Annotated in this window: 43 protein-coding genes and 5 pseudogenes; 16 read left to right on the top strand and 32 right to left on the bottom strand. The window is 65.0% G+C overall.

Going from position 1 to position 52187, the window contains the following annotated elements:
- Positions 1-590: pseudogene (locus ATB1_RS16620) on the bottom strand (2,5-dioxovalerate dehydrogenase); the annotation flags it as partial.
- Positions 591-770: 180 nt separating this feature from the next.
- Here ATB1_RS16620 and ATB1_RS16615 point away from each other — a divergent pair.
- Complete coding sequence (locus ATB1_RS16615) at positions 771-2009, top strand: xylonate dehydratase (RefSeq protein ID WP_007274193.1); 1239 nt, start codon at positions 771-773, stop codon at positions 2007-2009.
- Positions 2010-2277: 268 nt separating this feature from the next.
- Here the strand turns inward: ATB1_RS16615 and xacK are convergent, their stop codons facing one another.
- Genes xacK through ATB1_RS16590 form a run of 5 tightly spaced genes read right to left on the bottom strand, consistent with a single transcriptional unit; the run spans position 2278 to position 7921 of the window.
- A complete protein-coding gene (gene xacK / locus ATB1_RS16610) occupies positions 2278-3429 on the bottom strand; it encodes a xylose/arabinose ABC transporter ATP-binding protein XacK (protein WP_042663578.1) in 1152 nt (383 codons plus the stop codon).
- A gap of 2 nt (positions 3430-3431) precedes the next feature.
- Positions 3432-4595 carry an ABC transporter ATP-binding protein gene (locus ATB1_RS16605; RefSeq protein ID WP_042665764.1) on the bottom strand — a complete coding sequence of 388 codons (1164 nt, stop codon included), beginning with the start codon at positions 4593-4595 and terminating at the stop codon, positions 3432-3434.
- 3 nt (positions 4596-4598) lie between these two features.
- The gene (gene xacI / locus ATB1_RS16600) at positions 4599-5528 is read right to left on the bottom strand and encodes a xylose/arabinose ABC transporter permease XacI (RefSeq protein ID WP_042665763.1); all 930 of its coding nucleotides are present in this window, start codon (positions 5526-5528) and stop codon (positions 4599-4601) included.
- 2 nt (positions 5529-5530) lie between these two features.
- Complete coding sequence (gene xacH / locus ATB1_RS16595) at positions 5531-6484, bottom strand: xylose/arabinose ABC transporter permease XacH (RefSeq protein WP_042665761.1); 954 nt, start codon at positions 6482-6484, stop codon at positions 5531-5533.
- Positions 6485-6538: 54 nt separating this feature from the next.
- A complete protein-coding gene (locus ATB1_RS16590; protein ID WP_226908750.1) occupies positions 6539-7921 on the bottom strand; it encodes an ABC transporter substrate-binding protein in 1383 nt (460 codons plus the stop codon).
- Between the two features lie 323 nt (positions 7922-8244).
- Here ATB1_RS16590 and ATB1_RS16585 point away from each other — a divergent pair, with 323 nt between their 5' ends.
- Both ATB1_RS16585 and xacC read left to right on the top strand, forming a co-directional pair.
- Positions 8245-8985: an SDR family oxidoreductase gene (locus tag ATB1_RS16585; protein WP_042665766.1), complete on the top strand. Its 741-nt coding sequence runs from the start codon at positions 8245-8247 to the stop codon at positions 8983-8985.
- A gap of 73 nt (positions 8986-9058) precedes the next feature.
- Positions 9059-9919 (top strand): pentonolactonase XacC, encoded by an 861-nt coding sequence (gene xacC, locus ATB1_RS16580; protein ID WP_042665759.1) that lies wholly within the window; start codon positions 9059-9061, stop codon positions 9917-9919.
- A gap of 27 nt (positions 9920-9946) precedes the next feature.
- Here the strand turns inward: xacC and ATB1_RS16575 are convergent, their stop codons facing one another.
- A complete protein-coding gene (locus ATB1_RS16575; RefSeq protein WP_042665756.1) occupies positions 9947-10924 on the bottom strand; it encodes a D-xylose 1-dehydrogenase in 978 nt (325 codons plus the stop codon).
- Between the two features lie 60 nt (positions 10925-10984).
- Here ATB1_RS16575 and ATB1_RS22105 point away from each other — a divergent pair, with 60 nt between their 5' ends.
- Positions 10985-11179, top strand: a complete 195-nt coding sequence (locus ATB1_RS22105; RefSeq protein ID WP_042662231.1) for a hypothetical protein — start codon at positions 10985-10987, stop codon at positions 11177-11179.
- On the opposite strand, the gene ATB1_RS16565 is transcribed toward ATB1_RS22105, so the two are convergent.
- Positions 11166-12035: a fumarylacetoacetate hydrolase family protein gene (locus ATB1_RS16565; protein ID WP_042662230.1), complete on the bottom strand. Its 870-nt coding sequence runs from the start codon at positions 12033-12035 to the stop codon at positions 11166-11168. The genes ATB1_RS22105 and ATB1_RS16565 overlap by 14 nt on opposite strands.
- Before the next feature lie 761 nt (positions 12036-12796).
- Positions 12797-13569, bottom strand: a pseudogene (locus tag ATB1_RS16560) (SDR family NAD(P)-dependent oxidoreductase).
- Positions 13570-13668: 99 nt separating this feature from the next.
- Between ATB1_RS16560 and ATB1_RS16555 the strand changes: the two are divergent.
- Positions 13669-14709 carry a zinc-binding dehydrogenase gene (locus tag ATB1_RS16555; protein ID WP_042662228.1) on the top strand — a complete coding sequence of 347 codons (1041 nt, stop codon included), beginning with the start codon at positions 13669-13671 and terminating at the stop codon, positions 14707-14709.
- 394 nt (positions 14710-15103) lie between these two features.
- Here ATB1_RS16555 and ATB1_RS16550 read toward each other — a convergent pair whose 3' ends face one another.
- The 6 genes and pseudogenes from ATB1_RS16550 to ATB1_RS16525 form a co-directional block, all read right to left on the bottom strand.
- Complete coding sequence (locus ATB1_RS16550; protein ID WP_042662227.1) at positions 15104-17218, bottom strand: ABC transporter ATP-binding protein; 2115 nt, start codon at positions 17216-17218, stop codon at positions 15104-15106.
- Complete coding sequence (locus ATB1_RS16545; protein WP_042665754.1) at positions 17215-18135, bottom strand: ABC transporter permease; 921 nt, start codon at positions 18133-18135, stop codon at positions 17215-17217. The genes ATB1_RS16550 and ATB1_RS16545 overlap by 4 nt, the downstream gene beginning before the upstream one ends.
- Positions 18132-19127, bottom strand: a complete 996-nt coding sequence (locus ATB1_RS16540; RefSeq protein ID WP_042665752.1) for an ABC transporter permease — start codon at positions 19125-19127, stop codon at positions 18132-18134. Before ATB1_RS16540 ends, ATB1_RS16545 begins: the two co-directional genes overlap by 4 nt.
- 51 nt (positions 19128-19178) lie before the next feature.
- Positions 19179-21046 (bottom strand): annotated as a pseudogene (locus tag ATB1_RS16535) (ABC transporter substrate-binding protein).
- 183 nt (positions 21047-21229) lie between these two features.
- Positions 21230-21883, bottom strand: coding sequence for a helix-turn-helix domain-containing protein (locus ATB1_RS16530; RefSeq protein WP_042665750.1), 654 nt, complete (start codon positions 21881-21883; stop codon positions 21230-21232).
- Positions 21884-22038: 155 nt separating this feature from the next.
- Positions 22039-23409: an SLC13 family permease gene (locus ATB1_RS16525; RefSeq protein ID WP_052367612.1), complete on the bottom strand. Its 1371-nt coding sequence runs from the start codon at positions 23407-23409 to the stop codon at positions 22039-22041.
- Between the two features lie 260 nt (positions 23410-23669).
- On the opposite strand from ATB1_RS16525, the gene ATB1_RS16520 reads away from it, so the two are divergent.
- Entirely contained in the window at positions 23670-24533 is an 864-nt protein-coding gene (locus ATB1_RS16520; protein WP_042661701.1) for a ParA family protein, read from the top strand.
- Positions 24530-24943, top strand: a complete 414-nt coding sequence (locus ATB1_RS16515) for a hypothetical protein (protein ID WP_042661700.1) — start codon at positions 24530-24532, stop codon at positions 24941-24943. Before ATB1_RS16520 ends, ATB1_RS16515 begins: the two co-directional genes overlap by 4 nt.
- A gap of 226 nt (positions 24944-25169) precedes the next feature.
- Here ATB1_RS16515 and ATB1_RS16510 read toward each other — a convergent pair whose 3' ends face one another.
- The 4 genes from ATB1_RS16510 to solA form a co-directional block, all read right to left on the bottom strand.
- Positions 25170-27683, bottom strand: a complete 2514-nt coding sequence (locus tag ATB1_RS16510) for an FAD-dependent oxidoreductase (protein WP_042661699.1) — start codon at positions 27681-27683, stop codon at positions 25170-25172.
- 174 nt (positions 27684-27857) lie between these two features.
- Entirely contained in the window at positions 27858-28025 is a 168-nt protein-coding gene (locus ATB1_RS22100; RefSeq protein ID WP_157837696.1) for a hypothetical protein, read from the bottom strand.
- 27 nt (positions 28026-28052) lie between these two features.
- Entirely contained in the window at positions 28053-29807 is a 1755-nt protein-coding gene (locus ATB1_RS16505) for a BCCT family transporter (RefSeq protein WP_042661698.1), read from the bottom strand.
- 290 nt (positions 29808-30097) lie between these two features.
- Positions 30098-31240, bottom strand: coding sequence for an N-methyl-L-tryptophan oxidase (gene solA / locus ATB1_RS16500; RefSeq protein ID WP_042661697.1), 1143 nt, complete (start codon positions 31238-31240; stop codon positions 30098-30100).
- Positions 31241-31437: 197 nt separating this feature from the next.
- On the opposite strand from solA, the gene ATB1_RS16495 reads away from it, so the two are divergent.
- The gene (locus ATB1_RS16495; protein ID WP_042665748.1) at positions 31438-32580 is read left to right on the top strand and encodes an aromatic ring-hydroxylating dioxygenase subunit alpha; all 1143 of its coding nucleotides are present in this window, start codon (positions 31438-31440) and stop codon (positions 32578-32580) included.
- Complete coding sequence (locus tag ATB1_RS16490; RefSeq protein WP_042665747.1) at positions 32573-32947, top strand: hypothetical protein; 375 nt, start codon at positions 32573-32575, stop codon at positions 32945-32947. Before ATB1_RS16495 ends, ATB1_RS16490 begins: the two co-directional genes overlap by 8 nt.
- A gap of 24 nt (positions 32948-32971) precedes the next feature.
- Here ATB1_RS16490 and ATB1_RS16485 read toward each other — a convergent pair whose 3' ends face one another.
- Entirely contained in the window at positions 32972-33622 is a 651-nt protein-coding gene (locus ATB1_RS16485) for a helix-turn-helix domain-containing protein (RefSeq protein WP_042665745.1), read from the bottom strand.
- Between the two features lie 242 nt (positions 33623-33864).
- Between ATB1_RS16485 and ATB1_RS16480 the strand changes: the two genes are divergently transcribed.
- On the top strand, positions 33865-34740 hold the full coding sequence (locus tag ATB1_RS16480; RefSeq protein ID WP_042665744.1) for a hypothetical protein: 876 nt from the start codon (positions 33865-33867) through the stop codon (positions 34738-34740).
- A 120-nt stretch (positions 34741-34860) separates the two neighbouring features.
- Here ATB1_RS16480 and ilvA read toward each other — a convergent pair whose 3' ends face one another.
- Positions 34861-36102 carry a threonine ammonia-lyase gene (gene ilvA / locus ATB1_RS16475; RefSeq protein WP_042665743.1) on the bottom strand — a complete coding sequence of 414 codons (1242 nt, stop codon included), beginning with the start codon at positions 36100-36102 and terminating at the stop codon, positions 34861-34863.
- A 372-nt stretch (positions 36103-36474) separates the two neighbouring features.
- Between ilvA and glyA the strand changes: the two genes are divergently transcribed.
- On the top strand, positions 36475-37722 hold the full coding sequence (glyA, locus tag ATB1_RS16470; protein WP_042665741.1) for a serine hydroxymethyltransferase: 1248 nt from the start codon (positions 36475-36477) through the stop codon (positions 37720-37722).
- Between the two features lie 225 nt (positions 37723-37947).
- Positions 37948-38367, top strand: a complete 420-nt coding sequence (locus ATB1_RS16465) for a heme-binding protein (RefSeq protein WP_042665738.1) — start codon at positions 37948-37950, stop codon at positions 38365-38367.
- 54 nt (positions 38368-38421) lie between these two features.
- On the opposite strand, the gene ATB1_RS16460 is transcribed toward ATB1_RS16465, so the two are convergent.
- From ATB1_RS16460 to ATB1_RS16450, 3 genes are all read right to left on the bottom strand, one after another.
- A complete protein-coding gene (locus ATB1_RS16460; protein ID WP_042665736.1) occupies positions 38422-39579 on the bottom strand; it encodes a M20 family metallopeptidase in 1158 nt (385 codons plus the stop codon).
- Between the two features lie 123 nt (positions 39580-39702).
- The gene (locus tag ATB1_RS16455; RefSeq protein ID WP_042665733.1) at positions 39703-40935 is read right to left on the bottom strand and encodes a Cdc6/Cdc18 family protein; all 1233 of its coding nucleotides are present in this window, start codon (positions 40933-40935) and stop codon (positions 39703-39705) included.
- An 877-nt stretch (positions 40936-41812) separates the two neighbouring features.
- Complete coding sequence (locus tag ATB1_RS16450) at positions 41813-42379, bottom strand: TATA-box-binding protein (protein WP_042665731.1); 567 nt, start codon at positions 42377-42379, stop codon at positions 41813-41815.
- Between the two features lie 230 nt (positions 42380-42609).
- On the opposite strand from ATB1_RS16450, the gene tenA reads away from it, so the two are divergent.
- Genes tenA through ATB1_RS16435 form a run of 3 tightly spaced genes read left to right on the top strand, consistent with a single transcriptional unit; the run spans position 42610 to position 45637 of the window.
- Positions 42610-43275, top strand: coding sequence for a thiaminase II (gene tenA / locus ATB1_RS16445; RefSeq protein ID WP_042665730.1), 666 nt, complete (start codon positions 42610-42612; stop codon positions 43273-43275).
- Complete coding sequence (locus ATB1_RS16440; RefSeq protein ID WP_042665729.1) at positions 43272-44114, top strand: TenA family protein; 843 nt, start codon at positions 43272-43274, stop codon at positions 44112-44114. Before tenA ends, ATB1_RS16440 begins: the two co-directional genes overlap by 4 nt.
- Positions 44108-45637 carry a sodium:proline symporter gene (locus ATB1_RS16435; protein WP_042665727.1) on the top strand — a complete coding sequence of 510 codons (1530 nt, stop codon included), beginning with the start codon at positions 44108-44110 and terminating at the stop codon, positions 45635-45637. The genes ATB1_RS16440 and ATB1_RS16435 overlap by 7 nt, the downstream gene beginning before the upstream one ends.
- Positions 45638-45662: 25 nt before the next feature.
- On the opposite strand, the gene ATB1_RS16430 is transcribed toward ATB1_RS16435, so the two are convergent.
- Positions 45663-46058, bottom strand: a complete 396-nt coding sequence (locus ATB1_RS16430; RefSeq protein ID WP_042665725.1) for a pyridoxamine 5'-phosphate oxidase family protein — start codon at positions 46056-46058, stop codon at positions 45663-45665.
- Positions 46059-46319: 261 nt separating this feature from the next.
- Between ATB1_RS16430 and ATB1_RS16425 the strand changes: the two are divergent.
- A pseudogene (locus tag ATB1_RS16425) lies at positions 46320-47341 on the top strand (lipid II:glycine glycyltransferase FemX).
- Positions 47342-47441: 100 nt separating this feature from the next.
- Here the strand turns inward: ATB1_RS16425 and ATB1_RS22540 are convergent.
- The 7 genes and pseudogenes from ATB1_RS22540 to ATB1_RS16395 all read right to left on the bottom strand — a co-directional run.
- Complete coding sequence (locus ATB1_RS22540) at positions 47442-47582, bottom strand: hypothetical protein (RefSeq protein WP_198526132.1); 141 nt, start codon at positions 47580-47582, stop codon at positions 47442-47444.
- A 24-nt stretch (positions 47583-47606) separates the two neighbouring features.
- Positions 47607-48094 (bottom strand): annotated as a pseudogene (locus ATB1_RS16420) (type II toxin-antitoxin system death-on-curing family toxin).
- Between the two features lie 52 nt (positions 48095-48146).
- Positions 48147-49157: an aldo/keto reductase gene (locus ATB1_RS16415; protein ID WP_042665723.1), complete on the bottom strand. Its 1011-nt coding sequence runs from the start codon at positions 49155-49157 to the stop codon at positions 48147-48149.
- Between the two features lie 81 nt (positions 49158-49238).
- Positions 49239-49976, bottom strand: a complete 738-nt coding sequence (locus tag ATB1_RS16410) for a sporulation protein (RefSeq protein WP_042665721.1) — start codon at positions 49974-49976, stop codon at positions 49239-49241.
- A gap of 257 nt (positions 49977-50233) precedes the next feature.
- Positions 50234-50449, bottom strand: coding sequence for a hypothetical protein (locus tag ATB1_RS16405; RefSeq protein WP_042665719.1), 216 nt, complete (start codon positions 50447-50449; stop codon positions 50234-50236).
- 129 nt (positions 50450-50578) lie between these two features.
- Positions 50579-51388 (bottom strand): molybdenum ABC transporter permease, encoded by an 810-nt coding sequence (locus tag ATB1_RS16400; RefSeq protein ID WP_042665717.1) that lies wholly within the window; start codon positions 51386-51388, stop codon positions 50579-50581.
- The coding region (locus ATB1_RS16395) for an extracellular solute-binding protein (RefSeq protein WP_042665715.1) at positions 51369-52187 on the bottom strand (819 nt) is incomplete at its 5' end. The genes ATB1_RS16400 and ATB1_RS16395, both read right to left, overlap by 20 nt.

The raw sequence follows: 52187 nt of genomic DNA, 5'->3' as shown, positions 1-52187 counted from the left end.
GGGAGGCCGGCCTCGTCGAGCGCGCGGGCGATTTCGATGACGACGCCGGGCGCGATGGAGGCGGGCTTCAGGACGACGGTGTTGCCGGCGGCGAGCGCCGGGGCGAGCTTCCACGCGGGGATGGCGATGGGGTAGTTCCACGGCGTGATGAGCGCCGCGACGCCCACCGGCTCCTGCCGCGTGTAGAGGTTCGTGTTCGGTCCGCTCGCGCCCTTCCTCGTGCCGCCGAGATCGGCGGCCTTCGTCGAGAAGTAGTGGAAGATGTCGATGGCGCGCTGTACCTCGCCCGCCGCTTCGGGCCGCGCCTTCCCCTCCTCGGCGATGAGAATCTCCGTCAGTTCGTCCTTCCGCTGGGCGAGGAGCGTGCCCGCCTCGCGGAGGATGCGCCCGCGCTCGGGACCGGGCGTGTTTCGCCACTCGTCTTCGGCCGCTACGGCGGCGTCGACGGCCGCTGCAGCGTCGTTCTCGTTCGAGTGCTGGTACGTCGCGACTACCTCGCTCGGGTTCGCGGGGTTCGTCACCTCGGCCGTCTCGCCGGTCTCGGAGGCGACCCACTCACCGTTGACGTAGTTTTTACTGGGTTCCGTCATCGGTCGTGTGTTCTCTCTTCCGACATACAATTCTTGCGAAATTGTCACCATTTGTAAGCCGCGGGCGAGGGTCGGTTCTCGGAGGACAGCGACGGTGAGTGCTCGGAGCGTACACGCGAACTGAGCGACGAACTACCAACCCACACACTTTTGTAGTGGCTTTCGAGATATACGTGCGCAATGGTTGAGCAAGCGAAGCTTAGCGACCCGAACGCGGAGTACACGATGCGCGACCTGTCCGCGGAGACGATGGACATCACGAATCCGCGAGGCGGCGTTCGCGACGCCGAAATCACGGACGTACAGACGACGATGGTCGACGGCAACTATCCGTGGATTCTCGTCCGCGTCTACACAGACGCCGGCGTCGTCGGCACCGGCGAGGCCTACTGGGGCGGCGGCGACACCGCCATCATCGAGCGGATGAAACCCTTCCTCGTCGGCGAGAACCCCCTCGACATCGACCGACTGTACGAACACCTCGTCCAGAAGATGTCCGGCGAGGGCTCTGTCTCGGGCAAGGTCATCTCCGCCATCTCGGGCATCGAAATCGCGCTCCACGACGTCGCCGGGAAGCTCCTCGACGTGCCCGCCTACCAACTCGTCGGCGGGAAGTACCGCGACGAAGTGCGCGTCTACTGCGACCTCCACACGGAAGACGAGGCCAATCCGCAGGCCTGCGCCGAGGAGGGCGTCCGCGTGGTCGAGGAGCTCGGCTACGACGCCATCAAGTTCGACCTCGACGTGCCCTCGGGCCACGAGAAGGACCGCGCGAACCGCCACCTCCGCAACCCCGAAATTGACCACAAGGTCGAAATCGTCGAAGCCGTCACCGAAGCCGTCGGCGACCGCGCGGACGTGGCGTTCGACTGCCACTGGTCCTTTACCGGCGGGAGCGCAAAGCGCCTCGCCGCCGAGCTGGAAGACTACGACGTGTGGTGGCTCGAAGACCCCGTCCCGCCGGAGAACCACGACGTACAGAAGCTCGTGACGCAGTCCACGACGACGCCCATCGCGGTCGGCGAGAACGTCTACCGGAAGTTCGGCCAGCGGACGCTGCTCGAACCGCAGGCGGTGGACATCATCGCGCCCGACCTGCCCCGCGTCGGCGGCATGCGCGAGACGCGGAAGATCGCCGACCTCGCGGACATGTACTACATCCCCGTGGCGATGCACAACGTCTCGTCGCCCATCGGGACGATGGCGTCTGCACAAGTCGCTGCGGCCATCCCGAACTCGCTTGCCCTCGAATACCACTCCTACCAGCTCGGCTGGTGGGAGGACCTCGTCGAGGAGGACGACCTGATTCAGAACGGTCGGATGGAGATTCCCGAGAAGCCCGGTCTCGGGCTGACGCTCGACCTCGACGCCGTCGGAGAACACATGGTCGAAGGGGAGACTCTCTTCGACGAGGAGTAAGCCGACACCGAGGACGAGACTCTCCCACGGCGGCCGCATCAACCTGACATGCAACACCCATAACCCGGACGCACCACCGCGGGCGAGAGAAGTGAGCGTCTCTCGACCCGCGGCGCGCCGTCGCGGCCGCCTTTTCACTCGCTGGAGTTCGATACCGGAGCGACGCGATTCGCGGAGACAGTCGCTACGCCGACGCGGATAGCTCGACGGCTGAGAACGGCGCGCGAACCGCGGACGAGAAACAGAAAGCGCAGAAAGCGGTGACCGGTCAGTCCGAGACGAACGCACCGATGGCGCGGTTCGACGGGAGCTCTCGGTTCTTCAGCGCGTCGCCGGTCTCCCCGTCGAACAGGTGAACCGCGTCTTCGGGGAACGAGACGGTCGTGCGGTCGCCCGCTTCGACTCTCGACTTGCCGGTCGTGGTGGCGGTGAACTGGGTCCCCTCGCCCCCGCCGACGAACCGCAGGTGGACGGTGTTCTCGTTCCCCTGCGGCTCGACGACGACGACCTCGGCGTCGAACGTTCGGTCGCTCGACCGCTGGTCTCCGACCGCGACGTCCTCGGGCCGGATACCGAGTGTGAGGGAGCTCACGTCGCCGAGTTGGTCTCTGGTCGCGCCCGAAAGCGGGTAGTCGAAGCCGTCGCCGCCGAAGGTGTCGCCCTCCAGTGACCCGTCGAAGAAGTTCATCGACGGTTCGCCGATGAAGCCCGCGACGAACAGGTTGTTCGGGCGGTGGTAGCAGTCCAGCGGCGTGCCGACCTGCTGGAGTTCGCCGTCGTCGAGGACGGCGACGCGGTCGCCCATCGTCATCGCCTCGGTCTGGTCGTGGGTGACGTAGACGGTCGTGACGCCGAGTTCCCCCTGCAGGCGCTGGAGTTCGGTCCGCATCTCCGCCCGGAGTTTGGCGTCCAAGTTGGACAGCGGCTCGTCCATCAGGAACACTTCCGGGTCACGGACGATGGCCCGCCCCAGCGCGACCCGCTGTTGCTGGCCGCCCGAAAGCTGTCCGGGCTTGCGGTCGAGCAGGTCCGAGATGCCGAGCATATCGGTCGTCTCTTCGACCCGCTGACGTATCTCGTCGTCAGGGAGGTCGGTCGACTCTTCGAGACCGAACGACATGTTCCCGCGGACGCTCTTGTGCGGGTACAGCGCGTACGACTGGAACACCATCGCGATGTCCCGGTCCTGCGCGGACACGTCGTTGAGGACGCGCTCTTCGAGTCTGAGTTCGCCCTCGGTGACGGTTTCGAGGCCCGCCATCATCCGGAGCGTCGTCGACTTCCCGCACCCCGAGGGACCGACGAGCACGAGGAACTCCCCGTCGTCGATGTCGAGCGAGAGGTCTTCGACGGCGACGATGTCGCCGCCGCCGTCGTCGGTGTACACCTTCGTCACGTCGTCGAGTGTTAATCGTGCCATGGCTACTGTTCGAGTTGCGTGCGGTCGTCTTCCTGGTCGTAGCGGCGGTTGTGCACCGCGGTTCCGGTCTCCGCGTCGAACACGTGAATCTTGTCCGGCGGAATCGTCACCGTGACGCGGTCGCCCCGCGTGACGAGGTGCATCCCCTCCGTGACCGCCTGCAGGGCGTCGTCGGCGGAGGGTTGGTCCGGGTGCGAGAGGTGGAGGACGTTCTGGTCGCCGTGGGGTTCCACGACGGTCACGTCCATCCGGAGTTCGTGGTCGCCGAGCGCGGTGTCGTCGGCGGTGTCGTCGGTCGTCGCGTCAACGACCGCGATGTCTTCGGGGCGAATCCCCAAGACGAGGTCCTCGCGGGCGCCGACGGACTCCATCACGTCTTCGTCGAGCGGGTACGAGAAGTGCTCGCCGACGAACGTCGTCTCCGAGCGCGTCCCACGGACGAGGTTTATCATCGGCTCGCCGATGAACTCCGCGACGAACAGGTTGTTCGGGCGGTGGTAGCACTCGAAGGGAGAGGCCACCTGTTGGAGTTCGCCGTCGTCCATGACGGCGATGCGGTCGGCCATCGTCATCGCCTCGGTCTGGTTGTGGGTGACGTAGACGGTCGTGACCGCGAGTTGGTCCTGTAGGTTCTGGAGTTCGGTGCGCATCTCCGCGCGCAGTTTGGCGTCCAAGTTGGACAGCGGCTCGTCCATCAGGAACACCTCCGGGTCACGCACGATGGCGCGACCGAGGGCGACACGCTGTTGCTGGCCGCCGGAGAGTTCGTCGGGTTTCCGGTCGAGCAGGTCCGAGATGCCGAGCGTCTCGGCGACCTCGACGACGCGCTCGTCGCGCTCCGCGGACGTGTACCCTTCCTCTTCTTCCAGCCCGAACCGGATGTTCTGCCGGACGGTCATGTGCGGGTACAGCGCGTAGTCCTGGAACACCATCGCGATGTCGCGGTTCTGCGGGACGCGGTAGTTCATGTGGTCCCCGCCGATGTAGATGTCGCCGCTGGTCGGGGTCTCCAAGCCGGCGAGCATCCGGAGCGTCGTCGACTTCCCGCACCCCGAGGGACCGACGAGCACGAGGAACTCCTCGTCGTCGATGTCGAGCGAGAGGTCGTCGACGGCGACGGTGTCGCCGAAGCGCTTCGTCAGGTCGGTGAGTTGAATCTCTCCCATAGGTTAGGCCTCCGTCCGAAGTCCCTTGGCGAACTGTTCGGCGAACGCGACGTACAGGATGAGCGTCGGAACCGCCGCGAGGAACGCCGCGGACATCCTGATACCGAAGTCGATGCCGGAGGTCGACGCCCCGATTGCGGGCAGCACCAGCGTGACCGGTGCCGCGGGCGCGTCGGACCCGGTGACCAGCGTGAACGCGAAGAGGAACTCGTTGTAAATCTGCGTGAACTGGTAGATGAACACGACGCCGAACATCGGCTTCGAGATGGGCAGGATGACGCGCCGGTAAATCTTCGTGATGCTCGCGCCGTCGATCTTCCCGGCCTCGACGAGCGAGTTCGGGAGGCTCTGGTAGTACGACCGGAACAGTATCGTACAGATGGGAATCCCGTAAGCGATGTGGGTGATGACGAGCGGCACGAGGTCGGCGTGGTACCCCTGGAAGAAGGGTATCGACGCCACCATCGGCTCTATCATCCGTGCGAGCGGGAAGATGTTGTTCCAGAAGCGCGCGAGCGGGACCAACACGGCCTGATACGGGACGAAGACGCCGATGACGAACAGCATCAGCATGCCCATCTGCGCCCGCCAGTTGACCATCGTCAGGCCGTAGGCGGCCATACTCCCGAACAGGACGCTCCCGATGGTCGCCGGAATCGACATGATGAGCGAGTTGAAGAACGACCCCGAGAGCTGTTCGAGGGCGAACTGGACGTTCCCGAGGGTGAAGCCCTCGCCGACGGGCGGCGCGAAGGGAAGCGAGCGAGCGACCGACTCGTTCGTCTTGATGGCGGTCATGATTCCCGTCTCCAGCGGGACGAGGAAGAATCCGAGGAAGAACACGACGAGCGCGTACTGAGCGACGCGCCGCAGGTTCACGTCCTCGACGAGCGATGCGACGTCGAAGCTGCCTGTGGATGACGGCTGTGACATGGTCAGAGGCTCCCCTGTTTGTACTGGTAGTAGAGGTACGGTCCGATGACGCCGAGCGCCATGATGAGAAGCATGGTCGCGATGGCGGCCGAGTAGGCCCACTCACCGAACTTGAACGCCCGGCGGACCATGAGCGTCGCCAGGATGTCCGTCCCGTTCGGCGGGCGGTACCGGCCGACGAGCGCGTACAGGAAGGTAAACGCCTTCAGCGCGAACACCATCAGCACGACGGCCGCGCTGACGGACGCCTCCTTGAGTTGCGGGACGATGATGCGGAGGTAGGTCCGAATCATGCTCGCGCCGTCGACGCGGGCCGCCTCGAACTGGTCGTCGGGAATCGACTGGAGTCCCGCGAGGTAGACGACCATCGTGTACCCGCTGAACTGCCAGATGAGGGCGAATATCACCGCCCCGAGCGCTATCGACGGATTCCCGAGCCAGTCCACCGGGTTGAACCCGAGAGTCGTCACGACGAGGTTGAGGATGCCGCTTTCGACGTTGAACATCCAGAGCCACAGTTGCGCGGTGACGACGAACGAGAGGCTCATCGGGAGGAGATAGACCGTCTGAAACTTCTCGGAGAACCTGATGCCGTGGTCCAAGAGGACCGCGAGGAACAGCCCGAGCACCAGACAGACGGTCGTAAAGCCCACGAGGAGGACTAAGTTGTTCTGCGCGGCGGCCCTGAACGCCTCGCTCGACAGCGCCTGTGCGTACATATCCAAGTCGAGCGTGGAGTAATCGGGCGTCCCGAGGCCCTCGTAATCCGTAAACGAGATTGCGAAGTTGTAGCCGATGCCACCGTAGACGGCGATGCTCATGAGGACGAACGGGATTCCCCAGTACGGCGAGGAGCGAACGAAGTCGCTGTTGAGGAAATACCGGAGCTTCGACTCCCACCCGACCGCCTCGTCGGTCGCGTCGGCGACGTGCTCCGTGTTATCGTGTGTTGCCATCGATGTACCTATATGTTATTTGTTGATGATGGGGCTGTGATTTCGACCGAGGCGTTACTCGGAGACCGCTTCGACGAGCGCGTCGGCGGTGGCTTCGACCTTGAACGGCCCCATGAAGTTATCGCCGAAGGCGGTCTTACACGCGCCCATCGTTTTGGGCGTGACGGCGAGACCGTGGGCGATGGTCGGCGGGTACGCCTCCGAGTCGGTGAGGTCCTCGTACGTCATCGCGAGGAAGTCGGTCAGTTCGCTCGGGTCGATGTCGGTGCGAAGCGGGACCGACCCCTTGGGGTTGTTGAAGGCGATTTGGGCCTTCTTCGTGCCGACGAACTTCTGCCACGCGATGGTCTCCTCGCGGCTCGGGTTGTTGCTCGGCGCGACGATGGAGTCGACGTGGTAGAAGTAGATACCTTCCGTCCCCGGGAACGGTATCCAGTCCCACTGCTCTTTGTAGTTGAAGCTGTCGTCGGCGCGGAACATTCCGTACACCCAGTTCCCCTGATGGATGGTCGCCGCGTTCCCCGAGATGACCTTCTGCCCCGCCGTCGTGAAGCTGATGGACGAGGCGTCGGCGGTGATGTAGTTCTCGTTGATGGTCTTCAGCGCTTCGAGCGCCTCGACGACGGCCGCCCTGTCGGGGTTGCCCTCGATGAAGTTCGTGTACGCCTCGACGCCGCTCTGGCTCGTCAGAATCTGCGCCCAGAGTTGGAGGTTCGTCCACGGCGCGACCATCGCCTGCGCCATCGGCGTCACGTCCGTGTTCTGGTCGATGGCTTCGAGCGCGTCGAGGAGCGCGTCGACGCTGTCGAGGCTCGACGCGTCGATGCCGGCCTCCTCGAACACGGCGGTGTTGTAAAACAGGTTGTTCATCCGGTGGGAGCCGATCGGGACCGCCGGCATCTTGTCGTTGAACTTACACAGTTCGACCGCGCGGGACTGCATGGTGTCTTTGAATCCTTCGGCGTCCCACACGTCGGCTTCGAGGTCCATCAGCGCGCCCGAGTACCGTTCGAGGTTCTTCCCCGGCCAGTTGGCGAACGAACTCATCGGGTTGTTGTTCGCCAGTCGTCGGAGAATCGTCGCGTTGAGGTTCACGTTCGCGCTCGCGCCGACCGCTTGGAAGTTCGTATCCATCTCTGGATACTCCTCCTCGAACGCCTCGATGAGCGCGGTGACCGCCGCCTCGCCGTCGCCGCCGGCCCAACCGTGGAGCACTTCGAGTTGCGAGTCCCACGTGCCGCCCGAACTGCTCCCGCCGGTCTCGGTGTCGGAGGTACCGTCAGAACCGCTTCCACTTTCGCTTCCGCTTTCGGTTCCATCCGTCTCGGAGCCGCCACCGCCGGTACATCCAGCGATGCCGGTTGCGACACCCGCGGACAGGACAGTGAGATACTTTCGACGGTTCACACTTTTATCGCTACTGTCGTTCTCAGCCATGTTATACCCATGTTAGCTACCCGCATATATAGGTTGTGAATGAATGATGGTTATGTAACAGCTCCACAGGGTCGAGCGAACGTCTTTCGCAAGAATTGCGGGCGGAACTGCGTCGGTCGAGCGTGGGAGCGCGGTCGAGAACCGAGCGAAGCCCGCGCGGGAACTGTCGTCGGCCGCGACACCCCCTCGCAGGCGGGCTCCGGCTCGCGTCGCGGTCCGCAGACGGCGTTCGACGAGTCTCGGCGTTCGGCGCGACGTTGTCGCGGGGAAACACGTATGCGGCAGGGAGCTAATCACGGCGTATGGTCGACCGACCAACCGCCATGGACGATCCGCTCGACGGACGCACAGCACTCGTCACGGGTGCGAGTTCGGGAATCGGCGCGGCGACCGCGCGCGTGCTCGCCGAGGACGGCGCGGACGTGTGTCTCGCCGCCCGCCGAGCCGAACGGCTGGAATCGCTCGCAGAGGAGATTCGCGAGACGACGGACGCCGCCGTGAGCGTCGTGCCGACGGACGTGACCGACTCCGACGCGGTCCGGGCGCTCGTCGACGCGACCGTCGAGCGCTTCGGCTCGCTCGACATCGTCGTCTGCAACGCCGGCCTCGGCATCGACAAGTCGGTCGCCGAACTCACCGACGAGGAGTACCGCCTGATGACCGGCGTCAACGTCGACGGGATGTTCTACACGGCGAGAGAGGCGATTCCGCACCTCGTGGAGTCCGAGGGGAACCTCGTCTTCCTCGGGAGCATGTCCGGGAACCACCCCCGACCCCACAACCCGGTGTACGCCGCGACGAAGTGGTGGGTCCGCGGGTTCGCGTCGAGCCTGCAGGGGTCCATCGGCGAGGAGAACGTCGGCGTGACCTGCGTCAACCCGACCGAGGTCCGGACCGAGTTCGGCTCCGAGAGCGGCGAGACGCTCGAAGAGTCGTTCGAGGAGGGGTCGGTGACGGAGGCGATAGAGGTCGCCGACGCCATCGCCTACGCGGTCCGCCAGCGGTCGCCGAACACGGTGCTGTCGCTCGACCTCTACCGGCGCGACAAGCTCTCGCACTTCTGAACGGGGGCGGGCGCGACGGCACCCCCAACAATCGAGGGAAGCGTATTTTGCGGTCGGTTCCGAACGAACGCCTATGACCGTCACGCGAGTGGTCGACACGTCGTGCCGACTCGGCGAGGGGCCGGTCTGGCACCCCGAAGAGAAGCGACTGTACTGGGTGGATATCGAAGGTGGCCGGTTGCACCGCTACGACCCCGAGACCGGGGCGCACGACTGTCCGGTCGAGGCGTCGGTCATCGCCGGAGTGACGTTACAGCGCGACGGGTCGCTCCTGGCGTTCATGGACCGCGGCCGCGTCGGGCGCGTCGTCGGTGGCGAACTCACAGGGGCGACGGAAATCGTCGACTCACCGACCCGGTTCAACGACGTCATCGCCGACCCCGCGGGACGAGTGTTCTGCGGGACGATGCCCTCGGAGTCCGCGGGCGGGCGGCTGTTCCGACTCGACACCGATGGAACGGTGACGACGGTCGAAACCGGCGTCGGCATCCCGAACGGGATGGGCTTTACCCGCGACCGCGAGCGGTTCTACTTCACGGAGACCGAGGCCCACACTATCTATCGGTACGCCTACGACGAGGAGACGGGGGCCGTCGCGGACCGCGAGCGGTTCGTCGAGTCGCCGGAGACGCCGGGACTCCCTGATGGGATGACGGTCGATTCGGCGGGCAACATCTGGTCGGCCCGCTGGGAAGGAAGCTGTGTGGTCAGGTACGACACCGACGGAACCGAACTCGACCGGTTCGACGTGCCGACGGAGAAAGTGACGAGCGTCGCCTTCGGCGGGGCCGACCTCGATTCGCTCTACGTGACGACCGCCGGCGGCGACCCGGACGGCGGAGCAGACGAGGACGAGGACGCGGGTGCGCTGTTCCGCCTCGACGTGGCGGCGACCGGACGGCCCGAGTTCCGCTCTGACGTTCGGCTGGACTGAGCCGAAGCGGACAGCGACCGCGGGCGGTCAGTTCAGGTCGACCGCGGCCCCGGTCTCGGCGCTCTCGTAAATCGCGTCGATGGTCCGCATGACCGCAACGGACTCCTCGCGGTCGATTCGCGGCGTCTCGCCGGTCTCGACGGCGCGGGCGAACGCCTCGACCTCGCGGCGGTAGCTGTCGGTCGGGTCGAACGTCTCCGTGACGACGCGGCCGTCGGTGGCGTAGGTGAGTTCGGCCGAGGCCGTCGGGTCGACGTTGAACGCGGTCTTCGCCTCCAGCCAGCCGTCGGTGGTCTGGACGCGGTAGTACTGGGTCTCGGGCGTGTCGAACGACGACTCGACGCGGGCGGTCGCGCCGTCGTCGTACTCCAAGACGCCCGACATCCGCGTGTCGACGCCGCAGTCGCGCGTGTCGGTCGTGGTCGCGTACACCCGGTCGGGCGTCCCGAGGAAGAGCCGCGCCGCGCTGACGGCGTAACAGCCCACGTCCATGACGCTCCCGCCGGCGAGGTCGGGGTCGATGCGGATGTTCTCGGCCCCGTCGGGGAGCCGGAACGAGAAGTTCGACGTGACCGAGACGACCTCGCCGAGCTCGGAGGCGACGAGTTCCGCGGCCCGCTCGGTCCGCGGGTGGAACCGGTACATGAACCCCTCCATCAGCGTGACGCCCGCGTCCTCGCAGTAGTCGAAGACGGCGGCCGTCTCGTCGGCGCTGGCGGTCAGCGGCTTCTCGCAGAGGACGTGCAGGCCGCGGTCGGCGGCCGCGCGAACCCAGTCGGCGTGGAGGCTGTTGGGGAGCGGAATGTAGACCGCGTCGAGTGAGTCGTCGGCCAGAAGCGCCTCGTAACTCCCGTACGCGGTGGGGATACCGAGTTCGTCGGCGACCGCGCTCGCCCGCGCCTCGTCGCGAGACGCGATGGCGGCCGCCGCGTGTTCGCTGGCCTGAACCGCCGGGATGACCGATTTGACGCCGATGCCCGCCGTGCCGACGATGCCGAATTTCATGGGAGGAATTCAGGCGACTCCGGTGATAAAACTGCTGGAGAAACCCCGTCGAATCGGTCTATGCGCCGTCGCACCGTGGTTCGCCTTCGAGCTAACGACGACCGCGGTCTCTCAGAGCTCGGACGCCTCGTCGCGGGTCCACCACCCGAGGCCGGTCACGGCGACCCCGTCGGTGCCAGCCACGTCGTCGTCCCGCCAGTCCCGGCGCGTGAACTCCTCGACGAGGTCGACGGCCGTGGACTCATACGGTGGTGACGGAGTTCGAGAGCGTGCCGATGCCCTCGACGGTGATGTCGACGCGGTCGCCCGCCTGCAGGTCGAACGGGTGCTCCGGGACGAGCGACGTGCCCGTGAGGATGACCGCCAGTTCGGGGACCGTGTTGTGGCGCGTGAAGTACGACACGAGTTCCTCACAGCTCCGGACCATCTCGCTCGTGTTCGTGGCGTCGTCGTAGACGACCTCGCCGTCGCGTTCGATGGTCATGCTCATCTCCAACTCGTGGGGGTCGTCGACGTCGTCCGGCGTGACCACGCACGGACCGATAGAGCAACAGCGGTCGTAGACCTTGGCCTGCGGCAGATACAGCGGGTTTTCGCCCTCGATGGAACGACTGCTCACGTCGTTGCCGACGGTGTAGCCGACGATTTCGCCGCGGCGGAGGACGATTCCGAGTTCGGGTTCGGGAACGTCCCACTCTGAGTCGTCCCTGACGCCGATGGCGTCGCCCGGTTCGACCGTTCGCGACGGTGTCGCTTTGAAGAAGATCTCCGGCCGGTCGGCGTCGTACACGTCGAAGTACATGTCCGGCATCGAACTCTCCTCCTCGCGCGCCTGTTCGCTGATTTGGTAGGTGACGCCCGCGGCCCAAACCTCCTCCGCGTCGACCGGGACGGTCGCGTGTCGGTCGACGAACGCGTCGTCGACCACGTCCGCGTCCTCGGTCAGTTCGGCCGCGAGTCGGTCGATGGAAGTCCGGGCGATACTCGCCACCCGAGCCAAGTCTCCGAACGTCCGAAGGTCCGGGTCGGCGCTCGTGAGGTCGTACGTCGTGGAGTCACGACTCACCGTGAGGTGTCGCTCTCCCGACACCGCTAGCTGGTGGTAGTGCATTCAGTAACCCCATTACCAGCGATTGTTAAAAAAGTACGTCCCGACGCGAGCGGGGTGCGAGGGGTGAGACACAGAAACACGAAACGGCGGCGGGTTCGGTCTCGAACCCCTGACGAGCGCGGGTAGTGGTCGTCCTCGTCTCGCTCGACCGCCGGCAGGCCGGGGCATCGTGGTCGACGCGCACTCGGGACCACCGTGCTGAAGGCCGACACAAATGTTCCCATAGACAGAACAGAGTGTGATGCAGGGAGCTGTCGACCGAACAACTCGGAGATGGGCGTATCAGACCGCCACAGAGAACTGGGGAAGGGACTGCCGAAAACGGGTCTCGAACAGGGGGCAGTTCGGCCGCTTTGAACCGTCTGCGTCGATATTCGGGGGCTTTCGAGTCGAGAGACAGTGATAACTGAATATTGTCTATTACAGAACAGAATCTCGACGTATTCGAACAAGAAATCGCGCGACTGGTGCATTCTACGGTCGGAGAGGACCGCATGAATTACACGAGTACGCTTGTAATCCAGAACGGCTGACGACGGGAAACGGACGCGATATTACCGAGTCATCGCGGCGACGAACGGGCACGGACGAGGCAGTGTGTAATTCGACGGTGTCGTTCCCTATTACAGAATTATCGTCCTGCGGTGACCGGAATCAAACGGAGACGGCCCGCCGGGGAGCGGGGAGAGGCCGGAGACTACCCGAAGGCGGCGCGCGCGGTCACGAGCGACGAATCCGCGACGCAAAAGGAGAACAGCCGGTCAGAACGCGCTGTCCGCGAAGCCGCCGTCGACGGTGACGACTTCGCCCGTCACGAACGAAGACGCGTCGCTCGCGAGGAAGACCGCCGCACCGACGATTTCCTCTCGCTCCGCGACCCGGCCGAGCGGCGTTCGCTCGTCGATTCGCTCGCGCTTTTCGGTCCCCTCGGCGTAGGTGTCGGCGTTCTGCGGCGTGATGACGAACCCGGGCGCGATGGCGTTGACGCGTATCTCGGGCGCGAGTTCCTTCGCGGACGCGCGGGTGAACGCCTCGACGCCGCCCTTCGCCGCCGAGTAGGCGGGGAGGTTCGCCATCGAGAGCCGCGCGGCCAGAGAGGAGATGTTGATTATCGACCGCCGTCGGCGACGGCGGGAGCCATCGCCTGCGTCACGCGGCGGACGCCCCCGAGCGCGATGTCGGTGACGTGGTCCCACGCGTCGTCGTCGATGTCGCGGACCGACTCGCGCGAAATCGCCCCCTGTGAGGCGACGACCACGTCGATGCCCCCGAACTCCTCGACGGCGCGCTCGCGGACGCGTTCGAGCGAGGCCGGGTCGGTCACGTCGCACGTCTCTCGAACCGCGTTCGCCCCCAAGTCCTCGATCGCGTCGGCCGTCTCGTCGACCGCCGACTCGCGTCGGCTGGTTGCGAGGACGTCCGCGCCCTCGCTGGCGAATCCGAGGGCGATTGCCTGTCCGATACCGCTCGTTCCGCCGACGACGACGACGCGCTTGTCACTGACGGAGACTGGCGTGTGCTCGTATGCGACCATGGGTTCCAGTCCGCACGGTGCCGACATGATAGTTGCGGAACGCGCGACTGGAGTGCCGCATGCAATACGTTTTTACCGACCCGTGCCACATGTGCTCTCATGCGAGGACTTGCCAAAGTGGAGCGTAGCTCCGGCGCTATGGAGTTCGTCGAGCGACAGAAACCGGAGCCGGGGACGGGAGAAGTGCTCGTAGAGGTCGACTACGCCGGCCTCTGCGGGAGTGACGCGGGTATCTACGAGTTCGAATCCGCCTTCGAGCGGATGGAGCTCCCGACCGTCATCGGCCACGAGTACGCCGGGCGCGTGGTCGAAGTCGGCGACGGCGTGACTGAGTTCGGTGTCGGCGACCGCGTGGTCGAACGGCCGATTCGGGGCTGCGGCGAGTGTTACCAGTGTCGCATCGGCGAGGAGAACGTCTGCCAGGACGCGGTCATCACCGGCGTCGACCACGACGGCGCGTACGAGCGCTTCATCGCCGTCCCGGAACGCGCCCTGCACCCGATTCCCGACGACGTGGAACAGCGACACGCCGCGGTCGCGGAGCCGACGAGCATCGCCGCGCGCGCCGTCATCGAGAACTCGCGGGTCGGCGCGGGCGACCGCGTACTGGTCGAGGGACCGGGGCCAATCGGCCTCCTCACGGCCCAAATCGCGGCCGCGCAGGGCGGGACCGTCGTCGTCTCCGGCGTGGGACAGGACGCCGAGTATCGGCTCCCGCTCGCCGAGGAACTCGGGTTCGAGACGGTCAACGTCGCCGACGACGACACCGAGGCGCGACGCGAGCGCCACACCGGCGGCGTCGGCTACGACGTGGTGTTCGACACGACCGGCCACCCCTCGGGGCTCACGACGGCCGTCGAGGAGGTCCGCAAGGGCGGTCAAATCGTCCTCGTCGGGCAGACCGGCGAGACCACGATGCCCTACTCCCCGCTCGTCCGGGCCGAAATCGACCTCCAGTGTTCGTACGCCTCCATGTACGAGGACTTCGAGCGCTCTTTCCGCCTGATTCGCGACGGCGACGTGGACTGCGAGACGTTCGTCGACACCCGGTTTTCGCTGCTCGAAGCCGACGAGGCCTTCGAGACGTTCATCGAGGGCGGGACGTGCAAGCCGGTGTTCGACGTCTCGGAGTTGGCGTAAGCGAGCCCTCGAACGGCCGCAACCCAAACCGAGATAGAAAACCAAAATAACTACAATACTATATACGAGGGAGATCAGGGAAAAGCCCCAATTAAACACAAATAGCTCGGTGTTTTTGCTTTTTAAACTGATTCCTACCGGCCATAGTCGGATATTTCTGATGGAATATCAACTATACCCAATAGTGATGCATTTTCATTCAGTTGTGGTCGCTTTAAACAGCCAAAACAAATTAATTTAGCCGATATATTGGAGACTTTCCAATCTCGTTTTTGATAGGATTTTTTATTTTCCACAATACTACTGCAGCGGTCCAGACCTCGAATCCGAATCGAGACGCGGCGCTACCGGGAGGTCGCCAAAGAGACGACGGGAGCGGAATCGAAGGAGGGCGTCAGTCGCTCGCCGAGTCGCCACTAGCCGGCGACGAGAACTCGGGGTCCCCGTATGTGCCGGAGCGGTCGTCGGCGGGGTCGTCCGCGGCGGGGGTCTCCCCGTCCGGGAAGTAGCACGCGGCGCGGTGGTCGCCGCTTCGGACGGTGTCGAGCCCGGGTTCGCTCTCCCGGCACTCGTCTTCGGCCTTCGGGCACCGCGGGGCGAAGACGCACCCCGGCGGGAGGTCGACCGGGTTCGGAGGCTCGCCGTCGAGCAGGACGCGGTCGCGGTCGACCGTCGGGTCCTTCTCGGGGGCGGCCGCGAGGAGCGAGGTGGTGTACGGGTGTTTCGGCTCGGCCGCGACGGACTCGACGTCGCCCTCCTCGATGACCCGCCCGAGGTACATAATCGCGAGCCGGTCCGACACCTGCACCAGACTGGCGAGGTCGTGAGAGATGTAGACGATACCGATGTCCTCCGTGTCCGCGAGTTCTCGAAGGAGGTTCAGCAGGTTCACCTTCAGCGACACGTCGAGCATCGACGCCGGTTCGTCGCAGATGAGGAAGTCGGGGTCGAGGACGAGCGCTTTGGCCACCGCGACGCGCTGGCGTTGACCCCCAGAGAGCTGGTGGGGGTACTGGTCGAGGAACTTCCGCGCGGGCGTGAGCCCGACTTTCTCCAGCGTCTCGACGACGGCCCGTTCGCGCTCGTCGGTCCGGTAGTCGTGGATGGTGAGCGGTTCGCCGACCAACTGCCGAACCGTCTGTCTCGGGTTGAGCGAGTCGAAGGGGTCCTGGAAGATTATCTGCACCTTCCGGCGGAACTCGCGCATGTTCCCGTCGGCGTAGTGCTCGTAGGACTCGCCGTCGAAGACGAACTCGCCGCCGGTCGGCTGTTTGAGAAGCGCGATGGTCTCGCCGAGCGTCGACTTCCCACAGCCGGACTCGCCGGCGACGCCGAGGATTTCTGACCGCCGGACCCGCAGGGAGACGCCGTCGACGGCGCGGACGTAGTTCGGGTCGTTGCCCCTGAGTTTCTCCAAGAGCGGCTGGCTCTGCTCGTAGTACTTCTCAAGGCCGTCGGTTTCGAGGAGCACTTCGCCGCGGTCCGATTCGTCGTGACTGTCGGGGATGCCCCACGTCTCCGGGTCGGTGGCGTCGCGCCGCATCTGGGCGGCTTTGGTGACGTGGTGGCACGCCGAGCGGTGGTTGCGGTTCGGCAGGTCGACGAGGTCCGGATGGGACGCCTCGCATTCCTCGGTCGCGAACGGACACCTGTCCTTGAAGACGCACGCGCTGGGTGACTCGCTCAGGTTCGGCGGCGACCCCGGAATCGAGACGGGGTCCTGGTCGCCCTCCTCAATCTCGGGGAAGGAGTTCTTCAGCCCCATCGTGTACGGATTCGTGGGGTTGACGAGGACGTTGTCGACGCTCCCCTGCTCCATCGCCTTCCCGCCGTAGAGGATGGACAGCTCGTCGCACGTCTCGGCGATGACGCCGATTTCGTGGGTGATGAGAAGCAGCGAACTGTCCATCCGGTCCTGTATCTCCAGAATCTTGTCGATAATCTTGTCTTGGACGATGACGTCGAGACCCGTGGTCGGTTCGTCGGCGATGATGAGGTCCGGTTCGAGCGCGAGCGCCATGGCGATAGTCACGCGCTGGCGCATCCCGCCGGAGAACTCGTGGGGATAGTCGTCGATGCGGTCGGGGTCGAGCCCGACGATTTCGAACAGTTCTCTGACCCGCGAACGCGCCTTGTCGTCGGTGACGTTCCGATGGGTCTGAATCGCCTGTCGAATCTGCGCGCCGGTGGACATCACCGGGTCGAGCGAGTCCATCGCGCTCTGGGGGATGTAGGCGATGTCCTCCCAGAGCACGTCGCGGCGCTCGCGCTCGCTGAGGCCGGTCAGGTCGCGGCCCTGGAATTCGATGCTGCCGGATTCGACGGAGCCGTTGCTCGGGAGGAGGCCGAGAACCGCCTCGGCCAGCGTCGATTTCCCCGAGCCGGACTCGCCGGCGAGGCCGTAGTTGACGCCCTCGTCGATGCTGAACGACACGTCGTTGACGGCGTGGACGGTTCCGCTGTCGGTCGAGTACGTGACCGTGAGGTCCGTGATGTCGAGGAGGCTCATTGTTCGGTCTGAATTTCCGGGTTGATAACTTCTTCGTAGGCGCGGCCGATGAGGAACACCGAGGTGGTGATGGCCGCGATGCCCAGCGCGGGCGGGAGCACCCACCACCAGGCGACGCGCATGTTGCCCGATTCGAACACCTGTCGGAGCATCCGGCCCCAACTCGTGACGGTCGGGTCGCCGAAGCCGAGGAACGCCAGGCTGGCCTGCGCGGCGATGGCCCACGCGATGCCGTAGGCCGTGTAGAGAAATCCGATGGGAAGCACGTTCGGCGCGACGTGGTAGAGCATCGTCCGCAGGTCGCTCGCGCCGCTGGCGCGCGCCGACTTCACGAAGGTCCGCTCCCTGACGGAGAGCACCTCGGAGCGGACGACGCGCGCGGGCATCTTCCAGAGGAACGCGACGATGATACCCGTCATGAGCCAGACGCTCGGCGTCACGAACGTCAGGAGCAACAGCGCCATCGGCGTGAACGGCAGAGAGAACGTGAGGTCCGTGAGGCGCATGAGAACCTCGTCGACCCAGCCGCCGTAGTAGCCGCTGACGAGCCCCACGAGGAAGCCGAGCACGCCGGTTCCGATGCCGCCGAACAGTCCGACGATAAACGTCGGCTGCGCGCCGGCGAGGAACTGGCTCAGGACGTCTTTCCCGTAGGCAGTCGTCCCGAAGGGGGCCGCGCCGGTCGGTTCCGACAGCCGCAGCATCGACCCGGCGTCGTCGCGGACGGTGTGCTCGATGGGGTCGTGCGGAGCGAGCGCGGGGCCGAGGAGGCCGAGGAAGACGAACGCCGCGACGATGACGACGCCGGCGAACGCGAGGCGGTCGCGCCGCAGGAACGTGAACTGGTCGCGGAGCGTCTCCGCGATCTCCTCGACGCGCTTTTTCAGTTCGGCTTCGGGCTTCGTCTCGGTGCTCACGCGACACCACCCCCGCTGGTCGAGACGGTCGGGTCGAAGTAGGCGTACAGCACGTCGGCCACGAGGTTCGCCACGATGACCGCGAGCGCCATGATGAACACGGCCGCCTGCACCAGCGGGTAGTCCTGCTGTTGGATGGCGAGCACGAGTTCGCGGCCGATGCCGGGCCAGCCGAAGACGACTTCGAGCAGGATGAGTCCCTGGAATATCATCCCGAGACGCAGCGCGAAGTAGGTCAGAATCGGCAGCATGGAGTTCCGGCCCGCCCGCGCGAGCTGCTGCATCTCAGAGAGCCCCTTGGCGCGGTGGAGCTTGAGGAACTCGGAGCCCCGCTTTTCGACGACGCCGTTGCGCGCCAAAAGCAGGAAATCGCCGCTGTAATACAGCACGGACACGGTAAACGGCAGGATGTAGTGGTGCAGGAAGTCGAGCGACGCGAACCGCTCGACGTAGCCCTCCGGCGAGGCGCTGATAGAGCGCATCCCGAAGGCGGGCACCAGTTCGAGGTTGTACGCGAACACGATGACGAAGAGGATGCCCGTGATGAACACCGGCGTCGACCGGAGGAACGTCGTGGCGACGATGCTGAGCTTCTCCAGTTTGCTCCCGCGGTTCCAGCCGACGTACATCCCGAGCAGGGAACTCAGGACCGCCGTCGTCACTAACGCGGGGACGAGCAGGATGAGCGTGTTGACGAGCCGCGGGGCCAACACCTCCCAGACGGGCTGGCTCCGGAGGATGGAGTAGCCGAACTGGAACAGCAGGATGCTCTGCAGGTAGCTGAGGTACTGCCGCCACATCGGCTGGTCGAGGCCGTACATCGCCCGAATCTCGGTGATCTGCTGCTGGCTCAGATTGCCCGCGGTGACGAGCGACTCGAACGGGCTGCCGGGGAGCAGGCGCAGGACGAAGAAGATGACCGAGACGGCCACGAGGGTGAGCCCGATAGAGATGGCGAGCCGCTTTGCGAGGAAGCGCTGGAACTCGCTCATGGTCGGCCCCCCCGACGCCGCGAGTGGGTAGTGTTCGACATGCTCGTCACCTCACGAGAAGTCCGCCTGTCCGAGTTCGTCGCGGCGCTTGTGCAGGTTTCCGGGCTGGATGCGCTCGACGAAGGCGGCCCACGCGTCCCCGTTGGGGAACCGGAGATTCCCGTCGTCGTCCCACGTGTAACCGGCCCGTTCGAGGAGCGATTTCGCCCCGTCGGTATCGAACTCGTAGTGAGTCGTGTCCGACGTGTGCCACGGCGTGAGGTCCGAAATCGGGTTCTCCCCGTTCGGGACGGTCGCGCGGTCCTGCAGCACGTCGGCGGCGAAGCCTCGGTGTCTATCGACTTGACGAGGGCGACGCGGAACTCCTTGTCTCGAACGAGCGGACAGGAGAACATTAGCTTCGTGTCGAGGGGCGCGAAGTTGCCCGAGGTCATCTTCTCGACGCCGGCGGTGCTCGCGGCGCGGTCGGCCTGCGAGTTCGAGAGCGTCGTGCCGATGGCGTCGATTTCGCCGCCCTGCAGCGAGCCGATCATGGAGTCGATGTTGCCGACGTTGATCCAGATGACGCGGTCGACGCCCTCGCCGGTCGTGGCTTGGTCGCCGAGCACGTCGGCCCGCCAGCCGTCGTCGAACATCCAGTGGCCCTCGTTTTTCGACACCTCGAAGCGGGTCCCCTGCTCCCAGTTTTCGTACGCGAACGGCCCCGTGCCGACGGGCGACTCGGGGTTATGCTGGGACGGGTTCTCCACGTCCTCCCATTTGTGCTTGGGGATGATGACGCTGCGAACGACGCGCTGGGTCATGAACGCCGCGTCGGGGCCCGTCAGATTGAACCGAACCTCGTGGTCGCCGAGCACCTCGACCGACTCGACCGGCTCGTAGAACGGCGTCTGACTGGTCGAGGAGTGTTCCTTGTACAGTTCGACGGTGAACTTCACGTCCTCGGCGGTGAACGGCTCGCCGTCGTGCCACTCGACGCCCTCGCGGAGGGTGAGTTCGACGGTGGTGTCGTCGACGAAGCCGCCGCCGGTCGCCAGCGCGGGGACGACTTCGAGGTCCGGCGTGGCGTCGAAGAGGCCGTCGTAGATGAACGTCAGTCGCTTCGCCTCCGCACCCCCGGCGGCCCACGGGAGGTTCAGCGAGTTCATCGAGGTGGTCACGCCCTTGATGTAGGTTCTGTCGTCGGTCTGGGGCTGGAGGTTCACCTCCGACCAGACGAACGAGTCCTTCGTCGGCCCGTTGCCCGGCGTCTGGACGTAACCGCTCCAGCGGTCGGTGTTGACCGCGGTGATGACGTCGGGGAACAGCGTGATGAGCGCGCCCACGTCCTCGCTGAAGATGCGCTGGGCCTCGGCGACGAGTTCCTCGCGCTCGGTGCGGTCGGTCGTCCGGCTCTGTTCCGTCAGCACCTCCTGTAGGTCGGGGTGGTAGTAGTTGTCGTAGTTCGAGAGGCTCGTCTCGCTCCGCCGCATCAAAAGCGGGTTCAGGTCCAGCCCGCGCTGTGGGTCCGGACCGTGGGTGCTCATCGAGAGGATGGCTTCGAGCCCCTTCGTGTCCCAGCTCTGTGCGTACAGCTGGTTCAGCGGTCGGTCGTTGAGCTGCGTCGGAACGCCGAGCGCGTCCAGCCCGCGTTGGACCATGAGCGCGTGCTCCCGCATCCACGGGTCGTCCTCGCTCGAAAATTCGAGCGGGACGGGATCCAACGCCGCACCGGCTGTCGCGCTGTAATCGAGCGGCGGTTCGTCGGCGTCGATGGTCTCCCACTCGCGCCAGTACTTCGTCTCGACCGTCTCCGGGGTCCCGGAGGGGACATCGGGAGTGAGACTCGACCCGCCGTCGCTCCCGCCGCTCCCGTTGCCGCCGCCACCGGTACACCCCGCGAGCCCGGTCGCGCCGAAGGCGGTCGCAGTCGCCGCCACGTAGTCGCGTCGCGTGAGGCCAGTTCCGCGTTCGACACCTGAACTATCACGATTTTTCTCCGACATTGCGACAGCCTGTTATGGAGTATCTTCCATGGTGCTGTTCCCGATACGTCCCGATATCTATCGTTCTTTATATACTCGGTCGTCGAGATGCGGCAACATTCTCCAGCGGGTGCGGCGCTACTCCTGTCGCGGACCGTAGATGAGTTCGAGCAGGTTTCGTTCCGCGGTCCGGAGTCGTTCGCTCAGCGTTGACTGAGCGATGCCCAGTTCGTCCGCGAGTTCGGTCTCCGACGTCTCCCGCGGGATGTGGAAGTAGCCGTGGTTGAATGCCGTCTCCAGAACCGCGAGTTGGTCGTCGGTCAGCTTGGAGATTAACACCTCCTTTAACCGCCCGCTGTCGAGCGGTTCACCGGGGGTCTCGTCCTGCGTCACGGAGCGGAGTTCGAACTCGCCGAGCGTCTCCTGAATCTCGTCGGCGAGTTCCCGGAAGTGGTCCCAGTCCTGCGCGGTGGCGACGACTTCGAAGACGCCGTCTTGGAGGACGATGCGGTTCGGAATCGTCTCCTGTCTGAGCACCAGTCCGAGGATGAACGGGTACGACTCGTTGGCGAGAATCGTCACTCGGCGTATCTGCACGTCGGTCGAGGCGGTCGGAATCTCCTCGTCGTAGAAGACGGTCACGCCCGAGATGTCGGCGAGGAGGGACTCCACGTCGAAGGGGTCGTTCGAGGCGATGGTGAGCGACTCGATCCACGTCCCGTCCTCGACGTAAAACGCGTTGTCCAACTCGATGCTCCGGGCGTCTCGCAGGCGGCGATCTATCTTCGACATGACGCCGGTCGGAGCCGTCGTAAACTCAACACGTAAGATGCGAACTCACCCGTACCGGGCAGATACCGTTCACCTACAAATAGCCAGGTGGTTGTTGCCGCAACGGGCAGCGATACCGGGCCGAACGCGGACGGGGCGGTGGGGCGGCCGCCGAATCAGGCGACGAGCGGCCAGTAGAAGAGCCACGAGAGAGTCACGACGACGAGCGACAGGCCCATCGTCACGAACCCGAACAGCGTCACGTCCCGATTCGTCAGCGGGCCGCGGTCGAGCGAGACGAGCACGGCGGTCGTGTTGAACGGGAGAATCGTGGTCGACCCCACCACCAGGAGGACCGCGAGTCCGAGATAGAGCCGCGTCACGCCGAACGTCTCCGCGAACCGCAGCACGATGGGGAGAATCACCACGATGGCGGCCGACCCGGTCGAAAAGAGCACGCGAACGGCGACCGCGAACCCGAGGAGCAGTCCGACGAGTTGCCAGTGGCCGAACGCCTCGAACGGGACGAACTGCGCGAGGAGGTCGACGACGAGCGCGATGGTTTGGGTCGCTTCCAAGGCGTCCAGAATCGACAGCGTCGCGCCGATGAGAAAGAGGACGCCCCAGCTGAGACCCTTGACGTCGTCGGCGTCGATAACGTCGACTCCCGGGAGCGCGAGGACGGTGACCGCGACGACCGCCGGGAGAATCTCGGGGAGGCCGACGAACGAACCGACGACCCACGCGAGGACGGTCCCGGCCATCACCACCGCGACGAATCCCTGCTCGCGAGTCAACTCGCCGTCGGAGGACGCGTCCGCAATCCCCGGCTTCCCGGGGTCGACAGTCGAGTCGGCATCGACGGCGTTGAAGAGACCGGCGGCCGCGGCGGCGAGTACGTAGAGAACCACTGTCGGCGGAATCATCAAGACCGCCCACTCGACCCACGAGAGCGGTCGGACGCTCGTCGCGAGGATGCCAGAGGTGACGAGCGCCATCCCGCCGCCGGTCATGAGCGCCATCGACGCGATGGGGTTGATGTGACCCAAGAGGAGGAACGACGCGCGCTCGAACCCGCTTCCCGACGGGAGGTCGAACTCCTCGGTCACCTCCTCGACGATGGGGATGAACGCGACCGCACGGGCCATCGCCGACGGCATGAACAGCGCCAGTACGAGCACGTTCCGGGCGATGGAACGAAACGCCCCACGAGGGGTGCTGTCCGGGGACAGCAGTCGGTTCGCTAACCGGGTGTCCAACCCCACTGACCGGACCGCGTTGCCGAGGAGTAACAACACGAGGAGGAAGTACACGAGCGAGGAGGTGAAGCCACTCACCGCGGCCTCGAAGGAGTCCACGACGCCGAGGGCGTACAACAGGGAGACGCAGGCAAGACTCGAAATCGCGTACGGAACCGGCTTCGTCAACCAAAGTAGGAGCGCGACGACGAAAACCGAAAGCGCGTACTGCGACCGGACCGGAAGGACGGAGACGGGGTGGAGCCCGACGACTGCGAGGAGCAAGGCGGCGGCGACCGCGAGCGTCACCGTCTGCGACGAGAGTTCCGGGGCGCGCAGCCCTCGACCGGGCAACCAATCTGTCACGAACGTACCTGCACACAACGGGTCCAAATAGCTACTGCCGGTGACAATTCGGGCCGCCAGTCGAGGTGAGAGCGCGAATCGAGTCGATAAAAAATAGTTTAAATAATTTGGAATATTTGGATAATTTGGATTGCCCAAAGAGCGAGAGTAACCATAATTATTTCAACTGTGCCGAGAATCTCGCTATCACGGATATCCCCATCATGTCACGTGCAGTCAGCGTCTGTCTCCTCAAAGGCGGTATCGGCAAGTCGACGACCTCCATCAACCTCGCCCGCGAGCTCGCACACCGGGGAAGCGACGTACTGCTCGTGGACCTCGACCCGAACGGACACACCACGACGGGCCTCGGGTTCGGCGAGGAGTTCTACTCGGAAGCGCATCTCGGTGACGTGCTCCTCGACGACGCCGAGTTGGAGCCGCGAGAGCTCATCTTGGAGACCGACTTCGAAATCGACCTCCTCCCGTCGAACGACCGCATCGAGCAGGTCGAGTCGGATCTCGGCGGCGTGATGATGGGGTCGGCGCGGCTCAAACAGCGCGTCATCGACCCGCTTCTCGGCGACGACTACGACTACGTCGTCGTGGACTGCCCCGCGGCGCGCGGGAAGCTCAACGACAACGCGCTGTACGCCACGCAGAATCTCGTCTTACCGATGCGACCCGAGTCGGGTGCGCTCTCGGGGCTCGAGAAAACCGTCAACCGACTCATCACGCCCGCGCGAGAGCACTTCGACCTCAAAATCCTCGCCGTCGTGCCGACCGACCTCCGGGACCGAATCGACCACGACCGCCCGACGAGACGGCTCGTGGAGGCGCTCGTCTCGAAGCCGAATATCGCCTCAAAGCTCCCGAACTTCGCGTACACCGACCCGGAGGTGTTCGAGGCCATCGACGACGGCGAATGGGACGGCGACCTGCCGAAGCCGGGAATTCGACACCGCTCGGCCATCGACGCGTCGATTCGAGAGCACATGCCGCTTCGGGACTACGACAGCACCTGCGACCAGTTGGCGTGCTACGACGAACTCGCACAAATCGTCGAAGAAGGTGAGGTGTCCCGATGAGCGAAGACCCCTTCGGCGACCTCGACGCCGCGATGGGGGGTGAGGAGTCCGCGTCGGACCCCGAGCCTGAACCGGAGCCCGAGAGTGCCGACACCGACGCCGCGGCCGAATCGGAAGCGGAGCCAGAACCGGAGTCTCTCGAAGAAGTCGACCCCCGAGAGCGCCCCGCGTTCGAGTTCGATGAGACCGTCCACAAGGCGCTCTACGTGCTCGAAGCGGTCGCCGACGAGTTCGACGACATCATCACCTACGACGTGGAGCGGGACCTGACCCGCGACCACGGGCTCAAGGGCGTCACGAAGAGCGAACTCCACAACGCCGCGCTCGACGTGGCCACCGAACACCCCGAAGAAATCGTCGAACGCGTCCTCGAACAGCGCGGCGTCGACGACGACGAGAGTTCTGAATAATTCGGATAATCCGTCTCTGTCAAACTCCTTAGCGCCGGACAGAACACGTACGGAATGACAGCGGGAGCGCACCGACCGTGACAGCGCTAGAGTAGTGTAACACTAGTGTGTGAGTTCCACGCATCCCGACATCAGCACAGCCACAATAGGTAGCGGCGACGGAGGGGTTCGACGGGGCCGACGATTCAGAGGGAAACGGAGGCGGTGACGCGAGGGGAGCCGGTTCTCACCGAATCATCTTGTCGCGGTCGGCGTCGAAAAGCGGCCCCGACCGGACCGTCGCGGGATAGGCGTCGCCCTCGTACCGAATTTCGACGTCCTGCCCCGAACTGGCGTACTGCTCGGGGAGGTACGCGTATGCGATGCCGGCGTCGATAGTGTAGCCGTAGTCCGCCCGACAACAGTAGCCGACGACCTCGCCATCGGCGAACACCGGGTGGCCCGCGTCGACGACGGCTTCCTCCTCGTCGAGCGTTATCGGGACGATTCGGTCGCTCGGGCTGTCGTCGTTTTTGTCCTCCACGAGCGCCGCCTTCCCGACGAAGTCGGTGTCGAGGTCGACCGCGAAGCCGATGCCGGCCTCGTACGGGTTGTGCTCGGGCGTGAGGTCCGTCCCCCAGAGACGGAATCCTTTCTCCATGCTCGTCGAGTCGAGCGCGGCCCAGCCGACGGGCGCGATGTCGTACTCCTCGCCGGCCTCCCGAATCGCGTCCCAGAGCTGGCTCCCGTACTCGGTCGGGGCGTAGATTTCCCAGCCGAGTTCGCCGGCGTACGAGAGTCGAAGCATGGTCACGGGGATGCTTCCGAGGTAGGTCTCCTGTGCGGAGTAGAACGGGAACTCGTCGTTCGAGAGGTCGGCCTCGACGAGGTCCGAAAGCACCTTCCGGGAGTCAGGTCCGAAGACGCCGATGCCGGTCCGACTGGAAACGTGCGCGGTCACGTCGACGGAGCCGTCGTCGGGCGCGTGCTCTTTGACCCAGCGCGAGTGGAGCGTCGCCGAGCTTCCGCCCCCGGTGAACAGCACGAACCGTTCGTCTCCGAGGCGGGCGACCGTCAGGTCGGCGAGCACGCCGCCGTCTTCGTTGAGCATCGCCGAGTAGCGCATCCGACCCGGCGTGACGTCCATATCGTTCGTCAGGAGTCCCTGCAGGAACTCCAGCGCGCCCGGCCCCGTCACTTCGATGGGTGTGAAGGTCGTCATATCGACCATGCCGACCTTCTCGCGGAGGTGCTGGTGTTCCGCGCCGTGGACCTTCGACCAGTTCTGTGAGAGCCAGTCGGGACGGTCCGGAACGTCGTACGTTTCGAGGAGTGTCTCGTTGGACTCGTACCACTGTGGGACCTCCCAGCCGTCGCTGTCGTAGAACTCCGCGCCGAGGTCGGCCTGCCGGTCGTAAAACGGGCTCCGGCGGAGGGCCCGCTGTCCGTCCGGCTGTTCGCGCGGGTGGATGAGCTGGTACACCTCGCGGTACTGCTGTGCGCCGCGCCCGTAGGTGTACTCTCGACTGCCCGTGTGCGATTGGAACCGGGAGACGTGCGCGCCGGAAGCGTTGACTCGGGAGCCGTTGAGCCGCGGCGTTCCGTCTTCCATCCAGCTAGCGACGATGTCGCCCGCGCCGCCGGACTGCGTGACCCAGACGGCGAGCGCCCACCAGAGTCCGTCCGTGTCCTCGTCCGGTCCGAGGATGGGCATGCCGTCGGGCGTGAACGAGAACATGCCGTTGATGGCGGAAGTCCACTCGCAGTCCTCGAAGCCGGGGACGAGTTCGCTGGCGGCGTCGAAGGCCGACCGGTCGTGGTCCGGGTGGGTGTTCTCGTAGAAGTGTTCCTCCGTGAACTCGCGGAGCGACGGGTATTCGAGTCCGAGGTCGTCGAGCTTATCGGGACCGTAGATATCCGCCGGGTCGACGAGGAGCGACTCGTGGTTGTACGAGCCGATACCGTAGCGCTCGCCGTGCTGGCGGTAGTACAGCGAGTGGTCCTGATGCCGGAGGAGCGGCTGTTCGATTTCGCGCTCTGCGCCTTCGAGTTCGTCCAGTTCGTCGGAGACGAGATACTGGTGCGCGCAGGGAACGAGCGGGATGTCCGTGCCGACCATCTCGCCGAACAGCGGCCCCCAGATGTTCGTGGCGACGAGCACCTCGTCGGCCTCGATTCGGCCGTGCTCGGTGTCGACCGCGTCGATACTGCCGTCAGAGATGTCGATGTCCGTGACCTCGGTGTGGCCGTAGAACTCGACACCGACCTCGCGCGCCTCCTCCGCCATCGATTCGGCGGCGCTGACGGCGTCAGCCTTCCCGTCCGACGGGACGTAGTACCCGCCGTAGATGACGTCAGGGTTTATCTGTGGAACGCGCGCTTCGACCTCTTCGGGCGTGAGGAGTTCGCCCTCGTCGATGCCGTAGGACTGTCCCCACTCGCGCTTGCGTTTGAGGAAGTCCCAGCGCGCTTCGGAGTAGGCGACTTCGATGCCACCGCACGTCCGGAAGTCACCGAACCCGTCGTAGAGGTCGCGCGTGTACGACGCCATCTCCGTCATCAGCTTGTTCCCGGCCGTCTGGAACACGAGTCCGGGAGCGTGAGAGGTCGAACCTCCCGTCTCGAACAGCGGCCCCCGGTCGAGGACGACGACGTCTTCGCGACCCGACTCGGCGAGGTGATACGCCGCGCTACAACCGACACACCCGGCCCCGACAACGACCGTTCCGGCGCGTTCGGGAAACGTATTCCATGTGCTCATATACCAAACAGTAGTGACCGCGGCCCCCGGATATCTCTCCGGGTCCACTATCTGAGGTGTATACGTACCGGGGGGTGGTGAGAGCCGGGTCTCGCCACGGGGCGAGCGTCGTTTGCACGAGGAGAGAGCGCCGACGAGCAGCGTTCGCCAACGGGGAGCGTTCGCCGACGAGCGTCACTCGCCGACGAGGTACTTCTCTCTGAGGTAGATGACGAGGCTGGCGCTCAGGAACGCGAGACCCGCGCCCCGTAGCTCACCGACCGTCATCGCGAACAGCGCAACGACGAAAAGGAGAACCGCGAACGCCGCCGAAACGACAGCGAGCGCGTTCATCGATAGCATCGAGTCATCGGTTCGGTGACCCCGTCGTCAGTCGTCCGTCGTGCTGGGGTTCTCTTGGACGTTGGTCACGACCGACGTCCGAGAGCGACCGACGTCGATGTCGATGTCCTCGTCCGACAAGTTCTCGATTCGCTCGGCGAACTCCTCGGACTGCAGGAGTTCGTACTCCTTGTCGAGACCGAGATAGACCGTGTAGCACATGACGACGAGGACGACGGCGAACGGGAACCCCGTCGCGATGGCCGCGGTCTGGAGCGCGCCGAGGCCGCCGCCGTAGAGGAGAAGCGCCGCGACGAGACCCTCGACGACCGCCCAAAAGATGCGTTGGGTCCGCGGCACGTCGTGCTTGCCGCCCGACGTGAGGTGGTCGACGACGAGCGACCCCGAGTCGGAGGAGGTCACGAAGAACGTCACCACGAGCGTCACGGCGAGCAGTCCCGTGACGGCGCTGAACGGGAACTGTTCGAGGAGCGCGAACATCGCGACCGTCTGTCCGGCCTCGCCGTAGGTCGCGAGGACCGCGCCGTTACCCTGAAGCGAGTTGAACAGCGCGCTCCCGCCGAACGCCGAGAGCCAAACCGTCGAGAACAGCGACGGCAGGACGAACACGCCGAAGACGAACTCGCGGACCGTCCGCCCCTTCGAGATGCGCGCGACGAACATACCGACGAACGGTGACCAGGCAATCCACCACGCCCAGTAGAACACCGTCCAGCCGTTGACGGTTGACGCGCCGTCGCCGAGCGTCCCGGTGAAGAACGCGAGCGAGAGGAAGTCGCTGAAGTAGTTCCCGAGGCCCTGCACCCACGCGCCGAAGATGCTCATCGTCGCGCCGGCGACGAGCACGAACGCCAACAGGACGAACATCAGAAAGACGTTCAGCGTGCTCAGACGCCGGATACCGTCTTCGAGGCCGGCCGCGACGGAGGCGGTGGCGATGAGAGTAATCACGGCGATGAGCCCGATCTGCATCCCCGTGTTGTTCGGAAGGCTCAGGACGCCGAGCATGCTCTCGCCGAGGATGTACGACAGGCCCGTGTTTATCTGTGCGACGCCGAGGCCGAGCGACGTGGCGAGGCCGAACAGCGTCGCGAACACCGACACGAGGTCGATGAGGTGGCCCGGCCAGCCGTAGATTCGCTCGCCGAGGAGCGGCCAGAAAATCGACCGGAAAGTGAGCGGAAGCCCCCTGTTGAACGAGAAGAACGCGAGCCCCAATCCCACGAGACCGTAGATGGCCCACGGGTGGAATCCCCAATGGAAGAACGTCTGCGTCATCGCGGCGATGCCCGCAGCGCCGGACCCGGCCTCGGCGTCGAAGAAGCCGGGGACGTTGGTGAAGTAGTACAGCGGCTCCGAGACGCTGTAGAACATGAGCCCGATGCCCATGCCCGCGCTGAACAGCATCGCCATCCACGAGAAGTCGCTGAACTCCTTTTCGGCCTCGACACCGCCGAGCGTTATCTTTCCGTACTTACTCAGCGCGAAGTACGCCAAGACCACGATAAAGAGGTTCACCGACAGGAGGAAGAACCACCCGAAGTTACCCTCGAAAAAGCCCCTGACGGCCGAGTAGACGCTCGCCGCCTGCTCGCCGAGAATGAGCGTCGCCGCGACGAAGACGCCGATTACCAAGAGCGCGGCTGGGAAGACGACAGGATGGATGTCGAGCCCCCACCGCTGGATGTTTCCGTCGCCGGGTTCGCGCTCCGTCTCGGGGTAGAATACGTCCGCCTGTAAGTCGTTCGTCGACCGGTCGGTCGAATCGTTGCTATTCGCCATTCGATACAGCCTCCGTTGATAACCGTCGCCTGAATTCGTGTTCGTTCATATCGCTGTCCCCGCTTTGGGGCCACCCGGTGTCACCGTCGAGAGACGGCCCGCGTCGACTTCGACGCGTCCACTCTGACCATGACACAGGACCACACCCCTCACGATTCAACCATCCCATCGGTATTACACATCATAACAAGTCGGCTTGGATAACAGTGGCATTTATACGCAAAAGAGGAACAGTTACGAAAATTATATCGTCAGATCGGTTGACGAGCGGCAATCGCGACCGCCCGTCGTCACTCGAACCGGTCGAGCGAGAACATGTCGAGCGGCAGGTCGCTCTCGCCGTCGACGACGAGGTCGGCGAGGATTTCGCCGATGACGCTGGCGAACTTGAAGCCGTGTCCCGAAAAGCCGGCACCCACGGCGACCTGCGGGTGGTCCGGCAGCGTGTCGAGGATGAAGTGTTCGTCCGGCGAGTTCGTGAACATGCACGTCGCGAGCGACATCGTCGGCCCCGCGGCCTCCGGGAAGTACTTCTCCGTGACGTCCCGGAGTATCGCCTCGTCGGCGCGGTTCGGCTCGCGGTCGAAGTCGTCGGGGTCGACATCCTCGTCTCGGTGGTGGTACTTGCCGAGTTTGAACCCCGGCACGTCGTGGACCGGGAACCCGTAGAACCGGCCCTCGGGGACGCTGAGGTTCCAGACGGGGAACTCCTCGGGCGCGAACGTCGCCGGCGACTCGGGCTGGAACCACGCGAGCGCCTGTCGCTCGGGGACCGCAAGCCCGTCGAGGGCGTCGGCGAGTTTGTAGTTCCACGCGCCCGCGGCGAGCACGAGCGCGTCCGCGACGTAGACCCCCCGGTCGGTGCGGACGCGCACCCCGCCGTCGTTCGTCTCCGCCCAGTCTTCGACCCGCTCGCGCGCGCGAATCTCGGCACCCCGTGCTTGTGCGGCCTCGGTGTGCGCGATAATCGCCTGCTCGGGGACGACGAACCCGCCGTCTTCCTGATAGACCGCGCGGTACTCCTCTGGGAGTTCGTAGCCGGGGAACCGCTCGTTGACCTCCGCGCCGGTCAGCACCTCGTGGGGGATGTCGTGTTCCTCGCAGGAGCGTTTCGAACCCGCGAACACGTCGTTGTCGACCGGCCCGGCGTCGATGGAGCCGGTTCGGTGGATGACATCGCGGCCGGTCTCCTCGGCGAGGTCGTCCCAGAGGTCGTACGCCCGCTCGATGAGCGGGACGTACGAGGGGTGTTCGTAGTACGCGCGCCGGATGATGCGCGTGATACCGTGCGAGGACCCCTGCGAGTGGGGGATGTCGTAGCGTTCGAGACCGACGACGTCGAGGCCGCGGTCGGCGAGGTGGTACGCGGTCGCGCTCCCCATCCCGCCGACCCCGACGACGGCGACGTCGTATTGGTTGTCACGGACACTCATGGTGTCCGGCGGTTCGGAACGTCCCCCCTTCACTCTTGACCTGTATCACGGAGCCCCTTTTTCAGGGAGACGACGCCTGATCCGTCGATATCGGTGCTGGCGGCCGAACGCCGACCGCTCGCGGATATCCACCGCCACTTATACGGCTCAACTATTCCCGACGAATCCTTTTCATCGGATGTGTGTTTCTTCCTCCCATGACACGGTGGAACAACGGTCGTGACGAAATCGGTGCAGTAAGTGCCGACATCACCGCGGAAACGAACGCGCTCCCGGCGAGGTACTTCACCGACCCGGAGGTTCACGAGATGGAAAAGGAGAAAGTGTTCGGTCAGTACTGGGTCTACGCGGGTCACGAGACCCACATCCCGGACGCGGGCGACTACTTCACGCGGACCATCGGCGACAAGCAGATAATCGTCACCCGCGACGGCGACGGCGACGTTCGGGCGTTCTACAACGTCTGTGCCCACCGCGGGTCGAAGATGCTCGACGAGACGCCGATGACCGACCCCGGAAGCCTGAGTCGAATCACCTGCCCGTACCACCTCTGGGCGTACGAACTCGACGGGTCGCTCCAGAGCACCCCGAAGAGCTTCGAGGAGGCGAGTCTGAACCCCGACCTCGACGACGACGCCGTCGGCGAGCTCGACCCCGAAGAAAACGGCCTCATGGAGGTCAACACGGACGCCATCGGGCCGCTCGTGTTCGTCAACTTCGAGGACGAACCGAGCCTCTCGCTTGCCGAACAGGCAGGGTCGATGAAGACGGAACTCGAAGACCTGCCGCTCGGCGAGTACGAACACGCCCGGCGGTACGTCTCCGAGGTCGAGTGCAACTGGAAGACGTTCAGCGGGAACTACTCGGAGTGCGACCACTGTCAGGCGAACCACCAAGACTGGGTGCAGGGGCTCGAACTCATGGAGTCCGAACTCGAAGTCAACGACTACCACTGGGTGCTCCACTACAAGCACAGAGAGGACGTCGACGACGAGATGCGCATCCACCCCGAACACGAGGCCAAGTTCTACTACTTCTGGCCGAACTTCACGGTCAACATGTACGGCACCGCCGACGGCTACGGCACGTACATCATCGACCCAATCGACGAGGGGCGCTTCCAGCTCATCGCGGACTACTACTTCCGCGACGCCGACCTCTCGGACGAAGAAGAGGAGTTCGTCCAGACGAGCCGCCAGCTCCAAGAGGAGGACTTCGAGCTCGTCGAGCGGCAGTACGAGGGGCTCACGTCCGGCGCGCTCGGGCAGGCGCAGCTCGGGCCGAACGAACACACGGTCCACAAACTCCACCGGCTCGCGCAGGACGCGTACAATGCCTGACGACGGGGACGCCGAACTGGCCGAAAAGCCCCGCGCCGGGGTCGTCACCTGTCCGTCGTGCGACCTCCACGTCGCGGTTTCGGAGCCCAACGACGCCGTCGAACTGTACCGGCGACACGCGGACGTCACCGGCCACGACGTCGAGTGGGAACGCGTCGCGTTCGACGCCGAAGTCGACGCCGAAGACGTGAAAACAGCCCTCGTCGAACTCGGCGAACGTCACCCGGACGGCGTCGAACTCGGGCGACTCGCCGCGGCGCTCACGGACAGCGGCGTCGCCATCGGCGACGCGCTCGACGCCGTCTACGACCTGCGAATGAGCGGAGAAATCTACGAACCGCGGGACGACCACGTTCTCGCGGTCTGACTCCCGCAGCCCCTTCTGAGGCGGTCACTCGTCTACGAGAATCGACTCGACCAGCTCCGCGGTCCCTCTCCTGATACGCCCACTAACAGCAGTCGGCGAGATGTCGAGCACGTCCGAAAGGTCGTCTAACGCCGCCTCTCGCGGTTCCTCGAAGTAGCCGTGCTCGTAGGCGGCCACGAGCGCGTCGCGCTGCGCGTCGGTCAGCTTACTCGGCTCGCCGTTCATCCAGCCGTCCTGCTGGAACATCCGATTCAGGTCGAAGGAGATGTCGTTGGCCTCGCAGTACTCCCAGAGCTCCGCGAGCGCCTCGCGGTCCGACAACTGGAGACGGACCCGCCACCCGGACGTCTCGTTGCTGCACGCGTCGAGCATGAGTCCGCCGAGTTCCGTGACTATCGGCGACAGGAGTATCGCGTCGTTCGTGTGGCCGATGCGATAGACGACGGAGTCCTCACGCTCGGAGACGAGCCACCAGTCGCGGACGGTGTGGTCGGCTTCCAACGCCTCTTCGAACGCGGCGACGTCCGCGTTCTTCACGGCGAAGAAGAACTGGCCCGTCTCGGGATCAGTCCCGGACTGAGAGACAACGTCTATCTCGCTCGCGGCTTCCGACTGAATCGTCGGCGTCAGCGCGAGGTCGTCGTGCGCGATGTCGGCGACAGTTATCAAGCTCATTGTGGCTTCACCTCGTGGCCCAGTGGATTCGACACCGACCAAACCAGAGTGTCGAATCGGTTGAAGTCCGCGAAGTCGTTTCGACGTTCGCGATAGAAACGTGTCTCATGGGCACGGTATAGTATTTTGAACAGCAGATTCTCGTTTATAGTTTTCGCCGCATATTCTGTGGGGCTATATAAACCGACTCAGTATTCCACACCGCTTTTCAGGGGGCCTCGGCGCGTCTGGGGAACCGTACAATGAGCGTGGGCACATCGCTTCGGCGACTGGGTGAATTCCTCGAAGAGTGCGAGCGGGCGGGAGCCGCGAGCGTCCGGGACTCGTCCGTTGCGGTCACGGAGTCGGGAGCGTCGGCGGACATCGAGTTCGCGCTCTCGCCGAGCGACGAAGCCGAGTCGCCCGTGCGGACCCGGACCCGGGAGACTGCAATCGAGTCCGACGGGACCATCGGGCTCACGCTCGAAATCGACGACGTCGTTCCGAGCGACCACGAACACGTCGACGTCGACGCGGCCGAAGTCTCGCTCGACGCCGAGCCGACGGCCGTCGTGACGGTCACAACCGACGCGCCCTCCGCGGAGGGTTCCGCGGGGCCCGACGTTCCCGAATCGCTCGGTAGCGTGCGGAGTCCGGACGTGCCGGCGTTCGAGGACACGGCGTATCTCGAAGCGGTGTACGCGAGGTACGAGACGTTCGACCGGATGGCGACGGCGTTCGAGATGGACGTGTCGGACGAGACGGTCCGACGGTACATGATCGCACAGGGCGTCCACGAACCGGACTCCTACGAGACGTCGCTCGCCGACGAGTCGCCGGTGGAAACACCGGGACCGACGGCCGCGGACGATTCCGGCGGGTCGCCCGAGGCGCTCGCCGACGGAATCGGCCTGCCCGAGTCCGTGACGATAGACCAACTCGCCGACGCCGCCAACGACGCGAAGACGATTCGCGAGTTCGGGAAATCCATCGACCTCGACCGAACCGAAGCGCTCGAACTACTCCAGACGCTCGACCTGCTGGAGTTCGTGATGGGGCGTCTCACGACCGACGACGACCCCGACGTGAGTCGGAACGACGTCGTCGCGCGTATCAGACAGTCGGCCGGCGAGAACTAGCGGGCGCTGCGCGACTCGGCCGCGGCGACGGCTTCGACGGCCGCGGCCCGCGACTCCTGTTAGAAGTGAGATAGCACGTGGTTCGGCGACGAGAACGGTCGAGACGCCGGGAGGTCGGAGCTATCTCTCCTCCGAGACGTCGTCGACCGCGTAGCCCGCGTCTTCGATGGTGTCCACGACGGCGGCCGCGTGCTCTGCTCCTTTGGTCTCGATGCGGAACAGGAGATGGGCCTCGCCGACGTCGAGGGCGTCGACGGCGCGGACGTGCCGAACGTCGTGGATGTTCGCGTCGCGGTCGGCGATGAGTCGGGAGAGCCGCGCCATCTCGCCCGGTCGATCGCGTATCCGAACTCGCAGTCGGAGGGTCTGTCGGCGGCCGGTGAGCGCGTGGACGAGCACCGTCTGGAGCATCGTCATGTCGAGGTTCCCCCCGCAGAGAAGCGGCATGACGATCTCGCCCTCGACGTCGAGGTCGTCGCTCAGCACGGCGGCGACCGAGGCGGCACCGGCTCCCTCGACGACCTGCTTGGCGCGTTCGAGCAGGAGGAGAATCGCCTCTGCGATTTCCCCGTCGGAGACCGTGACCACCTCGTCGACGTGTTCCTCGATGGTTCGGAGCGTCAACTCGGAGATGCCGCCGGTGGCGATGCCGTCGGCGATGGTGTTCGTGTCGTCGAGCGTCACGGGAACGCCCTTGTCGAGGCTCTCGTGGACCGTCTCCGCGCCCGCGGCCTGCACGCCGACGACGCGAATCTCGGGGTCGTGGTGTTTGATGGCGGTGGCGATGCCCGAGATGAGTCCGCCGCCGCCGATGGGGACGACCACGGTGTCCATCTCGGGGAGGTCGCGGTACATCTCCGCGCCGAGCGTCCCCTGCCCGGCGACGATGTCGCGGTCGTCGTACGCGTGGACGAACTCGGCGTCCGAGCCCTCGGCGAGCGACTGCGCGTACGCCATCGTCTCCTGGAAGTCCTCGCCGACGAGTTCGACGTCCGCGCCGTAGTCGCGAGTCGCGTCGATTTTCGTCTGCGGGGCGTTCTCCGGCATCGCAACCGTGGAGTCGGCGCCGCACTCGGTCGCGGCGAGCGCGACGCCCTGCGCGTGGTTGCCGGCGCTCGCGGCCACGAACTCGTCGATTCCGCGGTCGGTGTCCTGTCGAATCTTGTTGTACGCGCCCCGCGTCTTGAACGACCCCGTCCACTGGAGGTGTTCCATCTTCAAGTAGACGTCCGCGCCGACCAGCTCGCCGAGGGAGGTGCTCCGCTCTATCGGCGTCCGCTTGACGACGCGGTCGTTTTCGAGACGCTCGCGCGCGCGCTCGATATCGCTGTACTGTACCGGGGACGGCCGCGTTTCGTTCATGAGCGACCCACTCCGGCGATCCGCCGTCCTGCGCGGTGAGGCGACGCACGCCCGTCGCCTCGGCCCCGGGACTTCCGGTGAGCTGTGATAATTCTTAGCACGGTGTGTGACGAACGTGACGAAGTTCCAATATAGAGCTATCGCCGGTCGACGAACTTCGGGGAGGCGTACGAAACACTGAAAGCGTCGATTCCGGGGAGTATAGACCACATATTCGGGATTCCTTCGGAACCATCAAGGGCCATCTCGTCGGGGCGACCGACGCGACCACATACCATACGTTTTCTGTCAGTTTGTGGTTTTCGTCGGTCGTCGTCGCCTCAGGTCCGGCCGCAGCGAAGCGTTATACCGCAGAGTCGAGATGCACCCACGATGCCTTACGACACCGTTCGAGAGACCGACCCGGCCGTCGCCGACGCGCTGGAAGGCGAACGCGGGCGACAGAACGACACCCTCGCGATGATAGCGAGTGAGAACCACGTCAGCGAGGCGGTCATGGAGGCCCAAAGCTCGGAGCTGACGAACAACTACGCCGAGGGCTACCCGGGAAGTCGGTACTACGGCGGCTGTGCGTACGCCGACGAGGTCGAACAGCTCGCCATCGACCGCGCCAAGGAGCTCTGGGGCGCCGACCACGTCAACGTCCAACCGCACTCGGGGTCGCAGGCGAACATGGGTGTGTTCCTCACCGTGCTCGAACCCGGCGACAAGATTCTCTCGCTGGATTTGACCCACGGCGGCCACCTGAGCCACGGACATCCGGTGAACGTCGCGGGGAAGACGTACGAGGTCGAACAGTACGAGGTCGACGCCGAGACCGGCTACGTCGACTACGAGCAACTCGCCGAGAAGGCCGAGGAATTCGACCCTGACATCGTCATCTCGGGGTACTCCGCGTACCCCCGAGAGGTCGACTGGGAGCGCGTACAGGCCGCGGCCGAGGCGGTTGACGCGTACCACCTCGCCGACATCGCCCACATCACGGGCCTCGTCGCTGCGGGTGAACACTCGTCTCCCGTCGGCACCGCGGACTTCGTCACCGGTTCGACCCACAAGACGATTCGGTCGGGTCGCGGCGGTATCATCATGTGCGACGAAGAACACGCCGACGACGTCGATTCCGCGGTCTTCCCCGGACTCCAAGGCGGACCGATACTGCACAACGTCGCCGGCAAGGCCGTCGGCTTCGGCGAGGCGCTGACTCCCGAGTTCGAGGAGTACGCGTCGCAGGTCGTCGATAACGCCGCCGCCCTCGGCGAGCGGCTACAGGAGCGCGGCCTCGAACTCGTTTCCGGAGGCACGGACACCCACTTAGTTCTCGTCGACCTCCGGCCGTCGCACCCGGACACGACCGGCAAGGACGTGGAAGCGGCCCTCGAAGAGGTCGGTATCGTCCTCAACGCCAACACGGTCCCCGGCGAGAGTCGCTCGGCGTTCAACCCGAGCGGGATTCGCGCCGGCACGCCCGCGTTGACGACCCGCGGCTTCGACGAGGAGGCCTGCCGGACCGTCGCCGACCTCATCTACGAGATCGTCGACGCGCCGCACGACGAGTCGGTCAAGGGGTTCGTCGACCAGAAGGTCGACGAACTGACCGACGAGTACCCGCTGTACGACTGACCGGACACCGAGTCGGTTCGCCTCGAACCGAACGCCTTCCGATGGAGTCTCACAAGCGGGCGACACGAATTATAAAAATTCTTACTTTTGTTGTTCTCTCGTCCGAGTGGTTCGAGGGTCACTCAGACGCCCGAAATCGGGAGAAAGAAGCGAAATCGGTAGGCCATCCGAGACCCGCGGCGCACGTATAAGTAGGACCGTCGAGACCGGTTTCGACGAAGCGATATGTCCGATGCAATCAATCTCGAGACGGCGAAGGTACTCATCGAAGCGGCCGAAGCGGAGGCCGAGTCGATGGGACTGCGAATGGTGATTACGGTCGCGAACCCGGAGGGTAACCTCATCGCACAGCACCGAATGGACGACGCGTGGCTCGCGAGCGTCGACATCTCTCGGAACAAGGCGTACACGTCGGCCGCGCTCAAAACACCCACGCACGAACTCGCCGAGGCGACCGAGCCCGGCGAGTCGCTCTGGGGTCTCCAGACGACGGACGAGAACCGACTCGTCGTCTTCGGCGGCGGCTATCCCCTCGAAGTCGACGGCGAAATCGTCGGGACCGTCGGCGTCAGCGGCGGTGAGGTGTCCGAAGACATGGCGGTCGCGAGCGCCGCGGTCGAACGGTTCGAAGAACTCGTCGAATAACTGGCGTCGCCGTCAGCCGCTTTTTTCCGGGCCGCCCATCCGACGGACGAGTGTTCAGTTCTCGCCGGCTTCGAACAGCCCGCGGAGCGCCGTGCGGAGGATGTCGTACCCGGCTTCGACCTCCGACAGTTCGATATACTCGTCGTAGGCGTGGGCCTGCGCCATCGACCCCGGCCCCCACGTAACCGCGTCCATCCCGGCGTCGTTGACGAGGTTCCGAACGTCGGTCGCCGCCCGAATACCCCACGGCTCGGGGTCGATATCCGCCCGCTCGGCGGCCGCGTCCCGAAAGCGCGTCGCGATGTCGCTGTCGGTCGGAACCGCCGCCGATTCGTAGACCCGCGTTCGCGTCCACTCGACGCGCAGGTCGTGTTCGGCCTCGACGTCGGAGAGTAGCGCGTCGATTTCGGCGTCGACCTCCTCGACGGACTCCGCGGGGACGAACCGCCGGTCGACCGTTATCGTCGCGCTCTCCGGGACGACGTTCTCCTTCGTCCCCGCCTCGAACCGCGTGACCGTCGCGGTCGGGTGACCGACGAGCGAGTCGGAGCGCGCTCGAATCTCCTCGTCGTACGCTTCGAGCGCGTCGAGAACGAGACGGGCGTTCCCAATCGCGTTGTCCCCCTCGTCGGGGCGACTCGCGTGTGACGGGTCGCCGCCGACGGAAATCTCGTACCATCCGAGCCCCTTCGCGCTCGTCGCGGTCCGCAGCGCCGTCGGTTCGAGCACGACGCCGTACTCACCGTCGTAGCCGCGTTCGAGGAGCGTCTTCGTTCCCGGTTCGGCCGTCTCCTCGCCGACGGCGGCGTGGAACACGACCGAGCCGTCGAGCGCTCCGGAATCGAACGCGTCGGCGAACTCGACCGTCGCGAGCATCGCGAGGGCGACGCCGCATTTCATGTCCGCGCTCCCGCGGCCGTACAGTCTGCCATCTCTGACGGTCGGTTCGTACGGCGGGTGCGTCCACTTGTCACGGTCGCCCGCCGGGACCACGTCGAGGTGGCCGTTGAGGACGACCGAGGGCTCGCCGTCGCCGACGCGCGCCGCGACCTGCGGTCGGTCGGGGAACGGTTCCTCGATGAGCGTCGCCGAGACGCCTCGGGATTCGAGCCAGTCGTACACGAAGTTCGCCGCCGCCGCCTCGTCTCCCGGTGGGTTTTCGGTCTCGATTTCGACGAGACTCGTGAGCAACGAGAGTAACTCCTCGTCCATGGTTTTGGTCGTCTATCGACAGAGACGGGCGTGTGTTAAGGGTTCGTGCGGTAGCTTTTTTCCGACGCGGGCGCAGGCGTCGAAGGATTCGTGCGAACGCCGCGTGTCGCGTGTCGCGCGCCGCTATTCGAGCGTGGAGATACGACTGTCCCGGAGAAGCACCCGCTTGACGATGTCCGGGTCTTCGAGCAGGCGGTGGGTCCCGTGGACGCCCTGCCCGCGGCCGCGACCCCGGACCTCCGACTGGATGACGTTGAGGAAGTCGAGTTCCTGCAGGAGTTCCTGCACGCGGCGCTCGGAGAGTTGGTCCATGTCGAGGTCGTCGGCGACCGTGAGATACTGTCGGTAAATCTTGTTCGTCGTAATCTCGGCGGTCTTTCGGCCGCCGGTCTGGAGGACAAGCGAGTAGAGGACGGCTTTCGACTGCGTGGCGGTCCCTTCGAGGAGTTCGCTGAAGCGGTCGGCCTCGCTCTTTTCTTTGGCGGCCCGCACGTGGTCGTCGGTGACGGTCTCGGCGCTCTCGTTTCGCGCGATGCGACCGGCGTTCCGGAGGATGTCGATGGCCTTCCGAGCGTCGCCGTGTTCCTGGGCGGCGAGCGCGCTCGCGAGGGGAATCACGTCGTCGGTGAGAACGCTCGGCTTGAACGCGTCCTTCCGGTTTTCGAGGATTTCGCGGAGTTGGTTCGCGTCGTAGGACGGGAAGACGAGTTCGTCGTGGGCGAAGCTCGATTTGACGCGCTCCGTGAGTTCCTCGGGGTAATCGATCTTGTTCGAGATGCCGATGATGCCGATGCGCGAGTCCACTATCTTCTGGTTTTCGCCCGCACGCGAGAGCTTTCGAAGCACCTCGTCGTCGCGGAGCATGTCTATCTCGTCGAGGATGACGATGGTCACGTCGGAGCAGGTGTCGAGCACCTGCCACAGTCGATTGTAGTAGTCGCCGGTCGACAGCCCGCGCTCGGGAATCGTCATCCCGCTTTTCGACGGGTCGTTGACCTGCGAGGCGAGCGTCTTGATGACCGACGCCTCGGTGTGCTGTTCGCCGCAGTCGATGACGGCGATACGGACGTCGACGTCCTCGCGGACCGCCTCTTGTTGGAGTCGCTCGCTCACGAGTCGGGCGGTGAGCGTCTTGCCCGACCCCGTCTTCCCGAAGATGAACAGGTGGGTCGGTTCACGTCCGAAGATGGCGGGGTTGAGCGCCTGTGCGACTTTCGACATGTGCTCGTCGCGACCGACGATCTTGTCGGGACCCGGGAGGTGAGAGATTTTGAGGATATCCTCATTCGCGAAGATAGGCTGGTCGTAGCGAAACAGCGGGTCGCGAGTCCCACCCTCGCTCTCGTCCGATGTCATGTGAGTTCGCTATTCATACTCACCCCTAATAAAGGTGAAGGGGTGGACTCGCGTTTGTAACAGCGATAAATACGGCCGTTTGAGCGGTACTTTCAGTCCCGGTTTTGGATTCGACGATCAACGAGTAGTATCGCGCAAGTAAGACTGTCAGACACCACCCTCGCGTTTGTAACGGCCGAAACGGTCACGGGGAGGACGCGGTCGGTGGGGGTACACTCGCGTTTGTAACTCGACCGCCGAGAGACCACCCTCGCGTTTGTAATCGAGCGGGGGAGTACCGTCGCGTTTGTAACGTCGAGTGGCGAGAGCGGCGGTGCAGACACACCACCCTCGCGGATGTAACGCGAATCGGTGTGGGGGTGGGTCGGCGAACGGGGTGTTGTCGGTTGATTTTGCCCCTAGATTTACAAACGCGAGGGGGGTGTGTCGAATTCGCCTAGGGTCTGGCGTAGCCGTTACAAACGCGAGGGGGGTGTGTGTGTGTGTACTCCCGAGCGCAGACGGACAAATCATGAACAACACCCATTTCGAAGAATAGCTACGACACCTCGACACACATCCAACGACGCGATGGTGTTCTCCTCACTGACGCACTGGACTAACACTAGTAGCTAGACTACTAGTTCTACTACTCTACTAGTTCTACTACTCAGCACAACACTACAACAACACAACAACAAGCAACGAATCAGAGACTAAAGGAGACGGGACGGACGAGAAGCGGGAACCGGCAGACAACAACCCGAAAACAGCCACCGTCAGCACCGATACCGTCTACCGAGCTCCAGTTCACCGTCTTCTCAGTTTTGCCAACACGTCAGTGCGCCACCCGGTGTCTCAACGGCCACCGAGTACCCGTCGAGTACTCACCGAGTGCTCACCCGAGCAGTCCGAGCTCGCGAACGTCCTCGTCGACCGTCTCGAGCGCCGCTTCGGCGTCGGCAGTCCGCTTCGCCCCCGTAATCACGATTTTCCCGCTTCCGAACATGAGGACGACGACGCTCGGTTCGTCGAGACGATAGACGAGGCCGGGGAACTGCTCGGGTTCGTACTCGACGGCTTCGAGACCGAGCCCGATGGCCAGCGCGTTCAGGTTGAGCGCCTCGCCGAGGTCGGCGCTCGAAACGATGTTCTGGACCGTAATATCCGCATCCTCGGGAACGGGCACGCCGAGGTCGGTGAACTCGTCGAACAGCGTTTTGATGGCCGTGCTCACGTCGTCGACGCTGTCCGCGCCGGTACAGACGATTTTTCCGGAGCGAAAGACGAGACACGCCGACTTCGGGTCTCGGGTTCGATAGACGAGTCCGGGGAAGTTCTCGGGGTCGTAGTCCGTCCCGTCCATATCGAGCGAGAGTCGTTCGAGGTCGAGTTCGACCGGAACCTCCGTCGAAGCGACGACGTTCTGAATCTCGATGGACCCGACGGCGTTCACGTGCGACATCTTGTGGATTCGTTGACACTCGCTCGACTTAAACTACCGGGGTCGTTCACACGCGTTAATCACCGGACAACTGGACAACTGGACGGCTAACCCACCGCTGACCGGGCGGTCGACTTACTGGGTGAGTTGATACCGGCGGTCGGACAACAGTCGAGACGGGCTCTGCATGGGATAACCAATGAATATTACCTCATCATAATTCTTTTCAGCGTCTTCTTCGATTACTCTCCATGGCGTTCACAGACACGATTCACGACGAGGCCGACGAGTTCTGGTCGGCCATCCTCGACCATCCGATGGTCGTCCGACTCGGGGAGGGGAGCCTCGACGAGGAGCCGTTCCGCTACTGGGTACGGCAGGACTACGTCTACCTCGTCGAGTACAGTCGCCTCTTCGCGCTCGGTGCCGCGAAGGCCCCGACGCTCGACTCCATGGGGACGTTCGCGAGCCTCCTCGAATCGACCGTCAACGAGGAGATGGACCTTCACCGGAGCTACGCCGCCGAGTTCGGCATCGAGCCCGACGAACTCGAAGCGACGACGCCGTCACCGACGACCCGGGCCTACACGGATTTCCTCGTTCGCACCGCGACGCTCGGCTCGTTCGGCGACATCGTCGCCGCCCTGCTCCCCTGTATGTGGGGGTTCAACGAGACCGGTCTCCGTCTCGCCGATGCAGGAATCCCGGACCACGACCAGTACGCCGCGTGGGTCGAGATGTACGCCGGCGACGAGTTCACTGAACTCACCGACTGGTGTAAGTCGCTCATGGACGACGTGGCCGCGAGCGCGACCGAGTCGGACCGCGAGCGCTACCGCGACCTGTTCCGCACGTCGGCGCAGTACGAGTACCTGTTTTGGGACGCCGCGTGGCGGCGGGAGGAGTGGCCTTTATGACCGACGGCGATTCGTTCGGCTCGCCCGGTGAGAGCCAGCCGACCCCCGAGACGTACGACGAGTTCGCCGCGTCGCGGTCGGACCCGCGATTCACCGACTGGCTCCGTGAGCGCGCGGGCGACTCGTGGGACGACGCGACCGCTCACCGACTGACGCGAGAACTCGCCGCAGACGAACTCGCAGACGACGTGTTCAGGCAGTATCTCGTACAGGATTACGCCTTCGTGGAGACGCTCGTCGGCGTCTTCGGCCACGCTGTCGGCACCGCGCCGACTATGGAGTCGAAGTCGGAACTCGTCTCGTTCCTCGGCGTTCTCACCGACGACGAGGACGACTACTTCCTGCGGTCGTTCGACGCGCTCGACGTTCCCGAGTCCGTCTACTCGGACCCGAAGACGACGCCGACGACGCGCGCCTTCATCGACCTCCTCGAACGCGCCGCGGGGCAGGGCGGGTACGCGGAGACGCTGGCGGTGCTCGTCCCCGCTGAGTGGGTCTACCTGTCGTGGGCAACCGACGCGGCCGATGCCGGTACTAACCCCGACGAATCGCCCTCGCGGTTCTACCTCTCCGAGTGGATTGACCTCCACGCAGTCGACGACTTCGCGGCGTTCGTCGAGTGGCTCCGAACGGAACTCGACCGCGAGGGCGCGGCCGCCTCACCGCGCCGACAACGGCGGCTCGAACAGTTGTTCCGCCGCACGGTCGAACTGGAGGTCGCGTTCTTCGACGAGGCGTACGAACTGGCTCCGTCCGGCGATTCGACCGCGACTGCAACCACGTCAACGCTCTCACAGTCGACCGACGGGTCTTCCCAACCGGGTGACGGCCGATGGTGAGTTCGACCGTCGCGCTCGGGCTGACCGTCGCGACGCTCGTCGCCTTTACCGGCGTCGGCGTGTGGTTCTCCCGCGGCCGCGTCGGCTCCGTCGAGGACCTCATCAGCGCCCGCGACTCCGCGGGGAGCCGGCGGACGACGGCGACGCTCGTCGCGTCCGTCATGGGCGTCTGGGTGCTTTTTTCGGCCCCCGAAGCGGGCGCGAGTTTCGGTATCGCGGCCGTCGTCGGCTACGCGGTCGGCGAGGCCGTCCCGATGCTCGTCTACGCCCGCCTCGGCCCTCGAATCCGGGAACTCATCCCCGAGGGCCACTCGCTGACCGAGTACGCTCACGCCCGCTACGGGACCGCGATGTACGCCTTCGTCCTCCTCGTGAGCGCGCTCTACATGTTCATCTTCCTCGCCGCCGAGCTGACCGGCATCGCTGGCGCGCTCGCGCTCGTCGCCGGCGTTCCGCAGTGGCAGACCGCGCTCCTCGTCGGTGGCTTCGTCCTCCTCTACACGAGTTACGGCGGCCTCCGAGCCAGCATCGCGACCGACGCGGTCCAAGCGGTCATCGTCATCCCGCTCTTGCTGCTCGCGTTCGTCGGCGCGCTCGTCGCGCTCGGCGGTCCCGCCGCCGCCATCGACGGTATCACGGCGACGAACCCCGCGCTCCTCGACCTCGGCGCGGTCGCCGGCCTCCAGTTCGGACTCGCGCTCGCGTTCGCCATCCTCGGCGCGGAACTCATCAACCAGACGTGGTGGCAACGCATCTACGCGGCCGACTCGTCGGAGACGGTCGGGCGGAGCTTTCGGACCGCGGCGCTCGCCAACGGTGCCATCGTGTTCGTCACCGCCTTCTTCGGCGTCGTCGCGGTCGGCAACGCCGCCGTGGTCACCGACCCCGCGAGCGCGGGCTACAACGCCGACGCCGCCTTCTTCGTCCTCCTCGGCGAGGCGTTCCCCGAGTGGCTCGTCCTCGTGGCGGTCCTCCTCGCGCTCCTGCTCGTGATGAGCTCCATCGACACGCTGTTCAACGCGCTTTCGAGCCTCGTGACCGCGGACCTCGCCCGCCTGCTCGCGGAGCCGAGCGACCGCCGCCTCGCGCTCGGGTCGCGGGCGCTCACAATCGCCGTCGCGGTCGCCGCGATTTACGTCAGTCTCCGGGCCCAGAGCGTCCTCCGACTGTTCTTCTTCGCCGACCTGCTCGGCGCGGCGGTCGCCTTCCCCCTCGTCTACGGGCTGTACTCGACGCGAATCACCGGCCCCGGCGCACTCGCAAGCAGTCTCACCGGGCTCGCCGTCGGCCTCGCGTTCTTCCCCGACCTCCGCGGCGTCATCACGTCGATTCCGGTCGTCGGCGGCCTGCTCCCCGCCGCCGACCCGCTGTATCTCACCTCCTTCGGCGGGGCGTTCGTGGTGTCGACGGCGGCGGCGCTCGTCGCCGCCCGACTCACGGACGCCGGGTTCGACCTCGGTCGGCTCTCGCGGGAGATTCGGCGATTCGACGACGGCCGAACCGACGCGCCGTCGTCCGACTGAGACGCCGTCGGCCGACTGAACGACGTCAGTACTCGCTGACCGTCGCGGTCCCCACCGAGATTCGGACGAGTTCGTTTTCGGGCCACGCGGATTCTTCGGCCCCGTACTTCCGGTTGATTCGCCGCGTGGCATCTCGAACGGCCTCATCGTCGTCGGCGACGACGGTGGCCGTCCCGAGAATCGTCACCTTCCATTGCGCCTGTCCCTTCTCGTCTTTCTGGACGGAGAGCGCGACGCGCGGATTCTCGCGAATGTTGGCGAGTTTCCGGCCCGTGGTGAGCACCTCGATTACCCCGCGGTCGTCCACGTAGTCGAACCAGACGGGCGCGACGTGCGGGCGGTCGTCGACGCTGGTCGCGAGGTGCGCCATGAGCGGTTCGCTCGTCACGAGCGACGCGGCGCGTTCGGAGAGGCCAGTCATAGTCGAATATCGGTCTCTCGGCGTAAAACGGTGGCTTCGACCCGGATTTACAAACGCGAGGGTAGTCCCCGCGACGCACCCACCTCCCACCCCGCTCCGTGAACACTCGCGCTCCTCCGATTTCTTGTCAATAATTTGTTCTGTTCGGTTGCTCCTAACGCCAGCCGGAATGGCGTTGTCGTTCGTCCGAATCGGCCGGAATAACCCTCCTAACGGGTGCATAACAAAGGGGTCGGACGCGACAGTTCAGGCACCTTACTCATGAGTATCGAGGTTCGGCGGGCGACTGGAGATGACGTCCACAGTTGGGACGCGTTCGTCGAACAGTCACCGCACGGCAACGCGTTCCATCAGTACGACGCGCTGGAGATTCAGGCGGCGCACGCCGGCGCGGAGTTGGTTCCGCTCGTCGGACGAAAAGGCGAGGAAGTCGTCGGCTTGTTCCCGCTGTTCCGAATCGACAAGGGACCGATAGCGACGGTGTTCTCGCCGCCGCCGGAGCTTCGCGTCGCGTACCTCGGTCCGGTCCTCTTGAACATGGACCACATGAAACAGCGAAAGCGTGAGGGTCGACACCACGAGTTCATCGACGCCTGCCTCGAATGGGTCCGCGACGAGATTCGACCGCGCTACACCCACATCCGCCTCGACGGTCGGTACGACGACCTCAGAGCCTTCTCGTGGAACGACTACACGATAACACCGCAGTACACCTACCCACGTCGACCTCTCGCCCGGCGTCGACGACGTGTTTATGAGCTTCAGTAGCGACGCCCGGTCGAACATCCGGAACGCGCCCGACGACGCGTACTCCATCGAGGAGGGCGGTCCCGAAGCAATCGAGCAAATCGTCGAACAGGTCGCCTCACGCTACGAATCACAGGGCATCTCGTACCGGTCGACCCCGGCGTTCGTCACGGACCTCTACACCACCCTCCCCGACGGGACAGATTCGACCCTACGTCCTCCGAACCAACGGCGAGTTCGTCGGCGGCATCCTCGTCGTCGACTACAAGGAGACGGTGTCGCGGTGGCAGGGCGGCGTGCGGACCGACGTGGAGACAGACCTCGCCGTCAACGACCTGCTCGACTGGCGCATCATGCGCGACGCGATGGACCGCGGGCGGACGACCTACGACCTCGTCGGCGCGAACAACCGCCGCATCAACCGATACAAGGCGAAGTTCAACCCCGAACTCCACCCCTTCTACAGTCTCGAACGGAACGCGGCGGGGATGAAGACGCTCGCACACCTCTACAAGACGATTCGCGAGGGCGTGTAACGGAGTACGGTTCACCCCGGATTCCCTCCGGATATTGACTCAAGAAGTCCCAGAAGTCCTACTAGTTTCCCAACTCGGCGGTCACACGGAAAACCGGCGTTTACTCGTGCTCGAGTACGTCGTACACGCTCCGGTGGTCGTCGCGGTCGGCCTTCGCGACGCGGAGAACGAGTTCTCGACGGATGTCTTCCATCACCCTGTCGAGTTCGGATTCATTGTTCGCGCCGTCTTTCGTTGCCATACGTCTACTGTGTCCTCGGTAGAGTTATTCGTTCGGGTCTGATGCGTCGTCGGCCAACTGGTCGAGTCCGTGCCGAACGAGTCCGTTTCGCCACTGTTCGACCACGTCATCGAGGTCGACTTCTTTGGTGTGTGTCCGGAGATAATCGATAACGTCGTCCCGTCCGTGGCGGCTTCATCGGTTCCGGACTGCTTGAGAATCTCTCTGACTTCGTGGCCGTACTCCAATCGATACCCGTTGAGCAGGTAGAATACGACTGTCGTGTTCAGTGCGGTTCGTTTATTCCCGTCGACGAACGGATGGTTAGCGACGAGGAGTCGGAGTAGGTGGTACGCTTTCTCGTGTATGGTCTCCGGTGCTGCGCCGAAGCTTCCCGTTTCGATATACTCCAGCGCGAACTCGACATCTCCCTCGCTCTGGACCCCGCGCGTCGTCTCCGCATACTCTGAAACGATGTCATCGTGTATCTCGACGACATCGTCGACGGCCGGGTACCAGAGTGGGCGACTCATTGAACGCTGTGTTCTCCCGGAGGCTGTATCACCGTTTTCTTCGACGCTGAAGTTAGAGCCCCGCGTAGGGGTCGGGCTTCGCCTCAGTCAGACGGTCGACCTGTTCGTCCGTGAGGTCGATAGCGGCGGCTTCGAGGTTCTCGGTCAGTTGCTCCACCGTGCGCGCGCCGACGATGGGTGCCGTGACGCCGTCGCGGTGCATGAGCCACGCGAGCGCCGTCTGAGCGGGCGTCGCGTCGACTTCCTCGGCGACCGCGTCGAGTTCGTCGTGCACGTCGAAGTTCTCCGCCGTCAGATACGACTCCTCGAACCGGCTGGACTCCGCGGCGCGGGACTCGCCGGTGAGACCGTCCTCGCGGGTGTATTTCCCGGTGAGGAAGCCCTGTCCGAGCGGGCTCCACGGGCAGACCGCGATGCCGTACGAGCGGGTCATCTCGAGGTAGTCTCCCTCGATTTCGCGGTCGACGAGGTTGTACCGCGGCTGGGCGACGGTGAACGGCTCCCAGCCCTCGGCGCGGGCGATTTCGTTCGCTTTCGCGACCTTCCACGCGTTCGGGCGGAGCGTCGACGCACCGAGGTAGTGGACCTTCCCGTCTTCGACGAGGCCGTTGAGCGTCTTCATCATCTCGCGCGTGGGCGTCTCGTCGTCCCAGCGGTGGATGTAGAGCACGTCCACGTAGTCAGTGTCGAGGCGGTCGAGCAGGGCGTCGATGCGGTGCCGGATGTTCTTCCGGTTCGTCCCGCGGCTGTTCGGGTCACCGTCGCGAATCTGCCAGTAGATTTTGGACGCGATGGTGAATCGCTCCCGGTCTCGGTCTTCGAGCCAGTCACCGATCCAGCGCTCGCTCGCGCCGCCGCCGTAGATGTCAGCGGTGTCGATAAAGCGCCCGCCGGCCGCTTCGTAGGCGTCGAGCAACTCGTGCGCGCGCTCCTCGTCGATTTCGACGTTGCCCTGTTCGGTCTCCTTGCCGAACCGCCACGTCCCGAACTGGAGTTCGCTCGTCTGGAGGCCCGTCTCGCCGAACGGAACGAAGCCCAGGTCGATGTCGTCGGGTGTCGTCATGCCCGCGGGGATACGCCGAATCGACGCAAAAGCGTTGGGTAGCCGGAAGTCGATTGGGGTGAGTTGCTCCGCGTTCCGTCGTCAGGCGTTCGCGCGAATCAGCGATTCCAGTTCGTCGCGGACCTCGCTCGCGTCGGTGGTCCGAACCGTCGTCTGGACCGTCCGCTCGTCCAGGTCGCTAAGCTCGCCCAGTACGCCACCGCGACGGTCGACTTCGATGTGCAGTTCGAGCGCGTCTTCGCCCGGTCGCGGCACGACTTCGAGTTCGTCTAACTCGCCGGCGAACGGTCCCGACGTGGGTCGGAACTCGAACTCCTGTACGAAGCGCCGAGTCGAGGTGAACACGCCGTGGGGGTCGGCTTCGCACTCGGCGGTGTGCAGCGAGAAGCCGAGGTCGTCGAGCGCGTCGAAGACGGCTTGTAGCCGCGGCGTCGGCTGGACGTTCAGGTAGTCTTTGTCTTCGGGGTCGACGGCCAACTCGATGTCGAGTTCGGTTTCGACCCACACGTCGACGTTGCCGAGCGTGACGGGCGTTCCGTGAGGGATGTCGAGCGAGACCTCTCGCGTCTCCTGCTCGTCCGGGTGGATAGTGAGGCTCTCCGCGAGGGTGTACTGTGCGATGTCGACCTCTCGGTAGCCCTCTTCGGTCCGGTAGCGGGTCTCCAGTTCGAACCGAATCTTCCCGATTTCCTGTTCTGTCGACCCGCCTTCGATGCGCACTTCTGCATCGACCGTCTCGCCGGGGCGGACGGTGTCGGAGGGGAGGACGGTATCGACGGTCGCGTTGCCGATTCCGATTCGTGCGAGGACCTTCTTCATGATGCACGCCGGACGTCTCGCTCGCGGTCTAAGTATTTCGTGGCCTCCCGCGCTCGCGATTCTCGTGACCGATACGTGCGTCTCACGAGCCGAACGGGAGCTATATAGTCGAAAATCTTCGCGTGTCACAGGATAGCCGCCCCTGACTCCCGCGAGCGGGTCGCGGGTCGGCGTGGGGCCTCCCACTCCGTCGCGTCCGGTTCGGTGGTCCGCCTTCGCTCGGGTCGGTCGCCTCGGTCAGGCCGGCGCGTCGACTCTCACGTCACGTACACGTCGCCTTCGACTTCGTAGAGATACCCCTTGTTCAGGAGTTCGTCGACGGCTTCGGGGTCTTCGCCCGCCGAGCGCACCCGGCGGCGCGCGTCGGTCACGGGCATCCCGGCGTCGCGGTCGGAAACGAGGGGCCGAAGATGCTCGAACGCTCGCGTCGCGCGAGGGGAAAGCGGTGTGTGTCCACCCTGTTTCGATGTCATCGAGTCCTCTATTCGCGACCACGGAACGCTCCGTAAAGAAGGTGGGTGCCGATTCGGATGTCGGTGCCGAACTACTCCCGTCGCCGGACGCTCGGCAAACTGGTCGGTATCTACCGGTTCCGTCCGCCCTCACTCCCACGGGTTCGTCCCCAGCGCGTGGACCAGCAGAATCGCCCCCACAGCGATGCCGACGAGGACGAGCGCGACCGGGAACGCGGCGTCGAGGCCGGTCGAGAGGTACGACACCCAGATTTGCACCGGGAGCGTCCGCGGGTAGTACGCCAGCATGAGCGTCGCGCCGAACTCACCCATCGCCCGCGCGAACGTCAGGGTCACGCCGGCGAGGATGCCCTGCTTCGCCAGCGGGAGCGTCACGCGCCGGACGCTCCCGACGCGGTCCTCGCCGAGCGAGCGGGCCGCCGCTTCGAGTTGTCGGTCCACGCCGTCGAAGGCCGTCTTCGCGGTCACGACCAGAAACGGCGAGGCGACGTACGTCTGCGCGAGGACGACCCCGACCAGCGAGCGCGTGAGCGGGACGCTCGTCAGTTGGCCGAGTCCCGCGGGGCCGACCAGCTTGAGCAGTAACATCCCGCTGACGACCGGCGGGAGCACGAGCGGGAGCATGACCATCGCCAGAATCACGTCGCGGCCGCGGAACGACGTGCGCGAGAGCCAGTAAGCCAAGGGAACGCCGAAGGCGACGGCGACCAGCGTGCTCAGCGTCGCCGCGACGACGGAGTTGGTGGCGGCGGTCAGGACGACCTCGCTCGTCACGTCGTCCGCCAGCGACGCCGGCGACTGTGCGAGGACGAGCGCGCCGATGGGAAGCAGGTAGTAGACGAGGAGCATCCCGGCGAGAAGCAGCGTCAGACCTCGCCACGTCTCGGGTAGGAGTCGCGTGACGCCGCTCTCGCGGCGGTTAGGCTCTCTGTGGGACATCTCCAAAGTAGTGTGGATGGCTCGCACGCACGGTGAACCCGGAGGGTTCGAGGAACTCGCCGGCGGTCCCGACGAGCGCCTCGAACACCGACTTCGCCGCCATCGTGTCGGTTCGTCGCGTCGCAGCGTACCGGATGGGCCCGCCGCGGACGGTGACACCCTCCGGGAGCGTGTAGGAGACCGACGCGTACGCCGACGCGTGTTCGGGGTCGCTCAGGTTGATTTCGGCCGGGAGTTCGAGGTACGGGTAGTCGCGCTCGACGGCCATGCTCCGGTAGACGAACGCTGCATCGACGCCGCCGGCGTCGAACTGCGCGAGCAGTTGCGTCTCGGGGTAAATCTGGTCGCGGCGGAGCAGGTCATTGGCGAGCGCCGGCCGGTCGTAGTAGTCGGCGGCGAGCGCGAGCGCGAACCGCGTCCGGTAGCCCAGCGGGTCGAGGTCAGGGTCGGTTCGGCCGAGGCTGACGCCGTCGTCGAGGAGGGCGTCGGGCCACGACGCGGCGTCGGCGACTCGCGTTCCGCCGTCGGTCTGGGGGTTGTACGCGACGACGAGCGCGTTGTTGGCGAACGTCGCGTACCACGGGACCGAAAGCGGCGCGTCGAACAGCGTCGGGTCCGCGAGGGCGACGATGTCGGGGTCGCGTTGGTCGTCGTCGACCATCCGAGCCACGCGGGCGGAACCGTGTGCCTCGACCTCCACGCGGGTTCCCTCCGGCGCTTCGAACTCGGCGGTGAGCGCCCGCTGGAGGCTCCCGGCAGCGAGAACCGACACGGTCGGCGTCGTCCCCGCTCGGCCGAG

This window comes from Haloferax sp. ATB1, assembly GCF_000730175.1.
The sequence above is the reverse complement of the archived record's forward strand: the minus strand, read 5'-3'. Positions and strand labels throughout refer to the sequence as shown.

Excerpts from the sequence above, each read along its gene's own strand:
- ATB1_RS16615 (WP_007274193.1), top strand. The coding sequence starts at position 771 with ATGGTTGAGCAAGCGAAGCTTAGCGACCCGAACGCGGAGTACACGATG.
- xacK (WP_042663578.1), bottom strand. The coding sequence starts at position 3,429 with ATGGCACGATTAACACTCGACGACGTGACGAAGGTGTACACCGACGAC.
- ATB1_RS16605 (WP_042665764.1), bottom strand. The coding sequence starts at position 4,595 with ATGGGAGAGATTCAACTCACCGACCTGACGAAGCGCTTCGGCGACACC.
- xacI (WP_042665763.1), bottom strand. The coding sequence starts at position 5,528 with ATGTCACAGCCGTCATCCACAGGCAGCTTCGACGTCGCATCGCTCGTC.
- xacH (WP_042665761.1), bottom strand. The coding sequence starts at position 6,484 with ATGGCAACACACGATAACACGGAGCACGTCGCCGACGCGACCGACGAG.
- ATB1_RS16590 (WP_226908750.1), bottom strand. The coding sequence starts at position 7,921 with ATGGCTGAGAACGACAGTAGCGATAAAAGTGTGAACCGTCGAAAGTAT.
- ATB1_RS16585 (WP_042665766.1), top strand. The coding sequence starts at position 8,245 with ATGGACGATCCGCTCGACGGACGCACAGCACTCGTCACGGGTGCGAGT.
- xacC (WP_042665759.1), top strand. The coding sequence starts at position 9,059 with ATGACCGTCACGCGAGTGGTCGACACGTCGTGCCGACTCGGCGAGGGG.
- ATB1_RS16575 (WP_042665756.1), bottom strand. The coding sequence starts at position 10,924 with ATGAAATTCGGCATCGTCGGCACGGCGGGCATCGGCGTCAAATCGGTC.
- ATB1_RS22105 (WP_042662231.1), top strand. The coding sequence starts at position 10,985 with ATGCGCCGTCGCACCGTGGTTCGCCTTCGAGCTAACGACGACCGCGGT.
- ATB1_RS16565 (WP_042662230.1), bottom strand. The coding sequence starts at position 12,035 with ATGCACTACCACCAGCTAGCGGTGTCGGGAGAGCGACACCTCACGGTG.
- ATB1_RS16555 (WP_042662228.1), top strand. The coding sequence starts at position 13,669 with ATGCGAGGACTTGCCAAAGTGGAGCGTAGCTCCGGCGCTATGGAGTTC.
- ATB1_RS16550 (WP_042662227.1), bottom strand. The coding sequence starts at position 17,218 with ATGAGCCTCCTCGACATCACGGACCTCACGGTCACGTACTCGACCGAC.
- ATB1_RS16540 (WP_042665752.1), bottom strand. The coding sequence starts at position 19,127 with ATGAGCGAGTTCCAGCGCTTCCTCGCAAAGCGGCTCGCCATCTCTATC.
- ATB1_RS16530 (WP_042665750.1), bottom strand. The coding sequence starts at position 21,883 with ATGTCGAAGATAGATCGCCGCCTGCGAGACGCCCGGAGCATCGAGTTG.
- ATB1_RS16520 (WP_042661701.1), top strand. The coding sequence starts at position 23,670 with ATGTCACGTGCAGTCAGCGTCTGTCTCCTCAAAGGCGGTATCGGCAAG.
- ATB1_RS16515 (WP_042661700.1), top strand. The coding sequence starts at position 24,530 with ATGAGCGAAGACCCCTTCGGCGACCTCGACGCCGCGATGGGGGGTGAG.
- ATB1_RS16510 (WP_042661699.1), bottom strand. The coding sequence starts at position 27,683 with ATGAGCACATGGAATACGTTTCCCGAACGCGCCGGAACGGTCGTTGTC.
- ATB1_RS22100 (WP_157837696.1), bottom strand. The coding sequence starts at position 28,025 with ATGCTATCGATGAACGCGCTCGCTGTCGTTTCGGCGGCGTTCGCGGTT.
- ATB1_RS16505 (WP_042661698.1), bottom strand. The coding sequence starts at position 29,807 with ATGGCGAATAGCAACGATTCGACCGACCGGTCGACGAACGACTTACAG.
- solA (WP_042661697.1), bottom strand. The coding sequence starts at position 31,240 with ATGAGTGTCCGTGACAACCAATACGACGTCGCCGTCGTCGGGGTCGGC.
- ATB1_RS16495 (WP_042665748.1), top strand. The coding sequence starts at position 31,438 with ATGACACGGTGGAACAACGGTCGTGACGAAATCGGTGCAGTAAGTGCC.
- ATB1_RS16490 (WP_042665747.1), top strand. The coding sequence starts at position 32,573 with ATGCCTGACGACGGGGACGCCGAACTGGCCGAAAAGCCCCGCGCCGGG.
- ATB1_RS16485 (WP_042665745.1), bottom strand. The coding sequence starts at position 33,622 with ATGAGCTTGATAACTGTCGCCGACATCGCGCACGACGACCTCGCGCTG.
- ATB1_RS16480 (WP_042665744.1), top strand. The coding sequence starts at position 33,865 with ATGAGCGTGGGCACATCGCTTCGGCGACTGGGTGAATTCCTCGAAGAG.
- ilvA (WP_042665743.1), bottom strand. The coding sequence starts at position 36,102 with ATGAACGAAACGCGGCCGTCCCCGGTACAGTACAGCGATATCGAGCGC.
- glyA (WP_042665741.1), top strand. The coding sequence starts at position 36,475 with ATGCCTTACGACACCGTTCGAGAGACCGACCCGGCCGTCGCCGACGCG.
- ATB1_RS16465 (WP_042665738.1), top strand. The coding sequence starts at position 37,948 with ATGTCCGATGCAATCAATCTCGAGACGGCGAAGGTACTCATCGAAGCG.
- ATB1_RS16460 (WP_042665736.1), bottom strand. The coding sequence starts at position 39,579 with ATGGACGAGGAGTTACTCTCGTTGCTCACGAGTCTCGTCGAAATCGAG.
- ATB1_RS16455 (WP_042665733.1), bottom strand. The coding sequence starts at position 40,935 with ATGACATCGGACGAGAGCGAGGGTGGGACTCGCGACCCGCTGTTTCGC.
- ATB1_RS16450 (WP_042665731.1), bottom strand. The coding sequence starts at position 42,379 with ATGTCGCACGTGAACGCCGTCGGGTCCATCGAGATTCAGAACGTCGTC.
- tenA (WP_042665730.1), top strand. The coding sequence starts at position 42,610 with ATGGCGTTCACAGACACGATTCACGACGAGGCCGACGAGTTCTGGTCG.
- ATB1_RS16440 (WP_042665729.1), top strand. The coding sequence starts at position 43,272 with ATGACCGACGGCGATTCGTTCGGCTCGCCCGGTGAGAGCCAGCCGACC.
- ATB1_RS16435 (WP_042665727.1), top strand. The coding sequence starts at position 44,108 with ATGGTGAGTTCGACCGTCGCGCTCGGGCTGACCGTCGCGACGCTCGTC.
- ATB1_RS16430 (WP_042665725.1), bottom strand. The coding sequence starts at position 46,058 with ATGACTGGCCTCTCCGAACGCGCCGCGTCGCTCGTGACGAGCGAACCG.
- ATB1_RS22540 (WP_198526132.1), bottom strand. The coding sequence starts at position 47,582 with ATGGCAACGAAAGACGGCGCGAACAATGAATCCGAACTCGACAGGGTG.
- ATB1_RS16415 (WP_042665723.1), bottom strand. The coding sequence starts at position 49,157 with ATGACGACACCCGACGACATCGACCTGGGCTTCGTTCCGTTCGGCGAG.
- ATB1_RS16410 (WP_042665721.1), bottom strand. The coding sequence starts at position 49,976 with ATGAAGAAGGTCCTCGCACGAATCGGAATCGGCAACGCGACCGTCGAT.
- ATB1_RS16405 (WP_042665719.1), bottom strand. The coding sequence starts at position 50,449 with ATGACATCGAAACAGGGTGGACACACACCGCTTTCCCCTCGCGCGACG.
- ATB1_RS16400 (WP_042665717.1), bottom strand. The coding sequence starts at position 51,388 with ATGTCCCACAGAGAGCCTAACCGCCGCGAGAGCGGCGTCACGCGACTC.